Origin of the sequence: Grimontia hollisae CIP 101886 (assembly GCF_000176515.1) — a bacterium.
GTDB lineage: Bacteria > Pseudomonadota > Gammaproteobacteria > Enterobacterales > Vibrionaceae > Enterovibrio > Enterovibrio hollisae.
In genome coordinates, this window is record NZ_ADAQ01000006.1 from 57,672 (window position 1) to 103,654 (window position 45,983).

Genomic DNA, 45,983 nt, shown 5'->3' on the forward strand with positions numbered 1-45,983 from the left:
TCAATACGCGCCTGAGCTTTTTCGCCTTTTTCCGCTTCGTACATGGCGCGGAGGCCAGAATGCAGGATCACGTAGTCGGTCTGCTGGAACAGTGCCATTTCGCGGGTATCATCTTCCAATGCATTCACCAGCTCGATAAAACGGCGCAGGGAATTTGCCGCGCGGCCTGCCAGTGCCTGTTCTTCCAGCAACTGGTTGCTTGCTTCCCACATCGTTGCACCGCGATCACGTGCAGCAAGGCGGATGGTATCAAGGGTACGATCACCCAGGCCACGCGCCGGGGTGTTGACCACACGCTCAAAGGCCGCATCATCAAAACGGTTACCGATCAGGCGCAGATAGGCCAGCGCATCCTTGATCTCCTGACGTTCGAAGAATCGCATACCGCCATAAATACGGTAGGGCAAGCCCGCCTGAATCAAGGCTTCTTCCAGTACACGGGACTGGGCGTTATTGCGGTACAAAATGGCCGTGTCGTTCAGTGCACCGCCTTCGTCCTGCCAGGCCTTGATTTTACCGACCACAAAACGGGCTTCATCCAGTTCGTTAAATGCACTGTATACCGAGATTAATTCACCTTCCTGACCCTCGGTCCACAGGCTCTTGCCCATGCGCTCGGCGTTGTTTTCAATCAGGTGGTTGGAGGCTTTGAGGATATTGCCGGTCGAACGGTAGTTCTGCTCCAGACGAATCGTTTCTGCACCCGGGAAGTCCTGCAGGAAACGGGTGATATTTTCAATTTTCGCACCACGCCAGCCGTAGATGGACTGATCATCGTCCCCGACAATCATTACATTGGCGCTGTTTCCTGCCATCATACGCAGCCAGGCGTACTGGATGTTGTTGGTATCCTGAAACTCGTCGACCAGAATGTGCTTGAAGCGCGCCTGATAATGCTCGCGGATGTGCGCTTTGTCGCGCAGCAGCTCATGGCAGCGCAGCAACAGCTCGGCGAAGTCCACCAACCCTGCGCGGTCACACGCTTCCTGATAGGCGGCATACACACGGAGCCAGGTTTTTTCGACCGGATCAAACTGGGCATCAATATGATGCGGACGCAGACCTTCATCTTTCTTGGCATTGATGTACCAGGATGCCTGGCGCGCAGGCCAATGTTTTTCGTCCAGATTCTGCGCCTTGATCAGGCGGCGCAACAGGCGCTGCTGATCATCAGAATCCAGGATCTGGAAATCCTGTGGCAGGTTTGCGTCCAGATGATGCGCACGCAGGATGCGGTGACACAGGCCGTGGAAGGTGCCACACCAGAGACCGGAGGCCGTACCCTGCATTAACTGCTCAATACGGCCACGCATTTCTGCCGCCGCCTTGTTGGTAAAGGTCACCGCCATCACCGAAAACGGCGAGGCATACTCCACCTGCATCAACCAGGCAATACGATGAACCAGTACCCGGGTTTTGCCACTGCCCGCACCGGCCAGGACCAGGTAGTTGCCAAGCGGCGCAGCCACAGCCTCGCGTTGTTTGTCATTCAGACCGTCAATCAGGTGGGATACGTCCATCGTTCTTCCACTGGTTATTTATACACTGGTTGAAGATTATACCCGCAAACAACCGGAAGTTGCAGACCTCTGGGAGAATAACTGGTTTTACGATCGCGACGGTGCGCCTTTTATCACCCTGCCCGGGTTTTTCCCTGACACAAAGATACCGTCATCCATGCTGCAGCAGCGGGACGAACCATTTTTATCTCCAAATATTCAATGAGTTACAAACAGACAGTCCTCCAACCCTAAAATTCGCACATAAAAATTAACGTCACATTCGAAAGTTTTTAACGCAAACATCTATCCTATGGAAAGAGCATTGAAAACCAACAGTGCCGCTGGGAACTCCCCCTTTAACTTATTGAAAGTTAGTAAAGTCTGTAGAAAGAGGAACGAAGATGAAAAAAACCAATTTTGCTGTTGCTGCTGCCGTTACCAGTCTCCTTGCTGTGGGTGCGACCACCCTGACAGCCACACCTGCTCAGGCAGCGGAGAAAGAGAAGTGCTACGGCGTAGCAAAAGCCGGTAAAAACGATTGTGCAACCAACAACAGTTCTTGTGCAGGTACCTCTACCAAAGACGCGCAGACTGACGCATTTGTCGTTGTTCCCAAAGGCTTGTGCGATCGCCTGACGGGTGGTTCAACCTCGTCGTCTTAACAAATCATAAGGAGTCCGGTATGGAAAAGGTTTCTCCCTGGGTTGGCGTTGGGCTTCGACACCCACACCATGATCACTTTCTTAATCACTCCCCGGATATAGGATGGTTAGAGATCCACAGTGAAAACTTTTTCCTGCCACACTCCAACGCGTTTAAGGCACTGCATGAATTGCGGCGCCAGTATGCCATCAGCTGTCATGGCGTAGGCTTATCTCTTGGGTCTGTCGACCCGGTGAATAAAATGCACCTGGCACAATTAAAACGGCTGGTTGATTGTATTAATCCCCTGTTTGTTTCCGATCACCTAAGCTGGAGTTCTGTTAACGGGGAATACTTCAACGACCTGCTTCCCCTGCCCTACACAGAAGAAGCGCTGGAGGTGTTTTGTCGCAATGTGGATATCACGCAAGACTATCTCAACCGTCAGATCCTGGTGGAAAACCCCTCCAGTTACCTCGGATTCAGTCACTCCACAATTCCGGAGTGGGAATTTCTGGCAGACGTTGTCAGGCGCACAGGTTGTGGCTTGCTGCTTGATCTGAACAACGTGCACGTCAGCGCCTTTAACCACGGTTTTGACAGCGATACCTATCTTGCAGCCATCAATCCGGAGTGGGTACAGGAAATCCATCTGGCAGGGTTTACCATCAAACAACTCGATCAAGGCGAAATCTGGATTGATACCCACAGCCAGCCTGTTTCCGAACCGGTCTGGGCCATGTATAAAACATGGGTTGCCGAGCATGGTCCCCGTCATACCCTGATTGAGTGGGACAGGGATATCCCTGAACCAGAAGTGTTATTGGCTGAGGCGGCAAAAGCCGACTGCATTATCAAAGCGCTGAGGGAGCCGGTGGAGGAAGCATCATGAGTGCACCCAGCCTCACCACCCTGCAACAGCAATTTCGTGACGCCCTGCATTATCAGGCACACAGCCTGCCGGTTTCCCGTGGTATGGCAGAACCAGACGCACTGCTCCAGGTTTACCGCAACAACTTTGTCATGACGCTGACAGAGTGCCTTGAAACTATCTATCCTGTGGTTTTTGCGCTGGTTGGGGAAGCATGCTTTCAGGCCGTTGCCCGCCATCATGTGCTCAATACCACCATGGAAAATGCCTGTGCTGACCGCTACGGTGCGGGTTTTGCTGACACTATCCGCTCGTTACCCAACATCATTAATGCGGCTCCCTACCTTGCCGATGTCGCCGGGATTGAATGGCATATCCAGCGTGTGAACCGGGCGCCATTGCCTGCCGCCTTTCCGGTCGATGCCCTGGCTAAGCTGCAACCTGAGGACTTTGGCCGTATCCAGCTGACGGTTTCCCCTGCCTCGGCAGTGATGAAAAGTGAGTTTGCAGTCGCCACGCTGTGGCAGACGGTGACCAATAAGGATGATGACACACTGGCAAACCTTGACCTGGCGCAGACGCAAGCGGTTTTGATCCAGAAAGCGTCGCAAGGGATCAGCGTCAGCACACTGGATGATGAACAGGCATCACTTATCCTTGCCTGCCAGCATGCCTGTTTTGGAGACATCGACCCCGCCTTGTTGTCGCATATTTCCGGGGCCATGCAACTTGGGGTCTTCAGTAACTTTACCCTCACCGGACACTGACAAGAAAAGGAAACCGAACATGTTCGCTGCGTTAAAAAAAATTGATGGGGTGATGGAGTCTGCGCTCAAGCCTTTGGTTCCGGTTTTGCTGCTTGTCAGCCGGCTTTGGGTGGCGTGGGTTTTCTTTAAGTCAGGCCAGACCAAAATCGCCAGCTGGGACAGCACCCTGTTCTTGTTTGAATACGAATACCAGGTTCCCCTGATCCCGTGGGAAGTGGCCGCATACCTTGGCACCGCGGCAGAGCTGATTTTGCCGGTATTCCTTGCGTTCGGCCTGTTAACACGCCCGGCGGCCTTTGCCCTGTTTGCGTTTAATATTATCGCGGTAGTGTCTTACCCGGCGCTGTGGCCAAAAGGCTTTTTCGACCACCAGATGTGGGGAGTGATGTTGTTGGTGACCATGATTTGGGGCCCGGGTCTGGCCGCGTTCGATAACTGGCTGAAGAAACGAAGCTAACTCACTGACTGAGCATTAACAGCTGGGAAAGGTGGGTAATTTCCACATCCGGCAACAGTGAAGCGTGCCGCTGCATGGTCAGCGGCCTTTTTGTGTCGTTAAACCAGCAGGCACGAAAACCCGCCAGTTTTGCCCCGCGCACATCGGCCTTAAGGTGATCGCCAACATGAAGGATGCTGTCCGCAGGCTCTCCCAGTAAGGACTGTGCTTTGGCAAACAGTGCCCTGTCCGGTTTGGCTGCGCCATCTGGCCCGGCTTGTAACACTTGCTGGAACAGGGGGGAAAGCCCAAGCCGGTCGCAATCCACATTGCCGTTAGTGATCGCCACCAGTGGATAATGTGCAGCCAGTTTACGCATCACATCTATCGCCGCCGACGGTACGGAAAAATTACTGCGCTCATGGAGGAAGAGTGCTACACCGTCATCAGCCAGCGCTTTCGCTTCGGTTTCATTCAACCCACAGTGCGATGCGGCAAGTGTCAGCTGGGCGCGGCGGATTTCAGTCACAAACCCCACCAGCGATGCATCTGCGGCGATAACCTCTGCACGCATTGCCTGCCACTGAGCCCGGTTGAAACCTGCCATTTTAGGACAGCGTGCTGCCAGCCATTCGAGTAACAGCTGCTCTGCACGGGTAATAACCACCCGGTTGTCATACAGGGTGTCATCCAAATCAAACGTCATGGCAGAGACAGGTTGCCAGCGGCGATAGAACTTCATGCGCACTCCTTGCAGTTAACCGTCACGTTTGCGTTTTCGCGCACGGGGATGCGCCGCATCGTACACTTTGGCCAGATGCTGGAAATCAAGGTGAGTATAGACCTGGGTTGTTGAGAGATCAGCGTGGCCAAGCAGCTCCTGCACCGCACGCAAATCCCCGGAAGACTCCAGCATATGGGTGGCAAAACTGTGTCTCAGTTTGTGGGGGTTGATATGGCTGCTGACCGCCTGCTTCTGCCCCCATTCCGCCATCCGTTTTTGTACGCTCCGCGGTGAGATACGTTTACCAAGCTTGGACAGGAAGAGGGCATCTTCCGGCCCTTTCAGCAGTTGGTTACGCACTTTAAGCCAGTTGATCAGCCACTCTTTCGCCATGCCGGTAAACGGAACGATGCGCTCTTTGTCACCTTTACCAATCACCCGCAGATCGCCCTTTCGCATCGCAACATCACGCACGTTAAGGCCAATCAGTTCTGACAGACGAAGGCCTGCCCCGTACATCAGCTCCATCATGGCACGGTCACGGACTGAGAGCGGATCGTCTGCATCTACTGACAGGAGCTGGTTCACCTCATCTACATCGAGGTTTTTCGGCAGTGTCCGCCCCTGCTTGGGCGCAGAGACGCCCTTGGCAGGATTGGCCGCCATCACACCATCTGCCACCATAAAGTCAAAGAAGCTTCGCAGGGCTGACAGGCGAAGGGCAATACTGCCTGCTTTCAGCTGTTCTCGCTTGGCCTGCGCAGCAATCTGCCGTACCCAGGCGGCATCGACATCCTGCCACTGGCTGACACCGGCGCCGACCAGGAATTCGGCACAGGCTGCCAGCTGTTGGCGGTAATTGGTTTCGGTATGGCGACTGAGGCCGCGCTCCCGGATCATATAATCAAAGAAGCGCGCCAGCGGTTTTTCTATGCTGGCTGGCAGGCTCATTCCGCCTCCTGCCACTTGGTCAACAAAATCGCGATGTGTTCGGCAATTTGTTCAACGAACAGGGTATCCATGCTGGGCTGGAAATGTCCCCCATCCGGGCTGGCGAAAGAAAGGAAGCCCAGTTCTTTGTCCTTTACCACGGGCACCAGAGCATAAGAACCCAGTTCCGGCGCCTGCGAAACAAACTGGTCACCATCCACCTTACGTAACCTACCGAGGTAAATGCGCTGCCCGCAGAAATGCGCCGCTTTCACGGCGTCCACACTCTTACGGTTCAGGGTATGGCGGCGACTCTCATACAGCCGCAGGCTGACAGACAGGTTCAGCGCTCCTGCCAGTGTGCACAGCACTTGGTGGATATCATCCTCACTTTCTGCCGCAAACAGCGCCTGGTGGGCGAGTGAGAAAGCACGGAACAGGTTTTCGTTCCCTGCCGCAATCCCCATCAGTTGGGTGATCTCTTCTTCCAGCGCCGCCACACGTTCGCGCAAACGGTCCAACTGAATTTCCACCAGCGATACCGCACCACGTTCAGCATGGGGGATCCGAAGTTGCACCGCCAGACGAGGCTGGCGGCAGAAAAAATCAGGATTGTCGGTCAGAAAAGCAGCCACGGATTCGTCGGTCAACACCTCTGCCAATGGCCCTTTGAGCTTGGAAAGCTCCGTCATACTGTTATTTGTCCATCATAAACATGTGAAGCTGGTCCGGTCATATAAAGCGGATGACCTGCCCCGCGCCAGCGGATCTTCAGATCGCCGCCCTTCAGGTGTACGGTCACCGATTCATCAAGCAACCCCTGTTGGATGCCTACCGCGACAGCGGCACATGCGCCGCTGCCACATGCCTGCGTTTCGCCTGCACCGCGCTCATAAACGCGAAGACGGATTTCATTGCGTGACACGATCTGCATAAATCCGGCGTTGACCCGCTCCGGGAAACGCTCATGGGATTCAACCAGCGGCCCCAGCCCCTCAACATCAAAAGTATCCACATTATCGACCACCGTGACGCAATGCGGATTGCCCATGCTGACGGCACCAACAAACAGGGTGGTGTCTTCTACACGTAAAATATAGGTTTTTTCTTCTGCGTTAGCGCGAAATGGGATTTTGGCCGGTGCCCAGATGGGCTCACCCATGTTGACGGTCACCTGATCGTCACCGTCCATTTTAAGCACCATCTTTCCTGACTTGGTGCTGACCTGGATCTGGTTCTTGTTGGTCAGCCCTTTCATCCGCACAAAGCGGGCAAAGCAACGTGCCCCGTTGCCGCACTGCGCCACTTCGCTGCTGTCAGCGTTAAAAATCCGGTAGTGGAAATCACTTTCCGGATCATACGGCGGCTCAACCACCAACAATTGGTCGAACCCCACTCCGGTATTTCTGTCCGCCAGACGGCGGATCATGTCCGGAGAGAAATACGCATTCTGCGTCACACAGTCGACGACCATAAAGTCATTACCAAGACCATGCATTTTGGAAAATTGTATTTGCATCCGGATCCTTTACTCAGGCAAAACCTGTTCTAATGCCCACAACGATGCCAGCGGTTCCCGCTGACGCACCAAGTGGGATTGATTGCCATCTACCATCACCTCGGCCGCACGGCAACGGGTGTTGTAGTTGGACGACATCACAAAGCCGTAAGCCCCCGATGAGCGAACCGCCAGCAAATCACCCGCTTCCAGCACCAGAGAGCGATCTTTACCCAGATAGTCGCCGGTTTCACAGACCGGGCCGACCAGATCATAGGTTTTTGCCTCGCCCTGTCTTGGTTTAACCGGGACGATTTCCTGCCACGCCTGATACAGGGCAGGGCGCAGTAAATCGTTCATCGCGGCATCGATAATGGCGAAGTTCTTCTCTTCGTTGTGCTTTAAGAATTCCACTTTAGTCAGCAGCACACCGGCATTGGCCGCAATAGCACGGCCCGGCTCAAACACCAGTTCAATCTCCTGGTGGTTAGCAAGCCTTTCCAGCAACGCTTTCGCATAATCAGAAGGCTCTGGCGGTTTCTCATCATTGTAAGTCACGCCAAGACCTCCACCGACATCCAGATGGGTAATGTGAATACCATCCTGCCTCAGGTCATCAATCAGGCCCAGCAGGCGATCAGTGGACTCAATAAACGGCGCCAGGTCGGTCAGCTGAGAACCGATATGGCAGTCGATGCCATGCACATCCAGGTGTGGCAGGCTGTTGGCGTAATGGTACACCTCACGGGCACGATCAAACGCGATACCAAATTTGTTCTCTTTCAGGCCGGTAGAAATATAGGGATGGGTTTTGGCGTCCACGTCCGGATTAATGCGCAGGCTGACCGGTGCCTTTTTACCCAGCTCACCAGCAATCTGGTTCAGGCGATCCAGCTCGGCTTCGGATTCGACATTGAAGCATTTGATACCCAGTTCCAATGCCCGCGCCATTTCCGGAGCGGTTTTGCCCACACCGGAAAACACCACTTTCTTCGGGTCACCGCCTGCGGCAACGACACGTTCCAGTTCGCCCTGGGAGACGATGTCAAAGCCTGAGCCCAGACGTGCCAGTACGTTCAGCACGCCCAAGTTACTGTTTGCCTTCACGGCATAACAGATCAGATGCGGATGATCCCCCACCGCTTTGTCAAACGCATGCCAGTGACGCTCAAGCGTTGCACGCGAATAGACGTAAAGTGGGGTACCATATTGCCCGGCAAGCTGCGCCAAAGGCAGATCCTCTGCCCACAGTTGCCCGTCATCCTGATAATTGAAATAGTCCAACGTTGTTCTTCCCTGTCCGAAATATTATGGCTGAGTGGATGCCTGGGTAGCCTGTGACGTTTCCGGATTTACCGGCTCATTTTGTGCCGGTGCATCTTTAGGAAAGTAAAGTGGGCCTTGTTGACCGCATGCCGAGAGCAGGGCTACTGTCGCCAGCATGGCAAGTTTCAGGGGTAATCGCATCATTTCTGCCAGTGATCCAAAAGTGAATGCCCTCTATAATCGCATCAACACACTGAAAAGCAATAGGACGACTGAGAATGAACACGAGCCAATACCATGAACTGGTTGACGCGCAATGGATGGCGATTGAAGACGGCATCGACGAGAGCGGTGCCGATATCGATTACGAGACCAATGGCAACGTACTGACACTGGATTTTGCAGACCGCAGCCAAATCATTATCAACCGCCAGGAGCCCATGAAAGAGATCTGGCTGGCGTCACGTTCAGGCGGCTTCCACTTCAGCTATCAAGATGGAAAATGGCTGTGCAGCAAAAGTGGCATGGAATTTATCGATATGGTGAAACAGGAATGTTCCAAGCACGCTGGCGAGACAGTGAATTGGTAGTGAAACTGTGCGTTTACCGGAAGGTGTATGAAAAGATGCTGACAGTAAACGCTGTCAGCAACTGATTCACTTAACGTGATGCATACTGGACCGTATCGTTACTCATCTCGTTACGCTGCCACTGGCGATCACTCTTGTACGGGATCACCTGAGCACGCCCGTCGGCCTGATAAATGATGTCGTAGAATTGTGGCAGGTTGAAGTTTACTGCCTTGCCACCAAAATTCTGTGATTCCTGTGAGGAGGTATAGAAACGGTTAACGCCTTGAATCATCTCTTCCTTATCACCGCTGCACTGGCGATAGACTTCCACCCGGTTGTTTTCATCCAGCACATAAATGTGGAAGCCTTTGTCACAGTCTTCAAAGAAAAACTGGATAAGCCCCTCACTGGCATAGCCATCAACCACCTCCGGCGGATGGATATCGGCATCTTTATCCAGCACCACGAGCGGTGACCCATTGATCTTATTGGAGGAGATGGAGCGGTAAAATTCCACGGAATTTTCCAATTTCTGCACCGACACACCACGGCGTTCGAAAAACAGGCCAAAGGTTTGATCCGCGACACGAATGGCTTTAAAACGGCGGCGTTTTTCCTGATCGACTGGTTTCAGGCGCATATCAATACACTCAGCTACCAGTTGATACACCAGATTGCGGATCAGCCCACGCATTTTCCCGGCATAGCAGAACACATCCACCGACTCTGGCGGAATAGCATCCTGGTGCATTTTACCCAGCAAGGTTTTCAGCACATCGAGAATCGCGTTTTCACCCTTGAAGTTCAGGGTACGCACTTCATTCCAGCTATTTCGGTATACCAAATCCACACTGCCAACCAGACATTGCTGCTCTGGGCCGTAGCTGAAAATATCCGTGTTTTTGAAATCAAACCGCACCGAAGATGGCTTCAGCGTTGTGGTCGGATCATTTTCAAGATTGATAAAAAGCGCCAGTTTACGTACTTCACAAGGGCTTGAAAGCGCCTGCAGCGACGGCTGGGGCCGGCTGACAGAGAAGGTATTGCGAAGGTCACTCACCAACTGGTAAAGCTTGTCAATATCGACATCGCTATTACGCGCAACCGAATGCAGGCGGGTTGATTCAGTCAGCAAGCCGTTAAAATACGCCCACGCCACCAGTTTTGACAGATAGCGGTTATGTTCAAGCGGTGAGCGGCCGATGATGTCCACCGGCTTCAGCGATTGCTTGTACAGATACCAACCCGGCGGGTTGCTACGCCCTTCCGGTACCTGGATGAAACTCAAATCCGCTTCATGCAGATCGGGTGACAACTGCGGGTTCAGCAAGGTCACTTTGCCTGGCAATACCTCAAACGCCGCATACAGCTTACGCGCCAGAATACTGATGTCTTCGGGGCTGATTGCCGACGTGATATCGTTACGGCGTGCGAAACGGATCAGGTTGCGGTAGCTCAGCATCAAGGCTTCAAGCAGCTCATTGTGTGCTTCCTTCACCTCTTCCACTTTCCAGTTACGGCGGTTATCCAGACGCGCAATGTTATCCTGTGTCCACCCCCATTCACGGGTCAGGATACACAGGACTTCGCGGCGCCAAGGTACAGAGCCAGGCCCCGGTTCGCGGGTCAGTTTCTCGTGGGTTTTGAGGTAGAAACAGCGCCGCACCAGATCCAGACGGCGGCGATCATCAATACGCTCAAGGTAACGCGTGACTTTCTCCAGCATCAGGTAGTAAGCGTCGGACTGATAAACATCCAGCATGCCGGAGAAAAAACGACGCTTGCCATCCACACTTAATAGCTGGGTGCCTGGGTATTCCCAGGAATAAGCCTCAAGCAGAATCGCTTTCAGTACCGATTTGTACGGTGAATCAATGCTCTTATACAGTTGCCAGAGGCTGGATCCGAAATACTCTTCCGCCGGGATCGACGGCAGGCCACCAAAGTCCACCCAGTCATCACGCTTGATGGCACCACTGGCGATCATTTTGCCGACGTAATCTTCGTAGCATGCTTCCATTTCAGGAGGGACCAGATACCACAATAGATGCTGACCGGCCAGATGCACAGCAGAGCGGTAAAATTCGTCAAGCAGCAGGTAATGTTGGGCTGAGCCACAGTTTTCCGTGGTCATCACCTGCGCCATATTCTGGCGGAAGCGTTGCTCACAGATCACAAAGAAATTCACTTCCACGCCCTGGGACATCGCCCAGTCAGAAATCAGCGAACATTTGGCTTCCAGTATGTCACGTTCATCCTGCCCCACCCAATGCTGCACACAAACCCAGATATCCAAATCACTGGAAAGACTCTGACCCATCGACGCCGTACTGCCCATTGAAAACAGGCCTTTGATAGGGTGCGACTGGGAAAACGGTTTCCCGGGAATGGGGGTGTCTTGTGCATGGGCACAATCATTGACGAAATCCTGCTGGACGTCAGAAAGGGAAAAGTTACAGATACCATGGACAACACTACGTTCCAGGTAACCTGGGACAGCCGGATGGTTAAAATGCAACAAAGCAGGCAACACGTTAAAAACGTTAGCCGCCTGAGAATGCATAGCGCTTCGGGCACGCTCCAACCTGACTTGGTTAAAGGCGTTAAAACGTTCTATTTGCTGATCAACATAGTTTTGCAAGATAAACATCCAAAGTTGCCGACATCCTGGTCAACGAAACGGGACCGGATTAACAGTGGCACCGGCACCCATGGATAAAAACGTGATCAATCTAACAGTTTTTTGTCAGAGCGTAAAGCGAGCAGCAACCTACCATTTTTTCCCCACTTTGTTCACCCTGCGAACAACACCAAGCAAGAGACAGACAACGCTTCATCCCCAACGTAGTGCGGGATACAGCCAACTGAATAGGGCGTTGCCCGCGACCCCACCTGATTAACCATGATCTCCATCACATCATCATAGCCGAACCCGCCTGATTTCGCACCTTTTTGTCCCTACTGCCACCATGAGTTCTCACGGCATCATAAGGGGTGGTACGATTAGCCTACGCAAATTAAATGGACACGACTATGACTTCAACACCCATCCGCATCGCGACCCGTCAAAGCCCCCTCGCCTTGTGGCAGGCGGAATTCGTCAAAGCCGCCCTGGAAGCTACCCACCCAGGGCTGACAGTGGAGCTGGTTCCTATGGTCACCAAGGGTGACATCATTCTCGACACTCCACTGGCCAAAGTTGGCGGAAAAGGGCTGTTTGTGAAAGAGCTGGAACAGGCGATGCTGGATGGACGGGCCGACATTGCGGTTCACTCCATGAAAGACGTACCGGTCGAGTTTCCTGAAGGTCTGGGACTGGTAACCATCTGTGAACGCGAAGATCCGCGTGATGCATTCGTTTCCAACCATTATACCAGCATCAGCGAACTGCCACAGGGGGCAATCGTCGGCACCTCCAGCCTGCGCCGCCAATGCCAGCTTCGTGCCATGCGCCCGGATCTGGTCATCAAAGATCTACGCGGTAACGTCGGCACCCGTCTGGGTAAACTGGATAACGGCGAATATGACGCCATCATTCTGGCGTCTGCGGGCTTGAAACGCCTTAACCTGCATGACCGTATCCGCAATGAAATCGAACCGGAAGAGATCCTGCCAGCGGTCGGTCAGGGTGCTGTCGGTATCGAATGCCGTCTGGATGATGAGCGTGTCCGCGCCTTGCTGGAACCGCTCGCTGACGCCAACACCACCTATCGTGTGTTGTGTGAACGCGCAATGAACAACCGTCTGATGGGAGGCTGTCAGGTGCCTATCGGCAGTTACGCTGAAATTCACGGTGACCAGATTCACCTGCGAGCGCTGGTCGGTGAACCGGACGGCAGCAAGATTGTCCGCGGTGAAGTGACTGGCCCTCTGGAAAAAGCCGAAGAGCTTGGAACCGGTCTGGCGGAGCAACTGCTGGATGACGGCGCCCGGGCTATTCTGGAAAAACTGTATCAGGACGACGTATGACCGTACTGGTGGTTCGCCCCGCACCAGCCTGCTATGAACTGGTGGAAACCCTGAATCAGTCAGGCATAAAGGCGCTGCCTGCGCCTTTATTGTCTTTCTCCGAAGGGAAAGACTTACCCGTTCTGACCAACACTTACCGCCGCCTGCCATCAGGCAGTGTGGTCGTGGCGGTCAGTCCAAGAGCCATTGAGTATACCCAGCAGCAGTTTCGCAACGACAACACTGCATGGCGTGATGACTTACATTACGTGGCAGTCGGGGAAAAAACTGCCCAGGTCTGGCTGGAAGAAAGCGGTATTAACGCCCTTCAACCGCCCACTGAAGACAGCGAGGGGATGCTTTCGCTGTCAGTATTTGGCGAACCTGAACACCTTGAAGTCCTCATCCTTCGCGGCAACGGTGGACGGGCACTATTAGGCAAGACGCTCGCAAGCCGGGGGGCCAAGGTGCACTACTTTGAAGCCTATCAAAGACATTGGACCAGTGATTCCCTATTATCATTGGCAATGCAATGGCAGGCGGAAAATGTCGATACCCTGGTGGTCACCAGCGGCGAACAACTTTCGCTTTTGTGTCAGACAATCTCAGAGAGCAATCAGCAATGGTTACGAGAATGCCATATACTGGTGCCTAGCAAACGGATTTACAATCAAGCAATTGGCCTTGGTTTTAATACAATCAGATGTGTAAACAGCGCTTCAAACACCGCCCTGTTCCACGCATTAAACGAGATGATTAACTCGGGACATTCGGATGACAGACAAGAATAAGACATCAGGCACGGATAAAGACACGTCGGCGCCAGCATCCCCTACTGACAAGGAAACGCCCTCGTCGTCTTCCAGCACGATCGCCCAACCTGCCGCCAAATCCTCATCAGCAGACACACCAGCAAAAGGCGCCTCAACGTCTACTGCCACCCCTGTTAAAGAGAAAAAAGGCAGTCACACGCTTTCTTTACTGGCGATTGTGTTAGTGGTTGCCTTGGGTGGCGGTCTTTATTACCACGGCCACCAGCAAAGCGAACAGGTCAATGCCAACATCTCAATACTGACCGATGAAATCAGTGCCCTGAAATCTGCCCTGGTGCAAAGCGAGCAACAAAGCCAAGCCGCAGTAAAAAAAGCTATTCAGGATACCCAGGTGCTGATCGACCAGCAGGATACCACCATCAAAAGCCTGCAATCAGCGCTGGCTGATGTAAAAGGCCGCCGTCCCAATGACTGGCTGCTGGCAGAAGCCGATTACCTGGTAAACCAGGCCGCACGTAAACTCTGGCTCGAGCATGACGCATTGACGGCGACGACCCTGATGCAAGATGCTGATCAACGTATCGCCGAGCTCAATGACCTGTCACTGACGCCTATCCGCCAGGCGATGGCAAAAGACATCCAGCAGCTGAAAGCGGTGAAGCGCATCGACCGTGATGGTATCGTGCTACGTCTGAACTCGCTGCAACAGGAAGTGGATAGACTGCCGCTGGCCAATGTCATCATGCCAGAGGCAGAAGAGGTGGCACCACAGCAGGTCTCCGGCAATGTGGGTGACTGGCAGCAGAACCTGAAAACGTCGTTGAGCGATTTCGTCAGCCAGTTCATCACGTATCGCAAGCGTGATGGTGACGTAGTACCACTGCTGTCACCGGCACAGACCTTCTACCTGCAGGAAAACCTGAAAGCGAAACTCGATCAGGCTGCCACCTCGGTATACCGTGAAAATGGCCGACTGTATGCAGAATCTCTGAAAACGGCCAAAGAGTGGGCTGAACGTTTCTACAATCAGGAATCAAGCATTACCCAGAGTTTTATCGCTACTTTGACCAACCTCAGCCAGCAAACTATCGAAGTAAGCTACCCGGAAACCCTGGAAAGCCAGACATTGATCAGTGATTTGCTTGACGAACGCCTGCGCCGTAACCTGGCGCCATTGAGCGGGGAGCATGGCCAATGATTAAAATTCTCCTGCTGGTTATCGCGCTAATTGCAGGTCTGGTTGTCGGACCGGATCTGGCCGGCAATCAGGGATATGTACTGATCTCAGCAGCGAACCAGACCATTGAAATGAGCGTTTCCACGTTGGTTATTCTGGTAGTGTTCGCGTTTGCCGCACTGTTTATTCTCGAATGGCTGATCCGCAAACTGTTTTCCCTTTCAAGCTCCACCCGCGGCTGGTTTTCCGGCCGAAAAAACAAAAAAGCCCGGATGCTGACCAATGAAGGCCTGCTAAAGCTTTTGGAAGGTGACTGGAAGCAGTCTGAGAAGTTGTTGTTGAAAGGAGTAAACCACAGTGATGCACCGCTGCTGAACTACCTGGCTGCAGCAGAAGCGGCACAGGGCCGCGGGGATATCGACAACCGTGACCGTTACCTACAACAGGCAGCGGATTTTGGCATCGATAACCTCGCCACCGCGTTAACGCGAGCCAAACTCCAGTATCGCCAAGGCCAGTACGAAGAAGCACTGGCAAGCCTGCAAGGGTTGGTCGATGCCAACCCGCGCAATCCGGTGTTACTGAGCCTGCTTAAAGACACTTACCTGAAACTTCAGGACTGGCAGGCATTGCTTCGCCTGATGCCCTCACTTAAACGCGTGAAAGCCGTCAGCGAGGCAGAAGCAGAAAGGCTGGAGCTAAAGGCGGAATGTGGTCTGATGGCCCATATCGCGACCCAGAAAGGCAGTGACGGCCTGCTGGCCCACTGGAACAGCCTGAGCCGCTCAGCCCGCCAGCAACCCAAACTGATTGGTTGTCTGGTGAAGCAGCTTATCGCCCGCAAAGCAGACTCCGAGGCCTATATTATCCTGCGCGAGAACCTGAAAAAGCACCCGGATGAAAGCCTGATTTCACTGGTGCCTGAGCTGTCGTTGCCCGATTATCATCCCGCGATCCTGAAACTTCAGGACGTGTTGCGCTACAACGAAAACAACCCCGTGACTCACAGTGCCCTGGGGCAGCTCTATTTCCGTGAAGGTAAATGGGCTGAGGCGCGTACCCACTTTGAGAAAGCGCTCGATATCCGACCAGACGTGTCCGATTATGCTTGGCTGGTCGACACACTGGAAAAACTGAATGACCCCAGTGCAGCTAACCACCTTTCCCGCGAAGCGCTCAAACTGGCTCTGCCTCACAAAGAGTGAGGCATTTCACGCATAAAAAAACGCCTCTCTGGGCGTTTTTTTATGCATGATTTCCTACAGATGAACTAAAAGCAATCCATTGTGTTTCAAGCTGTTAATAATGATTAACGGCTATTTATCATCCATTGTTAAGACAACATCGCTGTTGTCAAATAGGCAGGTGAAAAATTTCGCCGGATGACGTTATTCATCAATTTGCAGGCTTTTAGCAAATAACGATGGCTAAACGAACCGGTATTGCCAATCCCTTTAGTAAGTGAGCCCGCCCATCATGGATATGTTACCCTGGATCCTGGTATCAGGCCTGTTAGTGTCAGTTGTGACTGGCCTGCTGACAGTTTTGTTGGTAAAAGGCATGGAATAATCCAGAACCTGTTCCCCCACGCCTCCTCTGCGGAGGCGTTTTGGTTTCTGGTGGCGGCAATCGTCACACCCTTAGCGCATCGCCGCTTTCACATACACATCGAAGCGGTTTTTCTTGGTCGTTATCTGGGTTGACGGGGTTTTCCCAGCAAGGAAACCGGCATAGTCAGGACGCTTGACCACAACACGCTTGGTTGCCAGTGTATACGCTGGCTCATACAGATCGTCTGCATCATTATCCGCCCCCACCAGTGACTGAAATACCCGCATCTCTTTTTTCACCAATGCCGATTTTTTCTTGTGGGGATACATGGGATCAAGATACACCACGTCCGGTCGTTCCAGATCCACCCCTTGCTCAACAAGCTTTACCAGCGTGTCATGGCTGGATGCATGCAGCAAAGACAAGCGTTCGCTCACCCAACTCCCGATTTCCGGATCGGCCTTGGCTCGCGCGAGACCATCATCCAACAGTGCCGCAACGACAGGGTGGCGCTCTACCATCTGCACGTTGCAGCCGAGGGATGCCAGCACAAAGGCATCACGTCCAAGCCCAGCGGTAGCATCCAATACGGAAGGTGTCGCGCCCTTGTTAAGCCCCACCGCTTTGGCGATCGACTGGCCCTTACCGCCACCAAATTTGCGGCGGTGCCCGACTGCGCCACCGACCAGATCGACAAACACAGCCCCCAGCTTGGGTTCATCCCGTTTGCGAAGTTCAAGTTGGCTTGGGGTCAGTACCAGTGCAAACAACGCGTTGTCATCATGAGTCAGTCCCCAGCGTGTGGCTATTTCTTTGAGGGTATCAGCGCGTTCTGGCGCTTCGCAGGTTAAAGCTATCTGCACCTGAGTTCTCCGGTGTAATTCTCGCCCAGAGTATACCCGTAAACCGGATTCAGGTGCAGGGAGTGTTGATGAAAGGAGTCATGCTTCAACACGATCGGTGACAACTGCGCTCAGGCGCGCGGACTCTGTCAGGATCACCTCTTCCATCGGTTTGGGCACACTGAAATGATAGCCCTGAGCATAATCGACACCAAGGGAGCACAGGCGCATCAGGATGGCATCATTTTCCACAAATTCAGCGACCGTTTTCTTGCCCATCTGAGTTGCCAGCTCATGGATAGCACGGACCATGACATAGTCGGCTTCATCATCAGCAATATCACGCACAAACTGGCCATCAATCTTGATGATATCCACCGGCAGGCGCTTGAGATAACCGAATGAGGACAAACCGGATCCAAAGTCATCCAATGCAATGGAGCAGCCCAGTTGCTTGAGCTTGGTAAACAGCCCTATTGCATCACTGAGGTTACTGATAGCGGCGGTTTCAGTGATCTCCAGACTGATGGACGAACTGGGGATAGTGCTGGTTTTCAGTGCTTCAAGCAGGAAGTGGATAAAGCCTTCATCGCTCATGGAACGTCCGGAAAGGTTGATAGACACCATGCCGACGACATCTACATGCTCGGGGTGGCGGTCAAACCATCCCAGGGTCTTTTCAATTACCCGCTTATCAATCATATGGGCCATATTGAAACGTTCTGCAGCGGGGATAAATTGGCCCGGTGGCACATAGTTACCCTCTTTGTCACGCATTCTCACCAACACCTCAAAATAGAGCTTCTCTTCGAGGTTGGCGTTGACACTGACAATAGGCTGGGCATAGACCTCGAAACGATCTTCAGCGAGTGCCTCATGAATTTTGCTGACAAAGGACATCTCGCGCTCATGCCGGCGAAGTTCCTGATCGTCCGGACGATACAGGTGCACCCGGCTACGCCCCTCATGCTTGGCGGCATAACAGGCTGTATCAGCCTGTGCATGCACCTGTTGCGGCGTGCTGGCGGTTTTATCCAGCATACGGATCCCCACCGAGCAGCCCAGTGCCAGACGGGTATTTTTCCAATAGAAGTCAAGCTCACTCAGGGTGTCCAGAATACGTTTTCCCTGCTCAAGGGCCTGCTGCTCATTGCAGTCATAGCAAATCACGGCGAACTCGTCCCCACCAAGGCGGGCCAAGGTTGCGCCAATGGGCAGCGACTCACGCAGTATCTGCGCGGTCTGCTTCAATGCCTCATCCCCCGCTTCATGGCCTACGGTGTCGTTTATCACGCGGAATTGGTCAAGGTCGATATAAAACAAGGCATGAACCACCCCGTTTTCCTTCAATGCACCCAGCACATCCACCAACCGGGCTTCAAAGCAGTTGCGGTTCAGCAATCCGGTTAAAAAGTCATGCTGTGCCTGATAGCGAAGTTGCTGTTCCATGCGGCGGTTTTCAGTGATGTCTTCCCCGACCAACAACAACTGCGACTGCACCAGTGTCGAGCGGACACTTTCCCGGACCCAACGCTCGTTGCCATCACTGGTGCGGTAGCGAATTTCACGTCGGCGAATACCAAAGCGCTCACGCTGTTTGCCATTTAACAGGCTGCGTGGCGGTGGACTGCCATCCGCGTAGAAATCTGTCACTTTGTGTCCAAGCATGTGGTGCTTGGAAAATCCCAGCCATTCAGTAGCGCACTGGTTAACAGACTGGATGCGCGATTGTTGGTCAATGGTCAGCAGCATCACCGGTTGCTGCTCATAGAGCATGCGGTACTCCACTTCGCTGCGCTGCAATTTTTGCTCGGCGAGTTTTCGCTGGCTGATATCACGCGCTTCAAACAGGATTTGGGCATCAGCATGGCTATGCTCTGGCAGGGCTTTAAGTGCCACATCTAAAATCACTTCATTTTGCTGATCCGACAGCAGGCACACTTCAAACCGGCTCACCTGCCCTTCAATCAGTGATTCAAGATGGATTTTCAGCCGATCGCCGCTGAGCCACTCAGGCCACCGACAAAGTGGCAGAAATCCCCGGCTGGCATGTTCGGGGAAGAGTCGCTGGAAAGCGCCGTTCGCCGACACTACCCGTCCGTGGTTATCTAACAAGGCGATATATTGATGGCTCTGGTCGAAGACCCCTTTAAACAGAGCCCGGCTTTGTGCCAATGCCCGCTCACCCTGTTTCTGACGGTTCATGTGTTTTGCCAGGATTCCTATAATCACCAAAGCAATTGCCATCATAGCCAGGCTACTGAGTATCGCATCACGGTTGGCCTGCCAAAACGGGGGAGGCTTGTTGACAATCACCGCATCAGGGAACTGTCCTACATCGATCTGATGCTCACGGGCTGCTGCGTATTCAAACATCATTTGGTTGGCATCGACGACAATGGCCGACATCGACCCACTTTCGAGTGCTTCGACAAGCAACCCTGCCTGCACTTCCCCATGGTGCGCAGCATCTACCATAATGCCGCCAATGACCCCATATGGCAGCATAAAGCTGTTTGCCCCATACACCGGCACCTTGGTGGATGCGATCACCTGGATCAGCAGATCGCCATGTTCCATAAATGCGCCATTGGCATCTTTAAAAAAAGAAACAAACAGCACCACATCCCCGTCTTCCAGTGTGCCAACCTTTTCAACCAGCCCATCAAAACTGATTTGATGCAACCGGCGGATCTCTACTCCTTGAGCAGGAAACGCCTTTAACTGGCGATCAATGGCCTGCCAGTACTGACGGCTTGAATAAGCATCATCCAGCGCAATCCACACCCGCTCAGTTTTTGGGTGCAGTTGTTTTATCAGGGCGACATTGTCCGGCACATTGATAAGCTCCTCGACCCCACTTAACATTTCAATGTTGTCATACAGCCCGGAGCCGGTGCTGTTGAGCCCCGAAAACACCACCGGAATTGTCCCGATTTCATCAGCCAGTTCATTCACCAGCCACAGCGCAGCATTGTCAGTGGTCAGGATGGCGTCATAATGGTGTTGCTGAAAACGGGCGAGGTAGAGACGTTTCAGCTCAATGTGGTAGTCAAAGGATTGGATGCGCTTGGTATCGAGGTAGGTGTGCTCCACCTCAATATTTTTACCTTGCACGCCCTGTTCAATGCCATTTACCAGCGATTCAGTCCAGAAAAAGTCGGGATGGTAGGAATGGATAGCAAGCACCTTGTAGGCCGCAAAAACTACGCCGGTTTGAAAAAACAGCACACTGAGAATTAGCCACTTAAGTATTTGGCACATAGTAATAACGTAAAGTTTTCTCAAACCGGTTACAGTAATAAGACACGGTATTGGGAAGGCTATCAATTGGTCAAGTTTCATGCACGGAAACTGCGGGTAACATGGAGTTTAGTGAATAACAATGACTGAAATTGCAAAATTAGATGACTTAGATCGCCAAATTCTGCGCACCCTGATGGCAGATGCCAAAGTGCCCTATGCTGAAATGGGAAAGCGGTTTTCCGTTAGTCCCGCCACGGTGCATGTGCGGGTAGAAAAAATGAAAGCAGCAGGCATCATCACCGGCACGGAAGTATTGGTGAACACCAAGGCGCTGGGCTATGACGTGTGCTGCTTTATCGGCATTAACCTCTATGCAGCCCGGGATTACCATTCAGCCCTGGAAAAACTGCAACAGCTTGATGAAGTGGTGGAAGCTTATTACACCACCGGTGCCTACAACATCTTCGTCAAACTCATGTGCCGGTCAATAGAGGAGCTGCAATACGTGCTGATTGATAAATTGCAGGCCATTGATGAAGTGCAGTCCACAGAAACCCTGATTTCGCTGCAAAATCCAATCAAGCGTAATGTATCGCCGTAAGGCGAGAGCATGTTGTCCGCATAGAAACCAAAATGCCAGCATGTCGCTGGCATTTTGGTGTTGTAAACAACGCTGATTATTCCGCGCTTTCCTGATTTGGCAATTCAGGGATATCCATTTGCTGCTCTTCAGCCAGCCAACGGGCCACATCCTTGGCGAAATAAGTCAGGATGCCATCAGCACCGGCGCGCTTAAAGCACATCAGCGATTCCATCACAGTTTTGCGTTCATCCAGCCAGCCGTTCATCGCCGCGGCTTTGTGCATCGCGTATTCACCGGAAACCTGATAGGCAAACGTCGGCACTTTCAGTTCACTCTTCACCCGGCGAACCACATCCAGATACGGCATGCCCGGTTTCACCATCACCATGTCCGCGCCTTCGTTAACATCCATCGCCACTTCATGGATGGCCTCGTCGCTGTTAGCCGGATCCATCTGGTACGTTTTCTTATCGCCGCCTTTGAGGTTAGCCGCAGAGCCGACGGCATCACGGAACGGGCCATAATAGGCTGACGCATACTTGGCAGAATATGCCATGATCTGGGTGTGGATGTAACCGGCCTGCTCCAGTGCATCACGGATTGCACCGATACGGCCATCCATCATGTCTGACGGGGCTACGATATCGGCCCCTGCTTCGGCATGGGACAATGCCTGCTTGATCAGCACCTGAGTGGTTTCATCATTCAGCACATAGCCGTCTTCATCGGTCAGGCCGTCCTGTCCGGACAGGGTGTATGGGTCAAGGGCGACATCCGTGATTACCCCCATTTGCGGCACATGCTCTTTGAGCAGGCGTACCGCACGCTGCACCAGACCTTCCGGGTTATGTGCTTCGTCTGCCGTCGCGGACTTGAATTCTTTCGGCACCACCGGGAACAGGGCAATTGCTGGCACCCCCAGTTTCGCCAGGTATTCCGCTTCATACAGCATCAGGTCAATAGACAGGCGCTCAATACCCGGCATGGATTCCACCGCCTCTCGGCGGTTCTTGCCCATCAGGATGAACATCGGGTAAATCAGATCGCTGGCTGACAGCTGGTTTTCCGCCACCAGACGGCGGCTAAAATCATGTTTGCGCAGACGGCGCAGACGACGGGCCGGAAATGCGCCCTGAATGGATACGGTCACGGTACCCTCCTTAATCCAAGTGCGTTAGTAGCGTCGCATGCATCATAGCGGTTACAGGCCAAAGAATCGACGGCTGTTGAGGATGGTTTGTGTGATCAACTGCTCAGTGTCCTGTTGCCGCAATGCAGCGATTTGTGACGCGATATGCGGCAGATAGCAAGGTTCATTGCGACGCGATTTGGGTTTAGGATTGAGATCGCGTGGCAACAGATACGGCGCGTCGGTTTCAATCATCAGCCTGTCATCCGGGATCAGCGGTACCATCGCACGAAGTGCCTCTCCACGCCGCTCATCGCAAACCCAGCCGGTAATGCCAATATAGAGCCCCGCCTCCAGACACTCTTTAAGCTCCCCTTGCGAGCCGGTGAAACAATGCAGCACCGCCCCCGGTAACTGATCAAGGTAGGGGCGGAGAATCGCCATAAACCGCTCATGGGCGTCACGGCAGTGCAGGAATACCGGCATATTGAGTTCAACAGCAAGTTTCAGGTGGGCTTCAAACACCGCTTCCTGTTGCGGGCGGGGTGAAAAATCACGGTTAAAGTCCAGGCCACACTCCCCGATCGCCACCACCTGCGGCTCACGGGCCAGAGCCCGGATTACCGGCAGGGACAAATCGTCAACCGTTTTGGCATCATGGGGATGTACTCCGGCAGTAGAATAGGCAAAACCCGGCATAGTCGCTGCCAGTGCCGCTGCTTCTGGGCTTGACTGGAGATCGGTGCCGGTCAGCACCATCGCCGTAACACCCGCTTCTTTGGCTCGCGCCACCACCTCTTCTCTGTCTGTATCAAACTGACTGCTTGTCAGGTTAACGCCGATATCTATCACTGAAAATCCTTGTCCTTTGTTGGCCAATTGGCGCGCTGAATAAGAAAAAAGCCAGTGTATCACTGGCTTCATATGCTATCACGCCCCAAGTTAGCCCTGGCTTTGCTCTTCACTTTCGCCGTTTTCATCATCGCGCGGCTTATAAAAACGCGAGAAGAAAAGACCGACCTCAAACAACAAGCACATGGGGATCGCCAACAGGGTTTGAGAAATGATATCAGGCGGTGTCAGCAGCATCCCCACCACAAACGCCGCCACAATGATATAAGGGCGTTTTTGGCGCAGATCATCAGGCTCTACCGCACCGGTCCAGGTCAGCAGCAGAATCGCCACCGGGATCTCAAACGCCAGGCCGAAGGCCATAAACAGTGCCAGGATGAAATCCAGGTAACTGGCAATGTCTGTGGCTATCTGCACATCAACCGGCGCAATTGAGGTGAAAAAGCCAAACACCAGCGGAAACACCACAAAGTAGGCAAATGCCACGCCACAGTAAAACAGCAGCGAGCTGGATGCCAACAACGGGAGGATCAGGCGCTTTTCATGCTTGTACAAGCCCGGTGCCACAAACGCCCAGACCTGATAAAGGATCATTGGCACGGCAATAAACACAGACACCACTAGTGTCAGCTTGATTGGCGTGAAGAAGGGCGACGCCACATCCGTTGCAATCATGCTGGTGCCTTCCGGCAGTTGGGAAACCAACGGCTCGGAGACAAAGGTGTAGATGTCATTGGCAAAATACACCAACCCCATGAACACCACCAGCACAGCCAGTAATGCACGGAGCAGGCGATCTCTCAGCTCAGTGAGATGGCTGATGAGTGGTTGGGTATCTTCAACAGATGACATAGTTTCTCGATAAAAACTGGAGCCCGGATACAACCTTACTCGGTTTTATCCTTGGTGGGGCTAGAAGCATTGGCAGTATCGGCAGTGTCACGCTGATTAGCACTTGAATAAGGGCGTTGCACATCCTCGGCTGCTTTTTTTAGCTCATCGACAGACTGTTGCAGATCCGGCGACAGGTTTTTCATGCCCATCTGCTCGGCTTTTTTCAGGTTTTCCTGTAGCTCCTGGATTTTGAGCTCCTGTTCGAGCTCATCACGCACAGAGCCAGCCATCCGGCGAGCGGCACCTACCCAGCGGGAGACATTGCGGATAGCCACAGGTAAACGTTCAGGGCCGAGCACCACCAGACCGACAACGGCGATCAGGATCAGCTCCCAAAAACCGATATCAAACACGGATTATGCCTGCTCTTTATCTTTCGCTTCGCTTTTTTGCGCAGTGTTAGTGCTTTTCTCTTCCAGTTTTTCCTGGCCGAAGTCAGCGTCTTTCTTGTCGTCCTTATCATCGTCAGACATGGCTTTTTTGAAGCCTTTGATGGCCGATCCCAAGTCACCGCCAATGTTACGAAGTTTCTTGGTTCCGAACAGAAGAATAACGATAACGGCAATGATAAGCAGTTGCCAAATACTAATACCACCCATGCTAATGATACCTCTGCGTTATGTGGTGAATAAACAAGCCAACGGATTCTATTTGCTCAATGTTACAGTTTGTTTGCTGCAATTTACTTGTTAAATGCGCGCCAGGCAAATAACCAGCTAAACAACGCGGTTACACCTGTGATCTGAGGCAAAACCTCGACCTGGTTACTGTAAAGTATGGCAGATGTCACCAGCAATGTAGCACCGATCCCCATCAGGAAACGGGCTCGATTTTGTTGCTTACGTGCCTGCATGAACTCCCGGTACATGGCATCCATACGCTGGTTGATCTGACGCCCTTGCTTCAGGCTATCGTACACCAACTCTGGCAGTTCCGGCAGTTTCTCTGCCCAGAATGGCGCTTTTTCTTTGATCGCGTTAATCACCGCCTGCGGCCCAACCTGACGCGACATCCAGTCTTCAAGGAATGGTTTGGCGGTATCCCATAAATCCAGTTGCGGATAAAGCTGGCGACCCAACCCTTCCACGTAAAGCAGTGTTTTTTGCAACAGCACCAGTTGTGGCTGCACTTCCATATTAAAACGTCGTGCCGTGTTAAACAGGTTCAGCAACACATGACCAAAGGAAATTTCACACAGCGGCTTTTCAAAAATGGGTTCACAGACAGTGCGGATGGCAAACTCAAACTCATCAACATTGGTGTCATGCGGCACCCAGCCAGAATCGACATGCAGTTCTGCTACTTTACGGTAATCACGGTTAAAGAAGGCGAGGAAGTTTTCCGCCAGATAACGCTTATCTTCGCGGTTCAATGTGCCGACAATGCCGCAATCAAGACCTATCCACTGCGGGTCTTTCGGGTGATCGTAGGAGACAAACACATTGCCAGGGTGCATGTCGGCATGGAAGAAGCTGTCGCGGAACACTTGGGTGAAAAACACCTGCACACCCCGTTCCGCCAGCAGTTTTAGATCAGTACCGTTGGCTTTTAACCCTTCAATGTCAGAAACCTGAATACCATAGATACGTTCAGACACCATCAGTGACTGACGGCAATAATCGCTGAACACTTCCGGCACATAGAGAATGTGGTCGTTTTCGAAGTTGCGGCGAAGCTGGATGGCATTAGCCGCTTCGCGCATCAAATCCAACTCATCGAGCAGGGTTTTCTCATATTCACGCACCACTTCGACCGGCTTGAGACGTCTGGCTTCCGGCAGGAAGCGGGCGACAATACGCGCCATGCGGTACATGAGTTTGATGTCGGCCTGAATGACAGGAAGGATGTCAGGGCGGATAACTTTCAACACCACTTCCCGGCCGTTTTCTTTCAGTGTCGCGGTATGAACCTGGGCAATCGAGGCAGATGCCAGCGGGGTTTCACTAAAATTATCGAACCAGTTTTCCAGCGGACCGCCAAGGGCTTTTTCCATCTGTGCCTTGGCAAGCTTGCCATCAAACGGCTCGACCTGATCCTGCAACATAGCCAGTTGGTCCGCGATGGCCGGCGGGAACAGATCGCGGCGGGTCGACATCATCTGGCCAAACTTAATCCACACCGGTCCCAGTTCCTGTAGCGCCAGGCGCAGACGCTCACCCAGCGGTTTCTCAGGATGGCGGTTCTTCATCCAGAACAGCATTTTGCGCATCAGTTGTGGGCCGCGGGTAATCGGCTGGTCTGGTAGCAGTTCATCCAGCCCGTAACCAAGCTGGACCTGGGTGATTTTGTACAGGCGGCGGATTTCGCTCGGGGTCATACGTTCGCCACCTCAGCCAGTTTCTTCTCAATCGCATCAAGACGGGCAGATAAACGGGATGCCTGGCTTTGCACGTCATCGACCTGATCAGCAAAGTAGGCCACTTCCAGCGCTCCCGGTGCCAGTCGCCATTCTTCGACCACCAGCTCACCGACATAACGCTGGTTACGCTCAGTCATCTGCTTGAGAAACGCCAGCCCTTGCTGCGCACCCCGTACCAGGGTGTGAGCCACCACATCCCCAGTGTAATGGGAAAGCCATTCGGCAATGTCCGGGTTGAGGCCGTTCAGGAGGCTGGAAAATTGCTGCGCGACATCGATGTCGCCTTCCAGATGCAGTTTGTCCTGCTTGATCAGCCGGGTCAGGTTGGCCTTATCTTTAAGCAGCGGCGCAACCGATATTGCCAGCGCCAGATCGCAGTCAGCTTCACCTTCAAAATCCGCCAACACATCAATCTGCTGGCTGAACACAAACACCAGCTGTTTGTTAATATCGGTCAGGCGCACACGGAGCACGTTGCCTTTCAGCCTCGCCAAGCGTTTCTGGCTTTCCGCATCCTGTTTCAGCACCGTATTCAGGCTGGTTTCAACCACAGCGGTGACGAACGGGTCTAATGGCATCCCCTTCTCCCTCAGAACTTGTAGCCGCGGTGCAGGGCAACAATGCCACCGGTCAGGTTGAAATATTTGGTTTGCTCAAAACCGGCCTCTTCCATCATGCCTTTGAGGGTCTCCTGATCCGGGTGCATACGAATGGACTCTGCCAGGTAACGGTAGCTCTCACTGTCATTGGCAATGATTTCACCCATTTTTGGCAGCAGGTGGAACGAGTAGGCATCATAGACTTTTGACAGCGGCTCAATAATGGGCTTGGAGAATTCAAGAACCAGCAGGCGGCCACCCGGCTTCAGCACACGGTACATCGAGCGCAGTGCCTTGTCTTTGTCGGTGACATTGCGAAGGCCAAAACCGATGGTGATACAGTCGAAATAGTCATCAGGGAACGGCAGTTCTTCCGCATTGGCCTGCACGTAATTCACGTTGCCGACAATGCCCAGATCGCGCAGTTTATCGCGGCCCACGTTCAGCATCGAGTTGTTGATGTCAGCCAGTATCACCTGGCCTTTCTCTCCCACAATGCGGGAAAATTTGGCGGTCAGATCGCCGGTTCCCCCTGCGAGATCCAACACGCGCTGACCTGGACGCACGCCACTACAATCAACAGTAAAACGTTTCCAGATACGGTGAATACCCATCGACATCACATCGTTCATGATGTCGTACTTTGCCGCTACACTGTGGAAGACGTTGGCAACCATCCCGACCTTCTCATCTTTGGCGACCGTTTTGAAGCCAAAGTGGGTGGTATCCTGATCCGCGTCTTTCATCACGCCCTGTGTCATATCTGTCATTATTAACCCCTGAGTAACACCGGGCCGGAAAGAAGAAAACGCCCGATATTTTTGCGCTTAGTGTACTTTACATACTCAAACAACCACAAGAAACGCTTAATGCGTCAACTAACAACCAGGTCAATCCGTTGAGACGGGCAAGCCCACCACATCGTCATCCGGTTCATCACCCGATGCATCCCGTCCCAACATGGTGGGACTGATGTCGCGCTTCACCTCTACTCCCAGGGATTTAAAGCTCTCGACCTGACGCAAAATATTACCGCGGCCACTGGACAGTTTATTCACCGCATTCTGGTAGCTGTCAGACGCCTTATCCAGCGCAACCCCCATGGCTTCCATATCCGCAACAAACAACCGGATTTTGTCATACAGTTTGCCTGCCTTGTCGGCAATCAGCCGGGCATTCTGGTTTTGGTGCTCATAGCGCCACAGGTTGTTGATGGTGCGCAATGCCACCAGCAAGGTGGTCGGACTGACCAGCATGATATTGTGATCGAGCGCCTCACGGATCAGGGAAGGCTCGGCTTCAATGGCAATCTGGAACGCGGGCTCAACCGGAATAAACATCAGCACATAGTCGAGGCTCTGAATACCGTGCAGTTGGTGGTAATCCTTGCGCCCCAGGCCTCGGATATGGCTGCGGATCGCCGCAATGTGTTCGCGCAGGGCACCGTCTCTGTCCGCCAGGGAATCCGCGTGGAAGTAGCGCTCATACGCCACCAGTGCCATCTTGGCATCGATCACAACATCTTTCCCCTGCGGCAGGCGCACAATCACATCCGGTTGATAACGCTTGCCGTGCTCATTCTCCAGACTGACCTGGGTGTGGTATTCATGCCCTTCGCGCAGACCGGATTCTTCCAGCACGCGGGCCAGCACCACTTCTCCCCAGTTGCCCTGTTGCTTGTTGTCCCCTTTCAGTGCCTGGGTCAGGTTGACAGCCTCACGGGTCATGGCTTCATTGAGCTGTTGCAGGTTTTTGATTTCATGCACCAGGGTGTGGCGCTCTTTGGCCTGCTCACCAAAGCTGTCGGTGACCTGTTTGCGAAACCCTTCCAGTTCATTTTTCAATGGGCCCAGCAAGGACTCAAGGCTCTGCCGGTTTTGCTCATCCACGGTGCGGGTTTTGTGGTCAAAGACTTTGTTGGCCAGTGCTTCAAACTGGATACGGAGACGCTCTTCAGCCCCTTCCAGCAGTTTAATTTTGGCTTCTGCCGCCTCGAGTTGTTCTTCAGTGCGGGCCTGCTGCTCACGCAGGGTTAACGCCAGCGCGGCGTTGGCTTCACGCAGGTGCTCAACCGTTGCAGCCAGATCGGCTTTCTCGGCACGCAGGGTTTCCATCTGGCGCAGTTTTTCTGCGGCGGCAGCAAGTTTGCCGTATTGGGTGCGAAGCTCTGAACTGAGGCGATCACGCTCCAGATCCATGCCATCTAACTCATCCTGCAACGACTGGTTTTGATGTTTCAGCCGGGCAATCTCTGCCTGGCTCAACCTGTCATCCGCGTCCCGTTGTTGCTGGTAAAGCTCGCGCTGGTTGCGCTGTGCCATGCGGTAATACACCCCGCCCAGTAGCGCGGTAAAACCTGCACCGGCGCCTGCCGCCACCCATACCAGACTGTCTGAAAACAGCGCTTCAAGCTGCATGCTGTTTACCTTTTATATCAATGATCTCGTTGCCTCTCAGGCTAAATAGATACTGGATAAATGTCCAGCTTTTCTATTGCACAGAAATTGCTCTAGACTGCCGGATTCTTTCCCTCTTTTGGACTCGTATTTTTCTATGAATGACCGCCTTGCGATAGGCTACGGATTGGCTGCGGTGCTGCTTTGGTCAACCGTCGCGACGGCTTTTAAAATCACCCTGAGCTACATGACACCTATCCAGATGCTGGCTGCTGCGAGCGTGGTGTCAGCAATTTCCCTGGCCGCTGTCGCGGGTTTTCAGGGCAAACTGCACCTGCTGGCCTCCACTTTTGCCAAAAGGCCACTGTATTACCTGCTGCTCGGTCTGATTAACCCACTGGTTTATTATCTGGTGCTGTTTAAAGCCTATGACTTGCTCCCTGCCTCCCTTGCGCAACCACTCAATTACAGCTGGGCGATCACTCTGACACTGATGGCGGCACTGTTTCTGGGGCAGAAAATTCGTAAGCAGGACTGGGTTGCCGCGACACTGGGCTATGCTGGCGTGGTAGTGATTGCCACCAAAGGGAATATTCTCGGGTTGCAGTTTGACAGTCCTTTGGGCGTGGGTCTGGCATTGCTCTCCACGGTGTTGTGGGCAGGGTACTGGATTTTGAACGCAAGAAACCAAGCCGATCCGATCATCGGATTACTGCTTGGTTTTCTTCTCTCTTTACCATTTTCTGTCGGGCTTAGCCTTTGCACCAGCGAGTGGAGCGGTATTCCCTGGCAGGGCTGGGCGGCGGCGACTTATGTGGGCCTGTTTGAAATGGGCATCACCTTTGTGCTTTGGCTTAATGCCATGAAACTTGCCACGAACACCGCCAAAATCAGTAACCTGATCTTTCTTTCACCGTTTATTTCGCTGATCTTACTGTCACACATCATTGGCGAACAGATTCATCCTACGACCTTAATCGGTTTAGTCATGATTGTGGCAGGTTTAGTGGTTCAGCAGTGGAAAGGGAAATAATACGGGTTAAACACAGCGCTGCGTAAGGTATTCGCGCAGCTCATCGACAGAAATCCCGTCGTTGGCCAACGCCTGCGCCAATTCACGAACGCGCTCACCACGGCGTTCTTCAATCACTTTATTAAATTGATGAACCAGCTCGCGAAGGCCACTGATGGGAACCTGCCGTGCAGCGCTTTTTACACGCTCTTCACTCATGCCACTCAATTCAGTGAGCAACTTACCAAACATCATTTTTTCTGGCGATTCATCTAACATTTCCAGATAACGCGCCAATTCGATTGTCGACATCGACATAATAGTTAACTGCCTGTGTATTTTTATTTATTTATTTACGAAGGCGTGTTTGGGTGCCCCGCAACCATGCGTACAGCCCAGACACGGGTTGATTTGAAAAATTCGCCCTTTAATTATACTTCCCAAGCCAAATAATCAACAAAAAATACCCGTTAATGAGCAATTAACGGGCAAATAGTTGGAATAACGGTTGTCGAGACCGTCGCGCTATACGCGTCTAATAATGTATTTAGAAAACGGTTTACACTTCAGCGGTATGCCAGCGCTTCCCTTTGGACGACCAAAGCAGCAAAAGACCCGGTGCAAGCAACAACATATGGAAAACCAACAGGTGTGGCTCGGACAGGCCTGCACGCTGGGTGAGGCTGACCAACACGCCGGAGCCACTCATCTGGAAAAGACCCAATAGTGCTGCGGCAGTGCCTGCACGCTGTCCAAACGGCTCCAGTGCTTTCCCGGCGGCCGAGCCCAAAACCCAGGCAAACCCAAATGAGGCGAAGAAAACCGGCACCATAAACGCCCAAGCCTGCTGGATACCGCTCAATCCCGCCATTAAAAGCCCTGCAAACACCAGCATCAACATACCGGCATTCAGGGTCTTGCGGCTGCCAATTTTATCCATCAACGTCGGGGTGGTCATAGATGCGGTGATATTCAGTGCCGCATTGACGCTGAACCACACAGTAAACTGCTCCATGGTCAGCCCCAGGCCGTTAATAAGGCGTACCGGTGCCGACGTGACGTAAGCAAGAATGACAGACATCGCGAGCATGCACAGCAATGCGTGGTACACAAATACCGGCTCTTTCAGCACCTGCCAATAACGGGACGGGCTCAGCAGTGGACCACTGCTGTCTGTGTCTGCCGGGCGAGTTTCACGGAACAGGGTTAAGACCAGCACCAGCGCCACCAGCGCGTACGCCATCATAAAGCTGAAGTTTGACCGCCAGCCAAACTGGGCGGTCAGCCACGCCCCAAGCAGCGGGGCCAATGCCGGAATAAAGCAGATAGCGCCATTCAGGTAGCTGATCATCTGGCCGCTTCGTTTACCGCCAAAGCTGTCACGCACGGCGGCAAAGGCACATACCGAGGTTGCACAGGCTCCGGCACCTTGCATCAAACGGGCCACCAGCAATGCATCCAGAGAAGTGGCCAGCCAGGCAAACGCCGAGCTCAGGCAGTAAATCACAATACCGCCAATGGCGACCGGACGGCGGCCAAAGCGGTCTGCCAGCGGCCCTGCCAGTACCTGGCCAAGACCCAGGCTCACCAGAAACCAGGAAATGGTGTCCTGTATACGGGTTGCTGACACATCAAATTCCGCCGCCATCGCAGGCATCGCCGGCAGATAAATATCAATCGCCAGCGGGCTAAACAGCACCAGCAGCACCATCAGTGCCACTAAACGACTGTCAGGTTTTAAAGAATGGGAAGACATACCGATCTCCTCGTTATTTGCCGCGCAGTCTAGTGGGATTTTGATATGAATGAAAATGGTTTATAGTCAGGTCAGACATTCCTGAAAGGAATAATACAAAATGAACCTCAGCCAATTACTCCGCTACGATCTCAGCCTGCTTATTTGCCTCCACGTCTTGCTGGAAGAGTGCAACGTCACCCGCACGGCACAGCGTCTGCACCTCAGCCAGTCTGCGGTCAGCAAAAACCTCGCCAAACTTCGCCATCAGTTTGGCGACCCCCTGTTTAACCGATCTTCACGGGGGCTCCACCCAACCCCGAAAGCCCTGTCACTCAAACCCGGGTTGAAAAACCTGCTGAGCCATATCGAAGGGCTGACGGTGTCAGACGATTTCAACCCCGCCACCAGCGACCGGCGCTTCCATTTCGCCTTGGTGGAAAGTGCCTATCCGCTGTTGCTTCCGCGTTTTTTAGGGGAAATCCTCGATGCAGCGCCTTCTATTACGCTGGATACCCAGGCCTGGAGCGGACAGACCTTTGATGCCCTTGCCCGCGGAGAGGTGGATTTCGGTATCACAGGGAAAGATCTCAACCCGGCGGATGCCATGCTGACCCTGATGCCGCCGAAAGGCATCATCTATGAAGAGTTGTATCAGGATGAGCAGCGGGTAATTGTGCGCAAAGACCATCCGGTAATAAGGAAAAAGTGGGATCTGGACACCTACCTGTCTCAGCGCCATGTGCAGGTGCGCTGTGATGGCAGCGATCGCTGGCTGCTGGATTACAAGCTTGCTGAACGCGGCATAGAAAGGGACATTGCCATGTATGTGCCCGATTTCAACAGTGCTGCCAGCCTATGTACCCATACCGATTTGGTGTTCACGGCGCCATCTCACTTTGCGGCGGCGGTCGCAAAGCAGCTTAATTTGCAGGTATTGCCACTGCCAACACCGCTTCCCCCCATGGCCTATACCCTGTTCTGGCACCAGAGCCAGCAGAGCGATCCCGGTCACTGCTGGTTGAGGCAGCTCATTATTTCGCGCTGTCGCCATATGACAGAAATTGCAGCGGCTGGTGAAAACAGATAGCTTAACCATTTAATCACTACACACGATCACCAAGAAGGACCAAGAATGCACGCCATTATTGCTGAGCGCGTCGAGGCATTGCGACGCTGGCTGGACGATCAGGCACTGGACGCGCTGATCATTCCTCATGAAGACGAGTTCCTTGGCGAATACGTTCCCAAGCACAATGAGCGTCTGCACTGGGCGACAGGGTTCACCGGTTCCGCGGGTGCAGCCGTGATCACCCGCAATAACGCCGCCGTATTTGTCGATGGGCGCTACACAGTACAGGTGCGCAAACAGGTTCCGGGCGACATTTTTGAATATCGCCACCTGATTGAAGAGCCTGCACTGAAATGGCTGCAGGATAACCTTCCAACAGGCAGCAAAGTCGCTGTAGACCCACGCCTTCACAGCGCCAACTGGCTGGCAACGGCAGAAAAACAGGTCGACGGTAAGTTAAGTCTGGTTTGCGTTGATGCCAACCCGGTAGACACAGCATGGCATGACCGCCCGACACCACAGCTTACTACCGCAAGACTGATGGATACCGGTATTGTTGGCCAAGGCAGCGAAGAGAAACGCCGCAAGATTGGGGCAGCAATCACTCAAGCTGGTGCAGACGCGGCTTTTCTCAGCCAGCTTGACAGTATCTGCTGGCTGCTCAATATCCGTGGTGGCGATGTGTCGCGCCTGCCTGTACTGCTGGCAAGCGCCCTGATTGACGCGCAGGGCGACGTGACCCTCTTTATCGACTCAACGCGCCTGCCAGAAGGGTTTGCTGCGCACGTCGGTGAAGGCGTCACTGTAAAGGCTCCGGAGTCACTGGAATCTGCCCTTGCGGCGTTGTCGGGCCAGACAGTGATGGTTGACCCACAAACCAGCAATGCCTGGGCAAGCCAGGTACTGAGCCAAAACGGTGCGGTTATCGTGCATGCCGCCGATCCCTGCATGTTGCCCAAAGCGGCCAAAAACGCGGTGGAGATTGCAGGCATGAAAGCCTGCCATGTGCGGGATGGCGTGGCAGTCAGCCGCTTCCTGGCATGGCTGGATAAAGACGTAGCCGCCGGCAACCTGCCGAATGAAGCAGAACTCGCAGACAAGCTCTACAGCTTCCGTGCACAGGACGAAACCCTGGTAGACCTCAGCTTCGATACTATCTCAGCAGCAGGTGGCAATGCAGCCATGTGCCACTACAACCACCAGAACCAGCCAGAGCCCGGCGAGCTTGCGCTGAACAATGTCTATCTGGTGGATTCTGGCGGCCAGTACCCGGACGGCACCACGGATATCACCCGTACCATCGCCATCGGTGACTGCCCTGATGACATCAAACGCGCCTTCACTCTGGTGCTGAAAGGCCATATTTCGCTGGCAACCGCCCGTTTCCCGAAAGGCACGGCAGGCAGCCAGCTGGACGCACTGGCGCGCCAGCACCTTTGGGCACACGGCTTTGATTATGACCACGGCACAGGCCACGGTGTCGGCCACTTCCTGAGCGTACACGAAGGGCCACAGCGGATTTCCAAAGCACCGAATACCATTGCTTTACTGCCGGGCATGGTGCTGTCCAACGAGCCGGGTTACTACCGTGCCGAGGCATTTGGTATCCGCATCGAAAACCTGGAACTGGTGGTAGAGGTGCCGACATCCGGCGATATGACAGTATTGGGCTTTGAATCCCTCACCCGCGCACCGATTGATCGCCGGCTGGTCGATGTCTCGCTCCTGACTGACAGCGAAATCGCCTGGTGGAACGACTACCACCAGAAGGTGTGGCAGGATGTCAGCCCATCGCTTGAAGGGGAAGACTTAGCATGGCTTGAGCAGGCAACCGTGCCACTTTCACGCTAACCAGACAGGAAAATCACAAGAGCGCCAACCGGCGCTCTTTGTTTATCCAGCCACTTTCTTCACCCCGAAAATCCCTTTTCCCAGTCTTTCCATACGACTTCAAACCCGGCAGATTTGACTGCATGAGCCACCTCTGACGCACTGCGCTCATCCGATACAGCAAACTGCTCCAATTCCGGCACATCATCCGCGTAGCCGCCCGGCTGGGTTTTCGAGGCGGCCGACATCGAGGTGATCCCAAGCGGCAGCACCTTGTCCCGAAACGCTGGTGATTCACGGGTAGACAGAGACAACTCAACGTCTGGATTCAGCAGCCTGTAAGCACAAATAAGCTGCACCAACTGCCTGTCGGTCATCACAGACTTTGGCTGTATGTTGTTGAGCGAAGCGCCGCCCTCGCAAGGACGAAGCCTGGGAAACGAAATGGAATAGCGGCTGCGCCAGTAAGTGCGCTCTAAATACCCGAGATGACTGGCGACAAAAAAACAGTCTATGCGCCAGTCATCAAGGCCAATCAGCGCCCCAATGCCAATTTTGTCGATGCCTGCCTGTGCCAGTCTGTCCGGCGTATCAAGCCGATAAGCAAAGTCAGTCTTGTTGCCGCGCAGGTGGTGCTCAGCGTAAGTCGAACGGTTGTAGGTTTCCTGATACACCATTACCGCATCCAGCCCCAGCCCTTTGAGTTCCAAGTATTCCTCTTGCTGCAACGGCTGTACTTCCATCGCCAGGTAGCTGAAGTGCTGCTTGATCGCGGGCAACGCCTGCCGGAAATAATCCATGCCCACTTTGGTCTGGTGCTCGCCTGTCACCAGCAGAATACTGTCAAAGTTCATGGTCTTAATGGCCAGGCATTCACGCTCAATATCCTTGAGGGACAATGTGCGGCGTTTGATGCGGTTTTCCATTGAAAAGCCACAGTAAGTACAGGCATTGGCACAAAGATTCGACAGGTAGAGCGGTACATAAAAGTTCACCGTGTAACCAAAGCGGCGGCGGGTCAGCACTGCCGCCTGCTGCGCCATGGTTTCAAGGAAGGGCTCTGCTGCCGGAGAGATCAACGCCTTGAAGTCCTCCAAATCCCGTTTCGGTTTCGCCAGCGCTTTTCTGACATCCGCCGCTGTCTTGGTGTAAATTGACAGGCGGATATCACCCCAGTTCATTGATGCCCATTGGTGGGAAAATGTCATCGCAGCCCCCTCTCAGCCAAGATCATCAAGAAACGCGGTTAACGGGCTGGATGCGACGGCATGCTGCACTTTCCCGGCAAGTCCCGCTTCATAGGCCATTCGGCCTGACTCAACCGCCAGCCTGAACGCCCGCGCCATCGCAACCGGATCTGCAGCGGCAGCAATGGCGGTATTGACCAGCACCGCATCAGCCCCTTTTTCCATCGCTTCCGCGGCGTGAGAAGGTGCGCCTATACCGGCATCCACTATCACCGGCACTCTGGCCTGATCGATGATGATGTCGAGAAAATCCCGTGAAGCCAGCCCCTTGTTGCTGCCAATCGGCGCGCCTAATGGCATCACAGCCGCACAACCCACTTCTTCAAGGTGCTTACACAGCACAGGATCGGCATGGCAATACGGCAGGACGATAAACCCTTCCCTCACCAATTGCTCAGCCGCTTTAAGAGTTTCAATCGGATCCGGCATCAGATATTTGGGGTCAGGATGAATTTCCAGTTTGAGCCAGTTTGTTCCCAGCGCTTCCCGCGCCAGGCGGGCAGCAAACACCGCTTCTTTGGCGGTTTTGGCACCAGATGTATTTGGCAATAAGTTGATACCGGAAGCAATGAGCGGCGCAAGGATATCATCCTCACGGTTTTGGATATCTACCCGCTTGAGCGCCATGGTAACGAGCTCTGAGCCACTTGCCGCGATGCTTTGTGCCATGACTGCTGTACCGGAGAATTTTCCGGTCCCGGTAAACAGGCGGGAGGAAAAGGCCTTATCTGCAATCTTTAACATGGTTACCCTCCGGCAATAGCCTGAAACAGCGCTATCTGAATACCCTCTGTCAGTGGCGTTTGCTGCCACTGGCTACGGGGAACAATGTTGCCAGCAACTGACATCGCCAGTGACTGCTCAGGGAGTGAAAGTTCATGAACCAGTGCCAACAGGTTATCGGCGGCCACAGGGGTATACGACTGATCATTAAGCCAAATCTGCATTGGCTGCCTCCTTGGTTTCCGTCTTTCCGGGATGACAAACCGGACACCGGGTATCTTTTGGGATCGACATCGAGCGCAGCGTCAGGGACTTGCCATCAAAGTGAGTAAATTGTGAGCGTAACGTGGATTCACCGAGTAACTGTTTCAGTGCTTCCAGAGCCTGGAGGTTGCCGATGACTCCCACAACAGGCCCAGCGACGCCCGCACTCTGACAGTTGCGGATGTCAGGGTCGTCATTTGATGGAAACAGGCAGTGATAGCAAGGTGTTCCCGGTTGGGAGAAATCGAACACCATCAGTTGTCCCTCCCAACCGATGGCTGCCCCGGCGATAAGCGGCTTACCCGCAATGACGCAGGCGGCGTTTACCGCCTGCCGTGTTGCCATGTTATCGCTGCAATCCAGCACCAGATCAGCAAGAGACACTTCCAGAGACAGCGCCGTATCACTGAGGCGACGGGTAACGGCCCGGCACTGGATACTTCCATTCAGTGCCCTGAGCTGGGATGCAAGCGCCTTGGCTTTGTGGCTCCCCAGATCCGTTTCTCGGTAGGCCACCTGCCGCGGCAGGTTAGAACGCTCCACACAATCATTGTCAGCCAACACCAGTTGCCCCAACCCGGCACCCGCCAGATAGAGACCGGCAGCTGTACCAAGCCCCCCACAGCCAACGATAAGCACTGTTGCCTTAGAAAGGCGAAGCTGCTTTGTTTCGTCCCATTCAGGCAGCATAAGCTGGCGACTATAGCGGTCAAACTCACTGTCTGACAGGTTAGCTTTCATGGAAGACGATCCGCTCATCTCTAGCCTCCTCTGTCAGTAGCTCTGAAAATGCCTGGAGCGTAGCCGCCAAGTCACAGGACTGGGTGACCGCCCGCACAACGGCAATCGCATCCACGCCGGTTTGCCAAACTTCTGGGGCTGTCGCGAGATCGATACCGCCAATCGCCACCGTCGGTATTTTTCCGGCGACCGTTGCCAAGTGCTTGGACAACTGCGCCACGCCCTGCGGCGGTGTTGGCATTTGTTTGGTGGGGGTTGGGAAGATATGACCGATCGCGAGATAGCTGGGCGCTAGCGACAAGGCCAACTCCAGCTCTTGCGCCGTCCGGGTGGACACACCAAGACGGATCCCGGCCCGGGCAATGGCATCCAGATCAGCCGTTTTTAGATCATCCTGCCCCAGATGGAGACCATACGCGCCAGCCTCTAACGCCTTTTCCCAATGATCATTGATAAACACTTGAGCCTGACAAAGGCGGCCGAAAGTCACGGCCTCGTTGATCATGGCATCAAGATCGGGGTGGTTGGGGTCTTTCACCCGAAGCTGAACTGTACGAACACCCAGCGCTAACAAGCGCTTGAGTAAGTCAATATCGTCGACCACAGGATAAAGGGGACCAAATTGTCCATCCAAGCGGGGAAAGGAATAAACAGGAGTCATACCGCACCCTTACGCTTTCTGGTGATAAAGTTCGCTGCCCCTAGCAAGGAACTCCGCCGATTTTTGCTTCATGCCTTCCAGTGGATCTTCCAGCATTTTTACTTCAATGCCTTCGCCTGACTCCAGACCTTTCGCATAGTCGCGGACTTCATGACTGATTTTCATGGAGCAGAATTTCGGGCCACACATTGAGCAGAAGTGCGCCACTTTACCAGACTCCTGTGGCAAGGTTTCATCATGGTAGGCACGGGCCGTATCCGGATCGAGGGCAAGGTTGAACTGATCTTCCCACCGGAATTCAAAGCGTGCTTTCGACAGCGCATTGTCGCGTACCTGCGCCCCCGGATGGCCTTTCGCTAAATCAGCAGCATGGGCGCACAGCTTGTAAGTGATCAGGCCGACTTTGACATCATCCTTGTTAGGCAGGCCAAGGTGCTCTTTGGGTGTCACATAGCAAAGCATGGCGCAACCAAACCAGCCAATCATCGCCGCACCAATGCCCGAGGTGATGTGGTCATAACCCGGTGCGATGTCGGTGGTCAGTGGGCCAAGTGTGTAGAAAGGTGCTTCATGGCAGTGCTTCAGTTGCTCTTCCATGTTCTCTTTGATCATGTGCATCGGCACGTGACCCGGCCCTTCAATCATCACCTGCACATCGTACTCCCAGGCAATCTTAGTCAGCTCACCTAAGGTGCGAAGTTCGGCGAACTGCGCTTCATCATTGGCGTCAGCAACTGAGCCCGGACGCAAACCATCGCCCAGCGACAATGCTACGTCGTACTTGGCGCAAATTTCACAGATCTCACGGAAGTGGGTATAGAGGAAGCTTTCCTGATGGTGCGCCAGACACCATTTAGCGATGATGGAGCCGCCTCGGGAGACAATGCCTGTCACGCGCTTGGCGGTCATGGGGACATATCGAAGTAGCACACCAGCATGGATAGTGAAGTAGTCAACGCCCTGCTCTGCCTGCTCAATCAGGGTATCCCGCATCACTTCCCAGTTCAGGTTTTCAGCAATGCCGTTTACCTTCTCAAGCGCCTGATACATAGGAACCGTACCAATTGGTACCGGGCTGTTCCGCAGGATCCATTCTCGGGTTTCATGAATGTTACGGCCTGTCGATAAATCCATTACCGTATCCGCACCCCATCGGGTCGACCAGACCAGCTTTTCGGTTTCCTCTTCGATGGAAGACGTCACTGAGGAGTTACCAATATTGGCATTCACTTTCACCAGAAAGTTGCGGCCAATGATCATTGGCTCTGATTCAGGATGGTTAATGTTAGAGGGAATAATCGCACGGCCTTCTGCCACTTCTTTTCGTACAAATTCTGGGGTGATTTCTTTTGGCAGGTTGGCACCAAAACTTTGCCCGGGGTGCTGGCGGTTCAGCTGTTCGTCAGCAAACTTCTGGCGCCCCATATTTTCACGAATAGCAATGTATTCCATTTCCGGCGTGATGATGCCCTTGCGTGCGTAATGCAGCTGGGTAACACGCTTCCCTTCTTTTGCCCGGCGCACGCGAGGCAGGTTACCGAACCGCAATTCGTCCAGTGTATTGTCGTCAAGGCGGGTTTTGGCAAATTCAGAAGTGACACTATCCAGCAGCTCCGTATCATCACGTTCTTCTATCCAGCGCTCTCGAAGCTTTGGCAGACCAGCATAAAGATCAATTTCATAATCAGGATCGGTATATACGCCAGACGTATCGTAGACACGAATGGGCTCATTAGGCTCAAGCAGAGGGTTGTCCTTCGTCCCACCGACCAGACTGTCGGCAAGGGAAATCTCGCGCATACCGACACGGATATCAGGCCTTGAGCCTGCAACATGGACTTTCCGGGAATTAGGGAAGGGTTGTACCGACAGGTTGTCGATAAACGCTTTCGCGTCATTTCTGGCTTGTTTACGGTTCGACATAGCATTACTCCAATGTGTGTGGGAATAAATGCTTGCCGGATTTGCTGAGCAAGAGGTTTGAGACGCAGATAAACAGCTGGTTTAACAACGAACTCGCACATATTTTCTCTTGTTCCCTTCGCAGGTATTAGCCTGATCAGGTTCAACGGATCCCGCTTACGCGGTCTCAGCCAAATGGCACTCCGACAAGTTACAGCGAACGAGTATAAAAAATGCGCATCAGATATACAATGCCACCAATGAGATTAAGCGCGCATTAAGAGTTGAAAGCCAGCCCAAGCAGCAGCAATACAAACCACAACGTTCAGGACAATATTAAGCCCCATTTTTAGCCATTCGCCCTGCTGAAGGAGAAGGACGTTATCCATAGAAAAGGTTGAGAAGGTGGTTAATGCCCCCAGAAAGCCGAAGCCAATCAGGTGACGCCAAGGACCTGAGGCGAATGCTTCCTGTTCCAATGCTGCGACTAATAGACCCATAATGAAGGATCCCACTACATTGACCGTCAACGTGCCATAAGGGAAACCTCGCCCTAACAGGACAATACTGAGCTCAGAGATCAGGTATCGCGAGCAGGCCCCTAAAGCTCCGCCTAGCGCAATGTAGAAAAGCAAAATAGCGTGATTCAAGATATTTAAACCGTATCAGCGAGAAAGTCAGACTGACATCATACGTGTTATAGGTTTTATACGCTAAAGCGACAGCAGGTATATCAACAATATGTTGAAAAGAGGAGAATTAATATCAAAAAAGCCCCAGCATTTCTGCTGAGGCTCGAAGATGGCAGGGGTGGAGGGATTCGAACCCCCAACACGCGGATTTGGAATCCGCTGCTCTGCCAATTGGAGCTACACCCCTATGTGCAAACCATTCTATCGATTCCCATTTAAATAGCCAGCATTGATTGGAGGAAGACAACTCAATTGGTCGCAATTTAAGCAAGCTTATAATTTCTCGGCAAGAGATCAGATCAAAAAAGAGAACGCGGGCGTACTACCGAAAACTGTTGTCATACAAAACAAATTAAGCATTAAGTCCGTTTGTCCACTTGACCTGCACTCTAAAGCTCAGAGTCATGTCACTTTGCTTTAGGATCTGGGCGATGATTAGTTAGTCAAGGCAACGCAAAAAGGCCATCCTTGCGGATGGCCTTCTCGTCGTACTTTTTGTCTTCACTTTCTTAAAAAGTGAAAGAAAATTAGAAGCCTGGCGATGTCCTACTCTCACATGGGGAGACCCCACACTACCATCGGCGCTGCTCTGTTTCACTTCTGAGTTCGGCATGGAGTCAGGTGGGTCCAAAGCGCTATGGTCGCCAAGCAAATTCTGTATCGGGGTTCTCGGTCCTAGGTGACTAGGCCCTGGGAACGCCCATTAAAATCTTGGAAAACTGACCGCGGTTGCTCTTCCTAGGTCCTAGCAACCGCTCTCTCTCTCTTTACACACTCTTTGTGTTCTTACTTGAGTCCGTCAAAACCCCTTGGGTGTTGTAGGGTTAAGCCTCACGGGCAATTAGTATCAGTTAGCTCAATGCCTCACAGCACTTACACACCTGACCTATCTACGTCGTCGTCTCCAACAACCCTTTAGAAGGCTTTTAGCCTTAGGGAGAACTCATCTCGAGGCTCGCTTCCCGCTTAGATGCTTTCAGCGGTTATCAATTCCGAACTTAGCTACCGGGCAATGCCACTGGCGTGACAACCCGAACACCAGAGGTTCGTCCACTCCGGTCCTCTCGTACTAGGAGCAGCCCCTCTCAATTCTCCAACGCCCACGGCAGATAGGGACCGAACTGTCTCACGACGTTCTAAACCCAGCTCGCGTACCACTTTAAATGGCGAACAGCCATACCCTTGGGACCGACTTCAGCCCCAGGATGTGATGAGCCGACATCGAGGTGCCAAACACCGCCGTCGATATGAACTCTTGGGCGGTATCAGCCTGTTATCCCCGGAGTACCTTTTATCCGTTGAGCGATGGCCCTTCCATTCAGAACCACCGGATCACTATGACCTGCTTTCGCACCTGCTCGAACCGTCATTCTCGCAGTCAAGCGGGCTTTTGCCATTGCACTAACCTCACGATGTCCGACCGTGATTAGCCCACCTTCGTGCTCCTCCGTTACGCTTTGGGAGGAGACCGCCCCAGTCAAACTACCCACCAGACACTGTCCTCACCCCAGATTATGGGGCCAAGTTAGAACATCAAACATACAAGGGTGGTATTTCAAGGATGGCTCCACGGCAACTGGCGTCACCGCTTCCAAGCCTCCCACCTATCCTACACATGTAGGCTCAATGTTCAGTGCCAAGCTGTAGTAAAGGTTCACGGGGTCTTTCCGTCTAGCCGCGGGTACACAGCATCTTCACTGCGATTTCAATTTCACTGAGTCTCGGGTGGAGACAGCGTGGCCATCATTACGCCATTCGTGCAGGTCGGAACTTACCCGACAAGGAATTTCGCTACCTTAGGACCGTTATAGTTACGGCCGCCGTTTACTGGGGCTTCGATCAAGAGCTTCTCCCTAAGGATAACCCCATCAATTAACCTTCCAGCACCGGGCAGGCGTCACACCGTATACGTCCTCTTTCGAGTTTGCACAGTGCTATGTTTTTAATAAACAGTTGCAGCCACCTGGTATCTGCGACTGCCCATAGCTCCATCCGCCAGGGACTTCACCGCGGGCAGCGTACCTTCTCCCGAAGTTACGGTACCATTTTGCCTAGTTCCTTCACCCGAGTTCTCTCAAGCGCCTTGGTATTCTCTACCCGACCACCTGTGTCGGTTTGGGGTACGGTTACTGATAACCTGAAGCTTAGAGGCTTTTCCCGGAAGCAGGGCATCAATGACTTCAACACCGTGGTGTCTCGACATCGTGTCTCAGTATATAGCGAGCCGGATTTGCCTAACTCACCTACCTACGCACTTGAACCAGGACAACCGTCGCCTGGCCCACCTAGCCTTCTCCGTCCCCCCATCGCAGTTATCAGCAGTACGGGAATATTAACCCGTTTCCCATCGACTACGCCTTTCGGCCTCGCCTTAGGGGCCGACTTACCCTGCCCCGATTAACGTTGGACAGGAACCCTTGGTCTTCCGGCGAGGAGGTTTTTCACCCCCTTTATCGTTACTCATGTCAGCATTCGCACTTCTGATACCTCCAGCATGCCTTACAGCACACCTTCTACGGCTTACAGAACGCTCCCCTACCCAATGTGATAAATCACACTGCCGCAGCTTCGGTGTATCGCTTAGCCCCGTTACATCTTCCGCGCAGGCCGACTCGACCAGTGAGCTATTACGCTTTCTTTAAATGATGGCTGCTTCTAAGCCAACATCCTGGCTGTCTGAGCCTTCCCACATCGTTTCCCACTTAGCGATAACTTGGGGACCTTAGCTGGCGGTCTGGGTTGTTTCCCTCTCCACGACGGACGTTAGCACCCGCCGTGTGTCTCCCGGATACTACTTACTGGTATTCGGAGTTTGCAAAGGGTTGGTAAGTCGGGATGACCCCCTAGCCTTAACAGTGCTCTACCCCCAGTAGTATTCGTCCGAGGCGCTACCTAAATAGCTTTCGGGGAGAACCAGCTATCTCCGGGTTTGATTGGCCTTTCACCCCTAGCCACAAGTCATCCGCTAATTTTTCAACATTAGTCGGTTCGGTCCTCCAATTGATGTTACTCAATCTTCAACCTGCCCATGGCTAGATCACCCGGTTTCGGGTCTACGTCATGCAACTACATCGCCCAGTTAAGACTCGGTTTCCCTACGGCTCCCCTATACGGTTAACCTTGCTACATAACGTAAGTCGCTGACCCATTATACAAAAGGTACGCAGTCACCCTATCCCAAAGCACTCAAGCCTACTGCTTGATTTTTGAGGTTTGTCGTTGCAAACAACGCAACGACAACAGTGTGAATTCACTTCACGCTGTCACCTTCATGCTCGGATAAGCACTTTGGTGATAGGGCTCCCACTGCTTGTACGTACACGGTTTCAGGTTCTATTTCACTCCCCTCACAGGGGTTCTTTTCGCCTTTCCCTCACGGTACTGGTTCACTATCGGTCAGTCAGGAGTATTTAGCCTTGGAGGATGGTCCCCCCATCTTCAGACAAGATAACACGTGTCCCGTCTTACTCGTTTTCACTCACTGTGCGTTGTCGTGTACGGGGCTATCACCCTGTATCGCGCCACTTTCCAGTGGCTTCCACTAACTCACAATCAGCTTAAGGGCTGGTCCGGGGTCGCTCGCCGCTACTGCCGGAATCTCAATTGATTTCTTTTCCTTCGGGTACTTAGATGTTTCAGTTCCCCGAGTTCGCCTCATTAACCTATGGATTCAGTTAATGATACTTACTTATGTAAGTGGGTTTCCCCATTCGGAAATCCCAGACTCAAGTGGCTGTTACTGCCTTATCTGGGCTTATCGCAAGTTACTACGTCCTTCTTCGCCTCTGACTGCCTAGGCATCCACCGTGTACGCTTAGTCACTTAACCCTACAACCCCAAGAGGTTTCGTAGGTTCAAACAACCAAGGTGTTCATTTACATGAACGATTTCGCCGGACTCAAATTCCAAGAACACATGAATGTGTTTGGTGTTAACTCTTAAGAGTTAACCTTTGAGAACTTTTACAAACAATCTCTGCTTCCGTAGAAACAAAGTTGTTTAGTCAGCTTTCCAGATTGTTAAAGAGCATGTGATGTGTTCTGTCGAACAACCACTTTTTAAATATTCTCGTAAGAACACTTAAAGCGTGGTGGAGCTATGCGGGATCGAACCGCAGACCTCTTGAATGCAAATCAAGCGCTCTCCCAGCTGAGCTATAGCCCCACATCGATACTTAGTTTGTGACCAATTTCTTTTCAGGCAAGGCGTGGAAAGGCGACGTTTAGTTCACTAAACGAGTCTTTTCACAACGATGCATGAAGGAAAATTGGTGGGTCTGAGTGGACTTGAACCACCGACCTCACCCTTATCAGGGGTGCGCTCTAACCACCTGAGCTACAGACCCATTCTTGTGTCTTTGGTTTCAACCACCGACCTCATCCTCTTTTACCAAGAGATTGGGGTGCTAACCACCAAAGCAACAAACACATCTAAGTATGTTCTTTTTCTTTTTGACCGTAGCAATCTGTGTGGACACTCGCATTCATAGCATCAGTAAGGAGGTGATCCAGCCCCAGGTTCCCCTAGGGCTACCTTGTTACGACTTC

41 protein-coding genes, 3 tRNA genes, 3 rRNA genes and 1 riboswitch (1 of these 48 only partly in view) are annotated in these 45,983 nt (G+C 53.0%); of the genes, 13 read left to right on the plus strand and 34 right to left on the minus strand.

Annotated elements, in window-relative coordinates; translation table 11 throughout:
• Positions 1-1,520: the 5' portion of a DNA helicase II gene (uvrD, locus tag VHA_RS00965; RefSeq protein ID WP_005500940.1), read on the minus strand. 658 nt of this gene lie to the left of the window's left edge; only the first 1,520 of its 2,178 coding nucleotides appear in the window; the start codon lies at positions 1,518-1,520; its stop codon lies off the left edge, out of view.
• Positions 1,521-1,903: 383 nt separating this feature from the next.
• Here uvrD and VHA_RS00970 point away from each other — a divergent pair, with 383 nt between their 5' ends.
• Genes VHA_RS00970 through VHA_RS00985 form a run of 4 tightly spaced genes read left to right on the plus strand, consistent with a single transcriptional unit; the run spans position 1,904 to position 4,239 of the window.
• A complete protein-coding gene (locus tag VHA_RS00970) occupies positions 1,904-2,164 on the plus strand; it encodes a BufA1 family periplasmic bufferin-type metallophore (RefSeq protein ID WP_005500941.1) in 261 nt (86 codons plus the stop codon).
• A 20-nt stretch (positions 2,165-2,184) separates the two neighbouring features.
• Positions 2,185-3,036, plus strand: coding sequence for an MNIO family bufferin maturase (gene bufB / locus VHA_RS00975; protein WP_005500943.1), 852 nt, complete (start codon positions 2,185-2,187; stop codon positions 3,034-3,036).
• Positions 3,033-3,782 carry an HvfC/BufC N-terminal domain-containing protein gene (locus VHA_RS00980; RefSeq protein WP_005500945.1) on the plus strand — a complete coding sequence of 250 codons (750 nt, stop codon included), beginning with the start codon at positions 3,033-3,035 and terminating at the stop codon, positions 3,780-3,782. The genes bufB and VHA_RS00980 overlap by 4 nt, the downstream gene beginning before the upstream one ends.
• 19 nt (positions 3,783-3,801) lie before the next feature.
• Positions 3,802-4,239, plus strand: a complete 438-nt coding sequence (locus VHA_RS00985) for a DoxX family protein (RefSeq protein ID WP_005500947.1) — start codon at positions 3,802-3,804, stop codon at positions 4,237-4,239.
• A gap of 1 nt (position 4,240) precedes the next feature.
• Here the strand turns inward: VHA_RS00985 and VHA_RS00990 are convergent, their stop codons facing one another.
• The 6 genes from VHA_RS00990 to lptM are packed head-to-tail and all read right to left on the minus strand — an operon-like array spanning position 4,241 to position 8,840.
• A complete protein-coding gene (locus tag VHA_RS00990) occupies positions 4,241-4,960 on the minus strand; it encodes an HAD-IA family hydrolase (RefSeq protein WP_005500949.1) in 720 nt (239 codons plus the stop codon).
• 15 nt (positions 4,961-4,975) lie between these two features.
• Positions 4,976-5,893: a tyrosine recombinase XerC gene (gene xerC, locus VHA_RS00995; protein ID WP_005500951.1), complete on the minus strand. Its 918-nt coding sequence runs from the start codon at positions 5,891-5,893 to the stop codon at positions 4,976-4,978.
• Complete coding sequence (locus VHA_RS01000) at positions 5,890-6,564, minus strand: DUF484 family protein (protein ID WP_005500953.1); 675 nt, start codon at positions 6,562-6,564, stop codon at positions 5,890-5,892. The genes xerC and VHA_RS01000 overlap by 4 nt, the downstream gene beginning before the upstream one ends.
• Positions 6,561-7,391, minus strand: a complete 831-nt coding sequence (dapF, locus tag VHA_RS01005; RefSeq protein ID WP_005500955.1) for a diaminopimelate epimerase — start codon at positions 7,389-7,391, stop codon at positions 6,561-6,563. Before dapF ends, VHA_RS01000 begins: the two co-directional genes overlap by 4 nt.
• A 9-nt stretch (positions 7,392-7,400) precedes the next feature.
• Positions 7,401-8,654 carry a diaminopimelate decarboxylase gene (gene lysA, locus VHA_RS01010; protein WP_005500963.1) on the minus strand — a complete coding sequence of 418 codons (1,254 nt, stop codon included), beginning with the start codon at positions 8,652-8,654 and terminating at the stop codon, positions 7,401-7,403.
• Positions 8,655-8,678: 24 nt separating this feature from the next.
• Complete coding sequence (gene lptM, locus VHA_RS18515; RefSeq protein WP_005500965.1) at positions 8,679-8,840, minus strand: LPS translocon maturation chaperone LptM; 162 nt, start codon at positions 8,838-8,840, stop codon at positions 8,679-8,681.
• A gap of 74 nt (positions 8,841-8,914) precedes the next feature.
• Here lptM and cyaY point away from each other — a divergent pair, with 74 nt between their 5' ends.
• Positions 8,915-9,226 (plus strand): iron donor protein CyaY, encoded by a 312-nt coding sequence (gene cyaY / locus VHA_RS01015; protein ID WP_005500967.1) that lies wholly within the window; start codon positions 8,915-8,917, stop codon positions 9,224-9,226.
• A gap of 70 nt (positions 9,227-9,296) precedes the next feature.
• Here the strand turns inward: cyaY and VHA_RS01020 are convergent, their stop codons facing one another.
• Positions 9,297-11,849 carry a class I adenylate cyclase gene (locus tag VHA_RS01020; protein ID WP_478219438.1) on the minus strand — a complete coding sequence of 851 codons (2,553 nt, stop codon included), beginning with the start codon at positions 11,847-11,849 and terminating at the stop codon, positions 9,297-9,299.
• Positions 11,850-12,241: 392 nt separating this feature from the next.
• On the opposite strand from VHA_RS01020, the gene hemC reads away from it, so the two are divergent.
• From hemC to VHA_RS01040, 4 genes are read left to right on the plus strand one after another with little or no spacing between them, the layout of a single operon-like run.
• Entirely contained in the window at positions 12,242-13,177 is a 936-nt protein-coding gene (gene hemC, locus VHA_RS01025; protein WP_005500973.1) for a hydroxymethylbilane synthase, read from the plus strand.
• The gene (locus tag VHA_RS01030) at positions 13,174-13,947 is read left to right on the plus strand and encodes a uroporphyrinogen-III synthase (RefSeq protein WP_005500974.1); all 774 of its coding nucleotides are present in this window, start codon (positions 13,174-13,176) and stop codon (positions 13,945-13,947) included. The genes hemC and VHA_RS01030 overlap by 4 nt, the downstream gene beginning before the upstream one ends.
• Complete coding sequence (locus VHA_RS01035; protein WP_005500976.1) at positions 13,931-15,127, plus strand: uroporphyrinogen-III C-methyltransferase; 1,197 nt, start codon at positions 13,931-13,933, stop codon at positions 15,125-15,127. The genes VHA_RS01030 and VHA_RS01035 overlap by 17 nt, the downstream gene beginning before the upstream one ends.
• Positions 15,124-16,311 (plus strand): heme biosynthesis HemY N-terminal domain-containing protein, encoded by a 1,188-nt coding sequence (locus tag VHA_RS01040; RefSeq protein WP_005500977.1) that lies wholly within the window; start codon positions 15,124-15,126, stop codon positions 16,309-16,311. Before VHA_RS01035 ends, VHA_RS01040 begins: the two co-directional genes overlap by 4 nt.
• 435 nt (positions 16,312-16,746) lie before the next feature.
• On the opposite strand, the gene VHA_RS01045 is transcribed toward VHA_RS01040, so the two are convergent.
• Both VHA_RS01045 and VHA_RS01050 read right to left on the minus strand, forming a co-directional pair.
• Positions 16,747-17,520, minus strand: coding sequence for a class I SAM-dependent methyltransferase (locus tag VHA_RS01045; protein ID WP_005500978.1), 774 nt, complete (start codon positions 17,518-17,520; stop codon positions 16,747-16,749).
• A 78-nt stretch (positions 17,521-17,598) separates the two neighbouring features.
• A complete protein-coding gene (locus tag VHA_RS01050) occupies positions 17,599-20,763 on the minus strand; it encodes an EAL domain-containing protein (RefSeq protein ID WP_040527944.1) in 3,165 nt (1,054 codons plus the stop codon).
• 121 nt (positions 20,764-20,884) lie between these two features.
• Here VHA_RS01050 and asnC point away from each other — a divergent pair, with 121 nt between their 5' ends.
• Positions 20,885-21,346 carry a transcriptional regulator AsnC gene (gene asnC / locus VHA_RS01055; protein WP_005500980.1) on the plus strand — a complete coding sequence of 154 codons (462 nt, stop codon included), beginning with the start codon at positions 20,885-20,887 and terminating at the stop codon, positions 21,344-21,346.
• Positions 21,347-21,422: 76 nt separating this feature from the next.
• Here asnC and hemB read toward each other — a convergent pair whose 3' ends face one another.
• The 9 genes from hemB to rmuC form a co-directional block, all read right to left on the minus strand.
• On the minus strand, positions 21,423-22,478 hold the full coding sequence (gene hemB, locus VHA_RS01060) for a porphobilinogen synthase (protein ID WP_005500981.1): 1,056 nt from the start codon (positions 22,476-22,478) through the stop codon (positions 21,423-21,425).
• Between the two features lie 51 nt (positions 22,479-22,529).
• Entirely contained in the window at positions 22,530-23,309 is a 780-nt protein-coding gene (gene tatD, locus VHA_RS01065) for a 3'-5' ssDNA/RNA exonuclease TatD (protein WP_040527952.1), read from the minus strand.
• 90 nt (positions 23,310-23,399) lie between these two features.
• A complete protein-coding gene (gene tatC, locus VHA_RS01070) occupies positions 23,400-24,161 on the minus strand; it encodes a twin-arginine translocase subunit TatC (RefSeq protein ID WP_005500992.1) in 762 nt (253 codons plus the stop codon).
• A 35-nt stretch (positions 24,162-24,196) separates the two neighbouring features.
• Positions 24,197-24,556: a Sec-independent protein translocase protein TatB gene (gene tatB / locus VHA_RS01075; RefSeq protein WP_005500993.1), complete on the minus strand. Its 360-nt coding sequence runs from the start codon at positions 24,554-24,556 to the stop codon at positions 24,197-24,199.
• Positions 24,557-24,559: 3 nt separating this feature from the next.
• A complete protein-coding gene (tatA, locus tag VHA_RS01080) occupies positions 24,560-24,802 on the minus strand; it encodes a Sec-independent protein translocase subunit TatA (RefSeq protein WP_005500994.1) in 243 nt (80 codons plus the stop codon).
• A gap of 83 nt (positions 24,803-24,885) precedes the next feature.
• A complete protein-coding gene (gene ubiB, locus VHA_RS01085; RefSeq protein WP_005500995.1) occupies positions 24,886-26,520 on the minus strand; it encodes a ubiquinone biosynthesis regulatory protein kinase UbiB in 1,635 nt (544 codons plus the stop codon).
• Complete coding sequence (locus VHA_RS01090; protein WP_005500996.1) at positions 26,517-27,140, minus strand: ubiquinone biosynthesis accessory factor UbiJ; 624 nt, start codon at positions 27,138-27,140, stop codon at positions 26,517-26,519. Before VHA_RS01090 ends, ubiB begins: the two co-directional genes overlap by 4 nt.
• An 11-nt stretch (positions 27,141-27,151) precedes the next feature.
• Entirely contained in the window at positions 27,152-27,931 is a 780-nt protein-coding gene (ubiE, locus tag VHA_RS01095; protein ID WP_005500997.1) for a bifunctional demethylmenaquinone methyltransferase/2-methoxy-6-polyprenyl-1,4-benzoquinol methylase UbiE, read from the minus strand.
• Between the two features lie 120 nt (positions 27,932-28,051).
• Positions 28,052-29,578, minus strand: coding sequence for a DNA recombination protein RmuC (gene rmuC / locus VHA_RS01100; protein ID WP_005500998.1), 1,527 nt, complete (start codon positions 29,576-29,578; stop codon positions 28,052-28,054).
• 136 nt (positions 29,579-29,714) lie between these two features.
• Here rmuC and VHA_RS01105 point away from each other — a divergent pair, with 136 nt between their 5' ends.
• A complete protein-coding gene (locus tag VHA_RS01105; RefSeq protein WP_005501000.1) occupies positions 29,715-30,590 on the plus strand; it encodes a DMT family transporter in 876 nt (291 codons plus the stop codon).
• Positions 30,591-30,596: 6 nt separating this feature from the next.
• Here VHA_RS01105 and tsrA read toward each other — a convergent pair whose 3' ends face one another.
• Both tsrA and VHA_RS01115 read right to left on the minus strand, forming a co-directional pair.
• Positions 30,597-30,887: an H-NS-like global regulator TsrA gene (gene tsrA, locus VHA_RS01110; RefSeq protein WP_005501002.1), complete on the minus strand. Its 291-nt coding sequence runs from the start codon at positions 30,885-30,887 to the stop codon at positions 30,597-30,599.
• 241 nt (positions 30,888-31,128) lie between these two features.
• Positions 31,129-32,325: a multidrug effflux MFS transporter gene (locus VHA_RS01115; RefSeq protein WP_005501003.1), complete on the minus strand. Its 1,197-nt coding sequence runs from the start codon at positions 32,323-32,325 to the stop codon at positions 31,129-31,131.
• A 100-nt stretch (positions 32,326-32,425) separates the two neighbouring features.
• Between VHA_RS01115 and VHA_RS01120 the strand changes: the two genes are divergently transcribed.
• Both VHA_RS01120 and VHA_RS01125 read left to right on the plus strand, forming a co-directional pair.
• The gene (locus tag VHA_RS01120; RefSeq protein WP_005501016.1) at positions 32,426-33,394 is read left to right on the plus strand and encodes a LysR substrate-binding domain-containing protein; all 969 of its coding nucleotides are present in this window, start codon (positions 32,426-32,428) and stop codon (positions 33,392-33,394) included.
• 45 nt (positions 33,395-33,439) lie between these two features.
• Positions 33,440-35,227: an aminopeptidase P family protein gene (locus tag VHA_RS01125; protein WP_005501017.1), complete on the plus strand. Its 1,788-nt coding sequence runs from the start codon at positions 33,440-33,442 to the stop codon at positions 35,225-35,227.
• Positions 35,228-35,286: 59 nt separating this feature from the next.
• Here VHA_RS01125 and thiH read toward each other — a convergent pair whose 3' ends face one another.
• From thiH to VHA_RS18980, 13 genes are all read right to left on the minus strand, one after another.
• Positions 35,287-36,414 (minus strand): 2-iminoacetate synthase ThiH, encoded by a 1,128-nt coding sequence (thiH, locus tag VHA_RS01130; RefSeq protein ID WP_005501018.1) that lies wholly within the window; start codon positions 36,412-36,414, stop codon positions 35,287-35,289.
• 12 nt (positions 36,415-36,426) lie between these two features.
• The gene (locus tag VHA_RS01135) at positions 36,427-37,197 is read right to left on the minus strand and encodes a thiazole synthase (RefSeq protein WP_005501019.1); all 771 of its coding nucleotides are present in this window, start codon (positions 37,195-37,197) and stop codon (positions 36,427-36,429) included.
• Positions 37,198-37,199: 2 nt separating this feature from the next.
• Positions 37,200-37,400: a sulfur carrier protein ThiS gene (thiS, locus tag VHA_RS01140; RefSeq protein WP_005501021.1), complete on the minus strand. Its 201-nt coding sequence runs from the start codon at positions 37,398-37,400 to the stop codon at positions 37,200-37,202.
• On the minus strand, positions 37,384-38,199 hold the full coding sequence (locus tag VHA_RS01145) for a HesA/MoeB/ThiF family protein (RefSeq protein WP_005501023.1): 816 nt from the start codon (positions 38,197-38,199) through the stop codon (positions 37,384-37,386). The genes thiS and VHA_RS01145 overlap by 17 nt, the downstream gene beginning before the upstream one ends.
• A complete protein-coding gene (gene thiE, locus VHA_RS01150) occupies positions 38,171-38,842 on the minus strand; it encodes a thiamine phosphate synthase (RefSeq protein WP_005501025.1) in 672 nt (223 codons plus the stop codon). Before thiE ends, VHA_RS01145 begins: the two co-directional genes overlap by 29 nt.
• 9 nt (positions 38,843-38,851) lie before the next feature.
• The gene (gene thiC / locus VHA_RS01155; protein WP_005501027.1) at positions 38,852-40,765 is read right to left on the minus strand and encodes a phosphomethylpyrimidine synthase ThiC; all 1,914 of its coding nucleotides are present in this window, start codon (positions 40,763-40,765) and stop codon (positions 38,852-38,854) included.
• Positions 40,766-40,861: 96 nt separating this feature from the next.
• Positions 40,862-40,960: riboswitch (TPP riboswitch) on the minus strand.
• Between the two features lie 50 nt (positions 40,961-41,010).
• Positions 41,011-41,394, minus strand: a complete 384-nt coding sequence (gene crcB, locus VHA_RS01160) for a fluoride efflux transporter CrcB (protein WP_040527945.1) — start codon at positions 41,392-41,394, stop codon at positions 41,011-41,013.
• A 152-nt stretch (positions 41,395-41,546) separates the two neighbouring features.
• Positions 41,547-41,623 (minus strand) — tRNA-Trp (locus VHA_RS01165).
• A gap of 346 nt (positions 41,624-41,969) precedes the next feature.
• Positions 41,970-42,085, minus strand: a 5S ribosomal RNA gene (gene rrf, locus VHA_RS01170).
• A gap of 171 nt (positions 42,086-42,256) precedes the next feature.
• Positions 42,257-45,264 (minus strand): 23S ribosomal RNA (locus VHA_RS01175).
• 260 nt (positions 45,265-45,524) lie between these two features.
• Positions 45,525-45,600 (minus strand) — tRNA-Ala (locus VHA_RS01180).
• A gap of 104 nt (positions 45,601-45,704) precedes the next feature.
• Positions 45,705-45,781 (minus strand) — tRNA-Ile (locus tag VHA_RS01185).
• 150 nt (positions 45,782-45,931) lie between these two features.
• A 16S ribosomal RNA gene (locus VHA_RS18980) occupies positions 45,932-45,983 on the minus strand; the annotation flags it as partial.

Bases quoted from the DNA above. Each gene is read 5' to 3' on its own strand.
- xerC (WP_005500951.1), bottom strand. From the start codon at position 5,893: ATGAGCCTGCCAGCCAGCATAGAAAAACCGCTGGCGCGCTTCTTTGAT.
- thiH (WP_005501018.1), bottom strand. From the start codon at position 36,414: ATGACATTTTCCCACCAATGGGCATCAATGAACTGGGGTGATATCCGC.
- VHA_RS01120 (WP_005501016.1), top strand. From the start codon at position 32,426: ATGAACCTCAGCCAATTACTCCGCTACGATCTCAGCCTGCTTATTTGC.
- VHA_RS00970 (WP_005500941.1), top strand. From the start codon at position 1,904: ATGAAAAAAACCAATTTTGCTGTTGCTGCTGCCGTTACCAGTCTCCTT.
- tatC (WP_005500992.1), bottom strand. From the start codon at position 24,161: ATGTCATCTGTTGAAGATACCCAACCACTCATCAGCCATCTCACTGAG.
- VHA_RS01040 (WP_005500977.1), top strand. From the start codon at position 15,124: ATGATTAAAATTCTCCTGCTGGTTATCGCGCTAATTGCAGGTCTGGTT.
- ubiB (WP_005500995.1), bottom strand. From the start codon at position 26,520: ATGACCCCGAGCGAAATCCGCCGCCTGTACAAAATCACCCAGGTCCAG.
- cyaY (WP_005500967.1), top strand. From the start codon at position 8,915: ATGAACACGAGCCAATACCATGAACTGGTTGACGCGCAATGGATGGCG.
- asnC (WP_005500980.1), top strand. From the start codon at position 20,885: ATGACTGAAATTGCAAAATTAGATGACTTAGATCGCCAAATTCTGCGC.
- dapF (WP_005500955.1), bottom strand. From the start codon at position 7,391: ATGCAAATACAATTTTCCAAAATGCATGGTCTTGGTAATGACTTTATG.
- VHA_RS01145 (WP_005501023.1), bottom strand. From the start codon at position 38,199: ATGAGCGGATCGTCTTCCATGAAAGCTAACCTGTCAGACAGTGAGTTT.
- hemC (WP_005500973.1), top strand. From the start codon at position 12,242: ATGACTTCAACACCCATCCGCATCGCGACCCGTCAAAGCCCCCTCGCC.
- tatA (WP_005500994.1), bottom strand. From the start codon at position 24,802: ATGGGTGGTATTAGTATTTGGCAACTGCTTATCATTGCCGTTATCGTT.
- VHA_RS01000 (WP_005500953.1), bottom strand. From the start codon at position 6,564: ATGACGGAGCTTTCCAAGCTCAAAGGGCCATTGGCAGAGGTGTTGACC.
- VHA_RS01135 (WP_005501019.1), bottom strand. From the start codon at position 37,197: ATGTTAAAGATTGCAGATAAGGCCTTTTCCTCCCGCCTGTTTACCGGG.
- VHA_RS01090 (WP_005500996.1), bottom strand. From the start codon at position 27,140: ATGCCATTAGACCCGTTCGTCACCGCTGTGGTTGAAACCAGCCTGAAT.
- VHA_RS01030 (WP_005500974.1), top strand. From the start codon at position 13,174: ATGACCGTACTGGTGGTTCGCCCCGCACCAGCCTGCTATGAACTGGTG.
- VHA_RS01050 (WP_040527944.1), bottom strand. From the start codon at position 20,763: ATGTGCCAAATACTTAAGTGGCTAATTCTCAGTGTGCTGTTTTTTCAA.
- VHA_RS01105 (WP_005501000.1), top strand. From the start codon at position 29,715: ATGAATGACCGCCTTGCGATAGGCTACGGATTGGCTGCGGTGCTGCTT.
- VHA_RS00985 (WP_005500947.1), top strand. From the start codon at position 3,802: ATGTTCGCTGCGTTAAAAAAAATTGATGGGGTGATGGAGTCTGCGCTC.
- VHA_RS01125 (WP_005501017.1), top strand. From the start codon at position 33,440: ATGCACGCCATTATTGCTGAGCGCGTCGAGGCATTGCGACGCTGGCTG.
- VHA_RS01035 (WP_005500976.1), top strand. From the start codon at position 13,931: ATGACAGACAAGAATAAGACATCAGGCACGGATAAAGACACGTCGGCG.
- VHA_RS00980 (WP_005500945.1), top strand. From the start codon at position 3,033: ATGAGTGCACCCAGCCTCACCACCCTGCAACAGCAATTTCGTGACGCC.
- lptM (WP_005500965.1), bottom strand. From the start codon at position 8,840: ATGATGCGATTACCCCTGAAACTTGCCATGCTGGCGACAGTAGCCCTG.
- tsrA (WP_005501002.1), bottom strand. From the start codon at position 30,887: ATGTCGATGTCGACAATCGAATTGGCGCGTTATCTGGAAATGTTAGAT.
- rmuC (WP_005500998.1), bottom strand. From the start codon at position 29,578: ATGCAGCTTGAAGCGCTGTTTTCAGACAGTCTGGTATGGGTGGCGGCA.
- bufB (WP_005500943.1), top strand. From the start codon at position 2,185: ATGGAAAAGGTTTCTCCCTGGGTTGGCGTTGGGCTTCGACACCCACAC.
- thiC (WP_005501027.1), bottom strand. From the start codon at position 40,765: ATGTCGAACCGTAAACAAGCCAGAAATGACGCGAAAGCGTTTATCGAC.
- thiE (WP_005501025.1), bottom strand. From the start codon at position 38,842: ATGACTCCTGTTTATTCCTTTCCCCGCTTGGATGGACAATTTGGTCCC.
- thiS (WP_005501021.1), bottom strand. From the start codon at position 37,400: ATGCAGATTTGGCTTAATGATCAGTCGTATACCCCTGTGGCCGCCGAT.
- VHA_RS00990 (WP_005500949.1), bottom strand. From the start codon at position 4,960: ATGAAGTTCTATCGCCGCTGGCAACCTGTCTCTGCCATGACGTTTGAT.
- ubiE (WP_005500997.1), bottom strand. From the start codon at position 27,931: ATGACAGATATGACACAGGGCGTGATGAAAGACGCGGATCAGGATACC.
- VHA_RS01115 (WP_005501003.1), bottom strand. From the start codon at position 32,325: ATGTCTTCCCATTCTTTAAAACCTGACAGTCGTTTAGTGGCACTGATG.